Here is a 55423-nt window from a genome sequence, read left to right on the forward strand (position 1 = left end):
GAGAGCCCCCACCCCAACCCTCCCCCGCAAGCGGGAGAGGGAGCGCACCGCCTTCGCGATGGCACCTCAGCCTAATCTGAAAAACGCTCGAGCGGGCTGCGCCCTATTTCTCGCCGACCTTGAACGGCTCTTCCTTGCCCGGCGGCACCGTCTCCTCCGCCATCGCCAGCAGCATTGCGACCATCACGTAATTGCCGGCGAGCGCGGTGAGATCGACGATCTGCTGATCGTTGAACACTTTCTTGGCCCGCGCATAGGTCTCGTCGGAGACCTTCTTGGTCGTGGTCAGCTCGGTGACGAAATCGTACACCACGGCCTCATCCCCGGCCATTTTCGACGGCCGGTTGCCGGCCTTCAGCTCGGCAATGACATCGGCCGACAAGCCGGCCTTGGCCGCGAGCGGCGCATGCGCGAACCACTCGACCTGCGAGCGCCACTGCCGGCCGATGATCAGGATCGCGAACTCGTTGAGCCTCGTCGGCACCGAGGTCTGCCAGCGCAGATAATAGAACAGATCATAGAGCCGCTGGCCGAGCACCGGGCTCCGGATCATCGGATTGTACGGCCCGCCGATGCCGACGCTCGACACCTTCATGATCGCCTCGCCGAGCGGCCGCTGCTGGTCGTTGAGCTGATCCATCGTGAGCTGCGGAAAGCGCGGCTCCTTGCTTGTGGCCGGCGCCGAGAACATTGTGGCCGCGAGCCAGCCGCCGGCCGCGGCCAGCGTGAGCGACGACAGCCAGACGGATGCTGATTGCATGGTTTCCTCCGATTTGCTTTTATCGGAGGATGCTAGTCGAGCCGCGCGGTACTCACCAGCCGCGGCGCACGCAGATCAGATCGTCACAGCGCGACGATATCGGTGAGGCATTGCTGCGTGACGCTCATCCGCGCATCGATCTGCGCCTGCGTTTTGCAGTCCATGTTCATCGCGAACACGGTGACCTCGCTGCCCTTCTCGGCCCAGCCGACCAGCCAGCCGAGCGAGCCGTGCTCCTTGTCGGTGAGGCCGGTCTTGGCGTGAATGACGGCGTCACCGGCTTTGGTGACGGGGAGGATGTCGCACACCAGCTGCTGGCTGCGCTTGCCGACCGGCAGCACGCCGCGCCGCAGCCGGTCGAGGAAATCGATCTGCTGTACCGGATCGATGCGCAGATTGCCCGTCACCCAGAACTGGTCAATGCCGCCGCCGATGTCGCGGTTGCCGTAGTCGATGACGTCGACATACTTCTTCATCCGCTCTTCGCCGATCCGTCGGGCGATCTCCTGAAACACCGGGAATGCCGACACCGCGATCGCCGAGCGCAGCGTGTGATCCTTGTTCCAGGCCTCGATGCTGCGCGTTGTGCCGTCCCACTTGAAGACGTCCTTGTCGGGATCCTGCACCACGCCGGTCTCGAGTGCGATCAGCGCGTTCGGAACCTTGAAGGTCGAAGCCGGCAATTTGCCCTCGCCCGAGCGAACCTTGTCGCTCGCGATGATCAGATAGTCGTCGACCTTGTAGCCGACGAAGGTGCCCTCGGTGCCGAGATCGAAGAACCGCTTCTGCAGATCCTCGCGAAACTCGCTGCGCTGGTACGACACATTGGCGAAGCTGCGCGACGGGAGGATGGTGGCGGCAGCAAACAGACCGAGCGCATGGCGGCGATGGATCACGAGGGGACCTGATCTGGTTCGGGTTGACGACGATGCTGATGCCATCGTGGTAAAAGGATGGCAATGAGACTCACTTGCTTGACGCGTTTTCTTCACGCGAACCGGTGCCCACTTCGCTTGAAAACGCTATCGCTAGCGCGCCCGCCCCGACATCCGCAGCACGAACACCAGCACCTCGGCAACGGCCTTGTAGAGCTCAGCCGGGATCTCGTCGCCGAGTTCGACATTGGAGAGCGCGCCGGCCAAGACCTCGTTCTCCTCGATCGGGATGTCGTTGGCCTTGGCGACCTCGATGATCTTGGCGCCGATAGCGCCCTTGCCCTTCGCCACCACGCGCGGCGCGCCGGCGTGGTCGTAGTGCAATGCGACCGCGAGCTGGTTCGGCGCCTCGCTCATGAAGCGCGATCCAGGAAATGGCCGGCGCGTGCGGGCGCCGGCTGCGGCGGGCTGCCGTCGCGGATCTCGATATCGCCGGGCGTAAGCTCGGCCCTGGTCAGCGCCTGGCTCAGTTCGGAAGCGCCGGCGCGCAATTGCGCGGCGGTCGAGGGACGCTCGGCCCACATCCGCACCGAGGTGCGCTCGCCGTTCAGCGAGACCAGCGCGTGCACCGGCCCGGCCGGCTCGACGTCGAGCGTGAAGCGCGCCCGCCACACCCGCTTGGCGGCTTCGACCTCATTGCCGCCGCCGTCGCGGGAAATCTCGAACTGCGCCATCGCCGTGCCCTGCTGGGTCAGGAACGGGATCTCGAAATTCCAGCGCGGCACCATGGCGTCGAGCTGCGGACGCGTGCCGTCGCTGCGGTCCGTCAGCGAGGCGATCTGCAGCAGCGTCTGCCGCGCCAATGCCGCGTCGGTGTTTTCCAAGAGGCGATGCGCGGCGGTCGAAAGCGGCGTGCCTGATGCAATCGACGGCTCCGCAACGGCCTGCGCGGACGGCAGCGCGCCGTGAAACGGCGGTGGCGGTGTGCTGCCGCGTGCGGGCACATCGCCGGGCAGCATCTCCCGCGGCGCGGCGCCCTGCCGTGCCGGGTTGCCGAGCTCGTGCAACGCTTCCTGAATGAGATTGAGCGCGCCGCCGGATGACGGGCCGGTATCGAGCGCGTCCGCGAGCGCGCCTGCAAGGCGGGTGGCGCCGCGGGTGAGATCCTCGGCAACCGGCACGCGCGCCTGCGGCAGCAAGATCTCCTGAACCTCGAGTTCGGGCATCGCTGGGGGCACAATGCTCGGCGCCGTGCCGGTGCTGGCGAGCGCCGGTTGCTGCAGCGGTGTGGAGGCAGGCCTTGCGGCATCGCCGACGCCGAGTGAGGTCAGCGCCTGGCGCAACACGATCAGCGCGGCTTTCAGATCCGGTGCACTGCCGCTCGCCGGCGCAACGCCCGCGGCGAGCGTCGCCTCCATCAGCACGCCGGATTTCTGGAAACCGGCCTTGACGGCATCGCCCCCCAAATTCTCGTTGAGGCCGGTCTGCTGCGCCAGCACCTGCGCGATCGCGGCCTGCAGCTTCGGCGGCAGATTGGCCGCGGCGACCGCCGTGAGATTGGCAAACAGCGGCGCCTGGCTGCCCTGCACGGCCGCGGCATGCTGAGCCGTCGCGGTGATGGTGATGCGCTCAAGCGGCGTCAACAAAGCCTTCGGCGCCGTGGCGACGGATTGCGGAGCGGCGGTGACGTTGGCCGCCGCCGGCGACAATTGCACGGCATCGCCCGTGTCGGCCCCCGGCCCGACCAGTTGCAGGCGGATGCCGTCATTGGTCTGCGAGACCGCGAGCTGCAGGTTCTGGCCCTGCTGCAGCGGCACCTCGGTCTGGACGTCGATCGACAGGCTCGCGATCGCGATCCGCACCAGATCGGCCGACAGCACCTTCAGCACCTGGGCATTGACGACGCTGCCGGCCTCGAGCGTGAGGTCCGGCGCAACACTGCCCGCCTCGTTCGAGGCAAGCACCGGCAGCACGGGATTGATGGCAAGTGCCATGTCGGAGGTCTCGGCCAGGCGGCAGGATCAAGCTGCAGGCTAGCCCGGCGCCGTAAACCCCTCGTTAACCGGCAGCCGGCCTGAACGCCCTCAGGACGCCGGCGGCGGCCTTGAAGTCGACCTGCCGGGCGGCGCGGCGGGCGGCGACCTCCTCGTCGACGCCCCATTTCTCGATGTTCCAGTCCTCGTCGACATGAGCAGCCGCCCAGATCTGGTCCTCGTCGCGGACGCCCTGGGCGAGCGCCAGCGCCAGCAGCGCCGAGCCGGTCAGCGTCGTCACCACATGGAGCGCTGCGACCGACCACGGATCGGTCGGGAACGCCGCACGCGCCGCCTTGATCGCGGGCTCGGGCTGGCCGACATGCATGACCCCTTCGGCCATCACGAAATGGGCGCCGAGCGCATCGGCGGCCCAGAACAGGATCGGATCCCAGTGTTGGGCCTCGCGCGCCACCAGCGCCTCGGGATGGCCGGCGCGATAGAACAGCAGGTCGCTGCCGAGGAATTTGGCCGCATCGTCGGCCACCTCGTCGACGCGACCGATCACCCCCTCGATCACACTGTTGGCCAGGCGCGTCAGCGGCATGGTCATGGGGTCGATGGTCTCGCCCTGTGCATTCCATTCCGCTGCGACGGCATCCGCAATGGCGCCGGTCGGCACCACGATCGGCTTGCCGGACGGCGAGCGGACCTGCTTGCCGTCGAGCGTAACCGAAAATCCGCCATCGGCCTCGGCCACGCCGGCGCTGGTGTAGAAGCGCTTTCGCTGGGGCGTGCGGATGTGACGCCGGACAGCCTCCTGCGGATCGAGCGGGGATTGTTCTGGGACATCGTCGAAGAGTTCGCGCATCGCGCCGGCCGGCTTTCGTTCGGGAGGATTTCCCTGCAAGATATGCCAGCGGCAACGGCAAATAAAGCTGATGGGACGCGGCAAATTCCTCGTGGGTTTTTCGCTGGTGGCGACGGTTTTCGGAGCCGCTGCAACCGAGGCCGGGTTCCGTACGCCGGAATCGCTGATCCGCAACGTCTACGCCCATTATGGGAAAGGCACCGCCGCGTTTTCCAACGGTTTGCCGCGCGACGATGAAACGGCCCGCCAATTCTTCGATTCCAGCCTGCGCGGCGCCTGGACCGCCCTGCACGACGCGCCGTACGATTTCCTGGTGCAGAGCCCAACCTGGCGGCTCGGCCCGATCTCGATCGCAATTCCGCGCCGGCAGTTCGACAGAACCGATGTGACGGTCACGTTCGACAATGAGGGCCGCGCAGTCACGCTCAACTTCATCGTCGTCAACGGTCCCGACGGCTGGGTGATTGCGGACGTCGAGAGCCCGCACGATTCGTTGCGGATGTTCCTGGCGCAGTTCAGGCGCTAATCTCGCTTGTCGGCGCGACGGCACATGACAGGATCGGCGACACCGAAAAAATATCTGACGTTTGCCTGCGCGTCCTGCTTCCTCCACAATTCAGTCGGGGAATGGCCCATCCGATTGATCGCTCAGCAAGTTTGAACATCTCGCGCGCGTTCCGCGTCGAAGTGCCGCAAGACACCGTCATCTGCGTGTTAAAAACCTGCCAGATTTCGGCAACAACGCGCGGCTAGCGTCCCGACACCAAACAGAAGCATTTGTCGACCATCGCGGTCGCAAGACGTGGACTGACGTCACGCGTGGCGTCCGTGCGCGCTTGCGCGCCTATGTCGACGTATTGGCAGGGCGGCGTGGCGCGACGACTTTCGACCGTTTGTTGTGCTATCGCCGCGGCTTGCCTCGGGCTTGCCGTGAGCGGCATGACGGCCTGGCTCGGCGCAACGGGCTTGCAGAATGCGCCGCGCACGCGGCAGGACGTTTGCGCGCGGCCGGAGCCCGGAAGCGCAATCGAGGAACCCGCCGAATTGCGCAGCCGCGATGGCGTGCTCGAAACCGACCTCAGTATCCACGATCAGAAGCTGCCGGATGGAACGAGCCGCTATTGCTATCTGACGCCGGACGGCAAGCCGTCGCCGACCTTGCGGCTGAAGCCGGGCGATCAGCTGGTCATCCATTTCAAGAACGACCTCGTCGACCTCGATACGGCAACACCCGCGATCGACCGCCCGCTCGCCGGCGCGCCGATCTGCGCGACGCGAAAGCAAGCCGATATTTGCGGGAGCGGCGCGATGACGCCGATCTCGACCAATCTGCACTTCCATGGACTGACGGTGCCGCCGGTCTGCCATCAGGATGATGTACTGAAAACCTCGATCCAGCCCGACGACGCGCCGTTCGAATACCGCCTGCGCATTCCGGATGACGCACCGCCCGGCCTCTATTGGTATCACCCGCATCTGCACGGCTTCAGCAAGACGCAGGTGCTCGGCGGCGCCTCGGGCGCCATCATCATCGAAGGCATCGAGCGCGCCGATCCACAGCTCGCTGGCCTCCCCGAGCGCGTGCTCGTGATCCGCGACCAGGATCTCGTCAATCCCGACGCGCCGCCGTCGAAATCCGAGCCGGTCATGACCAAGAGCCAGCTCGACAATGACGGCGACGTCGCCAACTCCGGCACCGGCTTCGGCAAGCCGTCGAAGGATCTCTCCGTCAACTTCGTGCCGGTGCCGTATCCGAACTATCCGCCGGCCCGGCTCACGATGAAACCCGGCGAGCGGCAGCTCTGGCGGGTGCTGAACGCGTCCGCGATCACCTATCTCAACCTCGCGCTGCTGGTCGGCCGCACACCACAGCGGATCGGGATCGTCGGGCTCGATGGGGTGCCGCTGCAATTCCAGGGCAGCCCCTCGCCGTCAGTGCAGTGGGTCAACCATCTCGGCCTGCCACCAGGCTCGCGCGCCGAATTCATCGTCGAGGGACCGCCGGCCGGCAGCTCGGCGTTACTGGTGACGCGCGCGGTCGACACCGGGCCTGCCGGCGAGAACGATCCCAACCGCGCGCTGGTGGCGATCACGTCTTCAGTCGATGCGAACGAACCGCGGGCCGCGTTGCCGGCTCGTGCCGAGCCGCTGCCGCGACCGGAGCGGCCCTGGGTCGGGACCGTGGCACCGGTGCGCGTCAGGAAGCTGTTCTTCTCGGAGCAGCCGGAGAACCCGAACGATCCAAACAGCCCGACCAAATTCTTCATGACGCTCGATGGAGAGACGCCGAAACCGTTCGATCCGCAATCGGACATTCCCGACATCACCGTGAGGCAGGGCGACGTCGAGGACTGGATCATCGAGAACCGCTCGATGGAGCTGCATGATTTCCACATCCATCAGCTGCACTTCCAGCTGCTCGACTGGTCCGGCGTCGCCGTCAACGAGCCGTTCCTACGCGATACCGTCAACGTCCCCTACTACAACGGTCGAATGCTGAAATATCCGAGTGTGCGCCTGCGCATGGATTTTCGCGATCCCAACATCGTCGGCACCTTCGTCTACCACTGCCACGTCCTCGAGCATGAGGATGGCGGCATGATGGGACGGATCAAGGTCGTGCCGCGGGACACTGCAAGTTCTACCAAGCCACTTAGTCTGCAAAAAGGAGAGCTTTAATGCGCGACAGGCACAAGTCACGTTGGCTGCAAGGTTGCCGCCTCACCCTCAGCGCACTTGCGCTGGGTCAGTTCACCGCCGGCCCGGTGCTTGCGGAGGATTGGAATCACCACGGTGGACACGAGACGCGGTCGCCGATCAAGCACGTGATCGTCATCATCGGCGAGAACCGCAGCTTCGACCATGTGTTCGCGACCTACGTGCCTGAACGGCGCGAGGAGAGCGTGTTCAACCTGCTCTCGCAGGGCATCGTCAAGCTCGACGGCAACAAGAACGCGATCCCCGGACCCAACTTCGAGAAGGCGCATCAGCAGGCAGCGACCGATACCGGCCTGAACGACGCGTTCCTGCTGAGCCCGCCGAAGCAGAACTTCCCCAAGGATCAGTTGCCGGCTCCGCTGGTCGGCGGCCCCAAGGTCTCCTACATCCCGAACAAATGCGGCAGTTCGCCGATCACGACCTGCGAGGCGTCGCTCGTGCTGGCGCAGCAGTCGGAATCCGGCCTGCCGTCCGAGTACTACCAGTTCCTGCTGTCCGGCGGCACCGGTCAGAGCTCACAGACCCCCGACCAGCGCATCACCAATGTCAGCGCGCTGCCGGCCGGTCCGTTCCAGCTCACCAACACCGATGCGATGCCCTACGATTCCTATTCGGCAAGCCCGGTGCATCGCTTCTACCAGATGTGGCAACAGCTCAACTGCAGCCACTCGGCGGCCAGCCGCGACAATCCGTCGGGCTGCGGCGCCAATCTGTTCGCCTGGGTCGAGGTCACCGTCGGCGCCGGCGCCAACGGTGCGGCACAGCCCTCCAACTTCTCCACGGACTATTCGCCGACGGCGACGACCACGGGCGAGGGTTCGACGGCGCTCGGCTTCTACAATGTGCAGAAGGGTGACGTGCCCTACTTCACCTCGCTCGCGCAGAAATATGCGATGAGCGACAACTTCCACCAGTCCGTCAACGGCGGCACCGGCGCCAACCACATCATGTTCGGCCATGCCGACATGCTCTACTTCAGCGACACCTACGGCAATGCCGCGGTGCCGCCGAACGGCACGCAGGTGTTCGGTGGCACGCCCGACGCCGGCATCGTGCATGAAATCGAGAATCCGAACCCGGCTTCCGGCACCAACAACTGGTACACCGAGGACGGCTACGGCGCCGGCGGCAATGGCGGCTTCCCGCCGCCCTTCCAGACGAGCCCGGTGTCCGGCGGCGGCTCCTACAGCGACTGCTCGGATCCGACCCAGCCCGGCGTCAAGCCGATCCTGGATTATCTTAAGGGGATCCACATCAACGCGAACTGCGAACCGGGCCACTACTATCTCTTGAACAACTACAATCCCGGTTACTTCGGCAACGGCAAGAACGCCTACACCGACACCAATCCGTCCAACACGCCGTTCACGATCCCGCCGTCGACCCGCAAGAGCATCGGCGACAGCTTGAACGAGCGGAACATCTCCTGGAAGTACTACGGCGACCAGTGGAACAACTACGTCAACGATCCCTACCAGCTCAACTGGGGCGTAGCCGGTCCGAACGCGGACGAGTACTGCAACATCTGCAACCCGTTCCAGTACGACACCTCGATCATGTCGCACCCGGACCAGGTCGCAGCCCATATCAAGGACTCGGTTGATCTCTACTCCGACCTCTCCAAGCACTCGTTGCCGGCGGTCTCCATCGTCAAGCCGAGCGGTTTCACCGACGGTCACCCGTCGTCCTCCAAGCTCAATCTGTTCGAAGGCTTCGCCAAGAAGATCGTCGACCAGGTCCAGGCCTCGGACTATGCGAAGGACACCGCGATCTTCATCACCTTCGACGAAGGCGGCGGCTACTTCGACTCCGGCTATGTGCAGCCGCTCGACTATTTCGGCGACGGCACCCGTATTCCGCTGATCGTGGTGTCGCCGTTCGCGCGGCGCGGCCACATCTCGCATGAATATGCCGATCACGTCTCGATCATCAAATTCATCGAGCGGAATTGGCGCCTGGAGCCGATCACGAACCGCAGCCGCGACAACTTCCCGAACCCGGTTGCGGCGCCCGGCAATCCCTATGTTCCGGTCAACAGCCCGGCGCTCAGCGATCTGTTCGACTTCTTCGACTTCGACGGCGGCGGCCATCATCATGGTGATGGCAACGACCAGGGCGGCAACTGGAACAACTGATCGCCGCACCTCGCGACACAACGATCCGCCGGCCCGAAAGGCCGGCGGATTTCATTTGTACCCAGCCGGATGTCCATAGCCTGCGCGAACCTGTAACGTGTCTTGTGACAGATCTCGTCTCCATGGAAATCCTGTTCAATGACATCAATCGCTTTCCGCCAGGCCCAAGCGGCCGACCTTCCGGCGATCATCGCGCTCCTCGCCAACGACGTCCTGGGGCAGCGGCGCGAAGATGCGAACTCGCCGCCGAACCCACGATATGTCGACGCTTTCAAAGCTATTCTCGCCGATCCCAACCAATTGCTGGTCGTGGCGACCCTGGACGACGAGGTGATCGGGACCCTTCAACTCACCTTCATGCCGGGACTGGCGCGCCTGGGCGCCTGGCGCGGGCAGATCGAGGCGGTCCGAATTGCCGAGACGCACCGCAGCTCGGGCGTCGGGCAGCAGATGTTCGAGTGGGCGATCGCGCAATGCAAAGCGAGAGGCTGTGATCTCGTGCAGCTCACGACCGACAAGGCGCGCCCCGACGCGCACCGCTTCTATGAGCGATTGGGATTCGTCGGCAGCCATCTCGGCTACAAGCTGATGCTTTGAGCTTGCCGCACCTTGCGGCGAGACCACGCGCGATCACAACACCTCGATGCGGCGCGGCCGAGCGTTGAGATGCGGCGCGGACTTTGGCAGTCTCGGTGAAGACCGGAACGACGCGGGAGCCGACAGCATGCGGCGCTTCATTCTTCCGACACCCTTGCTGGCCGTCATCTGGCTGCTGCTGCCGCTTCCCGCCCAGTCGGCGCCCTGCCTGCTCGTCACTTTGACCGGAACCATGAGCGGTCCCGCCTTGCGCAATGGCGTCGCGGGCGCCGGCACACTTGTGCGCTACGGAGACGACAGTGCCGATTGCGGTACGCTGAAGCTGCAGTTCGACGCAGGCCGCGGCACCGAACTACGGCTGTCGCAACTGAATGTCGATCCTGGCCAGATCGACGCCATCTTCCTCACGCATATGCACTCGGATCACACCGAGGGCCTCATCGACCTCCTGCTCGCGCGCTGGAACTGGAATTCCGGCGGGCCCGCGCTCGATGTGGTCTGCAGCAGCGATGCACCGTCCCCGCTCGGCTTCACCCTGAGCTGCGGCAAGTTTGTCGCGCATATCGGCGACGCCTTTATTCAGTCCGGCGAAATCGCGCAGCGGGTTTCAGAGGACAAGAGACGATTGGCAGGCGGACCGGCCGAGCTCGTACATCTCATCACATTCGAGCCAACGGACGAGCCACAGGTGATCTGGTCCAAGGGCGACGTCAGGGTCAGCGCGATCCGCTCGACCCACATCGCGGGCCATGCCTCCTATCGCGTCGACACGCCGGCCGGCAGCGTCGTGATCGGCGGCGACGCCAGCAATGACAGTGCCGCTCCGCCGCGTCCGGCGTCGACGTCGGCGCAAGTCGAGAAACTGGCACAGGGCGCCGACGTGATCGTGCACTCCACCATGCATCCGGTCATGGGTCCGGAACGCGACAGCGGCATGCCGCCGCCCGTGTTCTACCGCCAGAGCCTGGCGCCCGACCTTGGCGCCATGGCAAAGCGCGCGGGCGCCAGATACCTGATGCTGACCCACCTCGCGCCCCAGGTCGGGGCAACGCACCACGGCCCCTACAAGGTGCCCGGTGGCGCACTCACCGATGCGGATTATCGCGCCGCCGCCGAGGCAGGCGGGTTTGCCGGCACGACGATTGTCGGCTCGGATCTCACCACCTTGCGCCTTCCTGCCAAATAGACCGGCGCATCGCGACAATGAATGTCAGCCCTCGCGCTTCAGTCACGGGTTTTGGCACAGGACCGCGGCTATCTGTTGCGGTCGCCACCAAGAAGGTTCTTGTAGACCTTCCCATCTTTCATGATGACCAGGAAGTTCTTTGCCGGATCCTCGATCAGCTTGATGTTGTCGAGCGGATTGCCGTCGACCAGCAAAAGGTCGGCCAGCGCGCCTTCCTCCACCACGCCTAGCCTGCCTGGATATGGATTTCGAGGCCCGGACAGGTTGAGCAACTCGGCATTCGTCGATGTCGCCATCGCAAGCGTTTCGGCGGGCGTATACCATCGCGTGAGGGTCGTCAGCATGGCACCTTGCCGGTCAGCGAGCGCCTTCGAGAACAAGACATCGGTGCCGAATGCCGTCTTCAGCTTGTACTTCTTCGCGAAGCCATAGACCCTGTCGGTGCCGGCAATGACTTGGCGCAACTTGTCCTGCTCCGCAGGTCCAAGGGCGCTGGCGCCCGACGGATCGAGGAAGGGCTGAGTGCTCAGCCAAACTCCCTTGTCCGCCATCAGGCGGGCCGACGCGTCGTCCATCAGGTGACCGTGCTCGATAACCTTGACGCCCGCTGCGATCGATCGCTGGATCGCAACCGGCGTATAGGCGTGTACGGCGACGTAAGTGCCCCAGTTCTCGGCGGCCTCGACCGCCGCGCGCAGTTCCGGTTCGGTGAACGTTGACACATCGAGCGGACTGAACGGTGACGCCACCCCGCCGCCCGCCGTGAGCTTGACCTGCGTCGCACCTTGCATCAGCTGCTCGCGCGCGCGGACGCGGACTTCATCCGGGCTGTCCGCAACCATGGCGCCACCTATTCTCTCCATGCGGCTGAGCATGCCGCCGATCGTTCTGGGCAGATCGGACAGCTGCCGAAAGTCGCCATGGCCGCCGGTGATGGTGATCATCGCACCGGATGGGTAGATGCGCGGACCGACGACGAGCCCCTCGTCGATCGCCCGCTTAAGGGAAAACGCCGGTCCGCCCATATCGCGAACGGTGGTAAAGCCTCGCATGAGCGTGGCTGTTGCCTCCGCGGCAGCAAGAAGGTTGGTGTAGCCGATATCGCTGGCCATTGCGGACGCCGGCGTCGGGCGCACCAGCATCGCATGCCAATGGGCGTCGATCAGCCCGGGCATCAGCACCCGTCCGTCGCCAGTGATCACCTGGGCATCGGCCGTGATCGCCGCCGTCGAGATCTTCTCGATCTTGTTGTTCCGGACCAGCACATTGGACGGCCCGGAGAGCGCGCCATTCTTGCCATCAAAAATGCGGACGTTCTGGAACAGCACGCCGGCATCCTGCTGCGCTCGCGCCGGCGGCGAGCCAATGAGGCCCGCCCCAATCAACGCGACCAGTGCGGAAACACAGAGGCTTTTGCTCAAACCTGACATGTCCACTCTCCGCCGTTAGGGCATCGTTCGAGGTAGAGCATCCCGAGCAGAAGCTGCCACACGAATCCGCCCCAGCCCTCGGTCCAGAACGCGGGCCTCTTCGGGGCCGATCGCCTCGCACACCAGCGCGAACACGAATGGCTTCGATACACTCATGATCGAGAATTCGTGTTCGATATCGCCGGCGCCGTAGATGCGTCCGCTGGTGCCGGCCACGCAGACGCCGAACAATTCACTCGGCACCCTGGCCAGTGCCGGGTAAACCTGCGAATTGTTTCCATCGCTGTTCGACTTGAGATGAGCTTGCGACACCAGTTCCGGCACCATCTCGGCATCGGGCAAGTGCCCCGTCGAGATGTAAGGCCGCTCCGCTTGTTCCGCGATCGAAGGCGGCCACATCGGCTCCTCCTTCCCGATTTCGACCTTACTGTTTCAAGTCGTCTAGTCGGCAACCAGAAGTAGGCGCTCAAAAAATCACGGAGTCAACGATCCGCTCTCACGGCGTTTTGTCATGCGACGAAATCAAAGTGATCCGTTGGGATAGCCAAACGGATTTGCACGTTTGACCGCTTTGAACCGGTTCTCCGCGAGTCAACACTGCGTTTGATCTGCGAGTTCCCCGGCCGGCTATCACGGCTTCTGATAGATCACGTGACCAGCACGGATCGTGGTGCTCACCTTCGCAAGATTGGCGACGTCGCTGAGCGGATCGCCGTCGAGCACCACGAGATCGGCGTCGAAGCCTTGCTCCACCTTGCCCTTCTTCGCGGCCTTGAAGAACCGCGCTGGATTGGTGGTCAGCGAGGCCAGCACCTGGCGCTCCGATAGCACGCGGTGCATCAGCTGGAATTCCTGCGTGGTGTCGTACAGCGTGGTGAAGCCGACATCGGTGCCGAACAGCACCGTGCCGCCATTCTCCGAGAACTGCTTGAGCTGGTTGACGGTCGCGGCCACCAGACGGTTGGTGACGTTGGGGTCGAGAACCACCGTCGTGAACAACGACAGCGTCGGGATCAGCGCCGTCCCCTGCGCCTTGAACCGCGCCAGCTGGTCATCGGTGTAGCTCCGCTCGCTGGGCGTGGTGTGCGCGAGCACGTCGACGTCGGCTGCGATCACCGTCTCGACGCCGATCTTGTTCTGCGGATGCGCGAACACCGGCCTGCCCTGCGCATGCGCGACATCGACGGCCGCCTTGGCGATCGCGGGATCCATGTTGATGACGGGCTTGTCGCCCATGAACGCGCCGGTGAACAGCTTGATGCCGTCCTCGCCCATCGCGAGCCAATCGCGCGCCCACTTCGCCGCCTCCTCCGGCGTCGCGGCTTCGGGAAGCTGAATTTCGGGCGGCAGGTAGACGGGATGCCCGCCCTTGGGAAACACGTTGCCGGCGAGCAGGATGGTGGGACCGGCGACCTCACCTGATGCGATGCGCTTGCGCAGCGGCAGCGTGTTGCGTGGATCGGAGCCGAGATCCCAGACCGTGGTAAAACCCCATCGCGTCAACATCTCCTGCATGTGCTGCGTCAACGGTGCGGCCGGCGCCTCGCCGGCGTTGTGCCAGACATGTTCCGTGAAATGCACGTGGCTGTTCCAGAACCCGGCAACAACAGTCTTGCCGCTGCAGTCGATCAGCCGCGCATCCGAGGGCAACTTGACGTCGCCGGACTTGCCGACGGCACTGATGACGCCGTCCGTGATCACGATCGCCGCATCCGGCAGCGCGGCCGCATCGGCCGATGCGTAGAGCGTGCCGCCGCGGAGCACCACGGTCTCGGCATGTGCCGCCGTAGAGGCGACAGCCGAGCCAATAAGAAAAAGCGCGACGCGTAACCAGGTCCCGGTCATGGACAGCCTCTTTGATGGTTGCGTGCCGGCGGTGCCCGGCGCGCGACAACATAGCCGCGGCGCACTGAGCCGCTTTGATCGTTCTTGCTGTCCGCGACGGATATCGGGAGGCGGCGTCCGCCGTCACTCCTCGGGTGCGTTCTCGATCGGGTCGAACCGATCGGCCTCGAGCCCGAGCAGATTCCAGGACTGCAGCATGTGCGGTGGCAGCGGCGCGGTCGCATCGATCACGCCGCCGCGCGGGTGCGGAATCACGATGCGGCGGGCGAGCAGATGCAGCCGGTTCTGCAGGCCGCCCGGCAGCTGCCAGTTTTCCTTGTTGAAGTATTTGGGATCGCCGACGATCGCGTGATCGATATGCGCCATGTGGGCGCGCAATTGATGGGTGCGGCCGGTCACCGGCTTGAGCGACACCCAGGCGAGCTTCGTCGCCGAGGTCTCGACCACGGCATAGTAGGTCACGGCGTGGCTGGCGCCCTCGTCGCCATGCGCCGCGATCCGCATGATGCTGTCCTCCTCGCTCTCCTCCTTGGCGAGATAGGTCGAGATGCGGCCCTGCTTCGGCTTCGGCACGCCGGCCACCAGCGCCCAATAGATCTTGCGCGCGGAGCGATGCCGGAACGAGCCGGTCAGAGCGGTCGCGGCGAAACGCGTCTTGGCGATCAGGAGGCAGCCCGAGGTCTCGCGGTCGAGCCGATGCACCAGCCGCGGCTTCTGGCCCTTGGCGTCGCGCATCACCTCCAGCATGTCGTCGACATTGCGCGTGATGCCGGAGCCGCCCTGAACCGCCAGACCTGCGGGCTTGTTCAGCACCATCACGTCGGCGTCCTCGAACAGGGTCATGTCCTTGAGGTCCTGGAGGGTCTTCCTGGCCGCTTCAGAGAGGCTCGCGGCCGCCTTCGGCGTATCGAGCCGCAGCGGCGGAATGCGCACGCTCTGCCCTTCTTCCAGCCGGTCCTTGCTGTCCGCACGCTTGCCGTTGACGCGCAACTCGCCCTTCCGAACGATGCGCTGGATGTGGGAAAACGACAGGCCGGGGAAACGCGCCTCAAGAAAACGGTCGACGCGCATGTTGTCCTCGTCCGCCGTCACCACCACGGTCTGCACCTTGGTCGGCAACGGCGGCGGCTCGGCGACGCTCTTCTCCGGCTCGGGCACGAATGGCTTGGGCACCCGCTGCTTGTCGCCAAGGCGCACCGCCGGCTTGCCGCCCGCACGATGGGCCGGCCCCCGCTCGGCTGCCGGGCCGCGATGGGGACGCGCGCCTTTGGCGCGATCACTCGCTGGGCGGAGAGGTCTCTTGACGCGGCGGCTCATGGGGTTGCAACTCCGAAGTTAAGCCCGTGGGTAGCGCAAATGCCGCGAATCGTCACGGCGAAATCGGTACAAATCCCGCGCAACATCGGCCATGTTCGGCCGTACACGGCGATCGAGGGGGGCCTGGAATGAGACTGGCAGTATCGGCTTTGGCGACGGCCCTGATGATGTCAGGCCCGGCGCTGGCCCAGCAAAGCTCGATGCCGCAAGCCGCTATGCCGGAAGATCTGGCCTGGAAGCTCCTGGAACTGGGCCGCGTCGTCGACCCGCTGAAGACGGCCGCGCTCTACGCGCCACTACAGCAGAAGGAGCCCTACCAGGGCGTCAAGGTCGAGCGCGACGTCAAGTACGGCCCTGCCGACCGCCATTTGCTCGACGTCTTCACGCCGGACCCAGCGGCGGCGGCGCCACAACCGGTGCTGATCTACATCCATGGCGGCGGCTTCATTGCCGGCAGCAAGCGCAACCCCGGCAGCCCGTTCTACGACAACGTCATGCTGTGGGCCGCCAGGAGCGGCTTTGTCGGCGTCAATGCCACCTACCGCCTGGCGCCGGCCTTTCCGTGGCCGGCAGGCGCCGAAGACATGGGCGCGATCGTGCAGTGGGTCGCGGAGAACGTCGCTACCCGCGGCGGCGACCCCGGACGCATCTTCCTGATGGGCCAGTCGGCCGGCGCGGTCCATGTCGCGAGCTATGTCTCGCACGGCGAATTCCACAGAGTGAAGGGCGGCGGCCTCGCCGGCGCGATCATGGTGTCGGGCATCTACGATCTGACGGCTTCGCCGGCCGGCGATGCCGAGCTCGCCTATTACGGCTCCGATCCCTCGCGCTACGCCGAGCGCTCCTCGTTGCAAGGTCTGCTCGCCAGCCCGATCCCGTTCCTGATCACCGCGGCCGAACTCGACCCGCCGCGCTTCGTCGAGCAGTTCGAGCTGTTGAAACAGGCCAGCTGCAAGCGGCCGAGCGGCTGCGCCCGCAGCTTCATGCTGCCGCAGCACAGCCATATGTCCGAGGTCTATGCGATCAACACCCCGGACACGCGGCTGACCAACGAGGTCCTGGAGTTCGTGAAGAGCCTCAAGTGACGCGCTAGAGTACTATGAAGTTATGGGCCGTCGCAGCGGGCGCTGCCAAAATATCGAAAACAACCCCATGCAAAGTAGCGGCAGCGGCCGGCGTTCGACCAAACAACTTGACACGTCGGGCAACTCAGAGATACATTTCTAATATTCCGAATTCGCGCAAGTGTCCCTTGCCCAAGGCCGTGCACATTTGCGGGCTTCTGCAACTGACGCTCCCACGCTAGCGGGCTGGAGCGGGAACGCGCGTTATTCGCGGCCGCAGCCTCTCGTCGAGGACGCGGACTCATTAAGGCGCAGCCACAACCGGATTGACGCGAGTTGAACAAATGCAAGGTAGTTGGCGGCGAGCCTGTCAATGGCTCGGCTGTCAGGCTCAACTGGTCGCTATGCACCCGAAAGCGGACCTATTACGCTTACCTTGAGTTTTGTCGTTCATGACCCAAAGCGGACTCAGTGCCTGTACGCAACACTTGTGTTGCGCGGCGTGTAGGTAGCTGACGCGTAACGTTGTGCGCTGCAATATTTGCTTGATGGCGCCATACGTATTCCAGAATTTCAGTTGACCACGGAGACCTTATCGATCGCCTTGTCGCCTGGGCCATGAAGGGCACCGACGAAGCATCGGCCGCTTGACAAAGGTGGGCGTTGGATCATCGTTCATAAGAGCTATTGGTTGTAGAGGACGTGTCCGCATGACTGCGTCGCAGCACGAATTAGTGCTTTACAATCGGGACGAGCACGTGGTCACAATCACGCTCAATCGGTCCGAGAAGCGCAACGCATTCAACGCGGAGCTTGTCAAAGAACTAAGGGCTGCACTGCTTCGGTTTGAGGCCGATGATGATGCATTCGTCGCCGTTCTGACCGGCTCAGGGCCCTGTTTTTCGAGCGGGGCCGACGTCGGCGAACGACAGATGCGATCCGTTGCGGAGTTCGATCGACTTGGCGGTCCACAAGAGCCGGATGCTCACACGGCCGATCTTCTCGCTCGACTGCCGAGGTCGAAGCCGATCGTTGCAGCGGTACACGGGGTCGTGATGGGGCTGGGTATAGGTGTCGCTTTCGAGTGCGACTTGGTCGTTGCCGATAGCCAAACACGTTTTCAGATCACCGAAACACCACGCGGGCTCGGCGGTGCTCGCTTCTGGGCTTTGCTCCATTTCTGCGGCGGAGGCAGCTTCGCGACGGAAGTGGCGCTCACCGGGCGCTTTTTTTCGGCTGCGGAAGCGGCCGCGGTGGGGATCGTCGGTTCTATTGCTCCGCCCGGTTCGGTCGTCGAGACAGCTACAGCTCTCGCCCGCCAGATCGCAGCCAATCCGCCTCTAAGCGTGCAAGCAACCGTACGAGCACGCCGCTGGTTCATGGATCAAGCTGAGCGAGCGGCGATGGCGATTACCGATCCGATGAAGCTTTATCTGACAGAAGACTTTCGCGAAGCGCTCGCAGCGCACCTCGATAAACGTAAGCCGCGGCCTTTTCGGGGACGATGAGTTGCTCCAATCTCGTGCATGCAAGTTCGGGGCGTACCGAGATGAATTGGTTCAAATCACTTTGGGGTGGCGCTGCCAACCCCGGTCGATCGGATAACGAGACGATCCAGCAGCGAATACGGCGCCATGTCGAGCGTCGTGGCGGTACTCCCGCAGTCTGGTTCGCCCCCGATCAATTCTGCAGCTATAGCCAGATGAACGAGAACGCTACTGTCATTTCCCAAGCGTTGAAGTCTGCGTCAGGCGCATCAAGTCCTCGGGTGTGCTTTCCAATGCCTCGCGGCTCGTCTGCGCTCTATGGGTTTCTAGGCGCAATCGAGTGCGGTACCTGCTGTCCACTGGACGGAAAGCTCAGGCAAAACGAGTTTGACGAGGCTTACTCGGTCCTGCTGCCGGATGTCGTGCTGAGCAGCGAACCTCAATCGATAGGCGTGAAAGTAGCCGCCGCCGCAGGCATAGCAATCGTCATCTACGAGGTTTCCTCCGATCACGGGAACTGCCGCATCATCGACGTGAAGCCCGCCAAAAACGTGCGGCGTGCTGATCGTCTCATGACCTTGACGTCGGGAGAAGCGCCGGCCGTTCTGATGCGCACATCCGGGACGACAGCGCAGCCCAAGCTCGTCGGGCTTACGCATGCCAATGTTCTGGCTGCGGCAGACACGATGCGGGTGGCGTTCGAACTCACCGAAGGCGATGTTTGTATTACGCCTATGCCGTTGCATCACGTGCATGGGTTGATAGCGGCAGCCCTTTCAGCGCTCTCTGCCGGCTCATCGATCCATTGCTGCGAAACGTTCTCGCCTCGCTCGTTCGATCAGGCATTACGGGACTACGCGCCGACCTGGCTTACGGCAGCGCCCGCGCTGCACATCGCTATGAGCGACTACTATGCGGGACAAAATTCTAGGCCGAGTATTCGTACGCTGCGATGCTTTCGCTCGTCGTCCGCGCCGCTTCCGCCTGCATCGATAGCGCGTTTGGAAGAGCTGTACGCCGCGCCGCTGTTGGAAACGTATGGGCTCACCGAGACCGCCTCAACCTTGTGTTCGAATCGACTGCCTCCAGGGAAGCGCAAACCCGGCTCGGTTGGACAAGCAATTAGCGCGGACTTGAAAATCGTCGATCCGGAGGGGCGTGAGTTACCTGCGGGCCAGGACGGCGAGGTGATCTTGAAAGGTCCCGGTGTGATCAGCGAGTACGTCGGAACTCAACCAGCGGACGCGTTTATCGACGGCTACTTGCGCACCGGCGACATCGGACGCGTCGACGGAGACGGTTATTTGTACATCGTTGGTCGATTGAAAGAGGTCATCAAGAGGGGCGCGCACTCAGTCTTTCCGCTGGAGATAGACAACGCATTGCTGGATCATCCGGCTGTCGCCGAGGCGGTGACGTTCTCGATCCCTCACCCTACCCTCGGCGAGGACGTTCTCACCGCCATAGTGCCGAAAGCAGGTTCCGTTGTACTTCCGTCAAGCATCCGTGAAAGTGCTGCCGAGGTCTTGAGTGGCTATAAAGTACCGACGCGAATTCTCGTAGTCGAAGCAATACCCCGCAATGCTATCGGGAAGGTGATGCGGCGCGATGTGCCGTCCCTATTGGCGAAACAGCTGGCGCCCGCTCGGATAGCGGCGACCCAACCCACCGAGCAGATACTACTGGCAATTTGGCTGGAGATCATCCAACGCGATGACATCGGCGTCACAGACAACGTTTTCGAGTTCGGCGCAGATCCGCTCCGAGCCGAGATGGCTGCGGCCAAGATTGATCAGCGCTTCGGCGTCCGCTTTTCGTTGAAACAGATTTTCGCACAACCGACGGTGAAGGAGCAAGCTGAGCTCCTCGATAACAAGGGTGCGCATCGTGCCGGCCTACCAGCTTGATCAGTTTCCTCCTGACATCGACCCGTCGTGCTGGATTGCGCCGTGTGCAACGATCATAGGAAATTTGGTCGTCGGCTCCGGATCGAGCATCTGGTTCGGATCAGTGGCGCGAGGCGACAACGAGCCGATCGTTATTGGTGAACGGATCAACATCCAGGATGGATGTATCCAGCACAGCGATCCTAGCAGCCCGTTGCGTATCGGAAACGATACAACGGTCCGCGTTCGCTCATCTCGGGCGTGATGCGGAGGCCCGTGAGGCGGTGGCGCGCCTGCTCGAGGTTGATCCTGCCTTTACAATATCTTCGTGGATCGCCCGGGGCGGGCAATCAAACGCGAAGCTGTTGATCGAGGGGCTTCGGAAAGCGGGATTGCCCGAATAAACCAGCCGGCATCGACGAAGTGATCGAATAGAACCCCTTTTTGCTGCGCCGCATGAGTCCGAAATTGGGCCCTTCTCGGAAGTCCGACAACGTCCGCTTTCGCGCCGCTCTTGGGGGACAAGCGGACATCGCTTCACGCGGTTAATTTATGAGTACGCGGCCTAGCTCCCGCCCCGCTCCTTGCGCAGCCGCTGCCAGTAATCCAGCCGCTTGCGGATCTCGCGCTCGAAGCCGCGGTCGGGCGGATCGTAGAAGGTCTGGCGACCGAGTGCTTCCGGGAAATAGTCTTGGCCGGAGAACGCGTCGGGCGCGTCGTGATCGTATTGATAGCCGGAGCCGTAGCCCTCCGACTTCATCAGCTTGGTCGGCGAATTCAGGATGTGCTTCGGCGGCAGCAGCGAGCCGCCCTGCTTTGCGGTCTGCATCGCAGCACCGAACGCCGTGTACACCGCGTTCGATTTCGGCGCGGTGGCGAGATAGACCACGGCCTGCGCGATCGCGAGCTCGCCCTCGGGTGAGCCCAGGAAGTCATAGGCATCCTTGGCGGCGTTGCAGACCGCCAGCGCCTGTGGATCGGCCAACCCGATATCCTCGACGGCCATGCGCACCACGCGCCGCGCCAGGAACAGCGGGTCCTCGCCGGCATCGAGCATGCGCGCGAGATAATACAAGGCCGCGTCCGGATCGGAGCCACGCACCGACTTGTGCAGCGCCGAGATCAGATTGTAGTGACCGTCGGCCGACTTGTCGTAGATCGGCGCGCGGCGTTGCAGGATGGCCTGCAACTGCTCGGCGTTGAACACCTCGCCCTTGCGCGCGGCGCGCCAGACCTCTTCGGCAAGCGTCAGCGAGGCACGGCCGTCACCGTCGGCCATCCGCACCAGCACGGCGCGCGCTTCCGCATCGAGCGGCAGGGCCTTGCCCTCGATCTTCTCGGCATTGGCAAACAGCCGTTCGATCGCAGCCGTATCGAGCGAGTGAAACACCAGCACGCGGGCGCGCGACAGAAGCGCCGCGTTGAGCTCGAACGACGGGTTCTCGGTGGTGGCGCCGACCAGCACCACGGTGCCGTCCTCCATCACCGGCAGGAAGGAATCTTGCTGCGCGCGGTTGAACCTGTGCACCTCGTCGACGAACAAGAGAGTGCCCTTGCCCATCTCGCGCCGGGCACGGGCGGCATCGAACGCCTTCTTGAGATCAGCGACGCCGGAGAACACCGCGGAGATCTGCTCGAAATGCAGCTCGGTTGCGTCGGCCAGAAGCCGCGCCACGGTGGTCTTGCCGGTGCCGGGCGGCCCCCAGAACACCAGCGAGCCCAGCGTGCGCGTCTCCAGCATGCGGGTCAGCGCGCCGTCGGGGCCGAGGATGTGATCCTGACCGACGACATCGGCCAGCGTGCGCGGGCGCAGCCGGTCCGGCAGCGGGTGTGGCGCATCTTGCTCCATCCCCGCCGCAGCAAAGAGATTGCTGGCTTCGTACGGTCTCTTGGGGCTCATCCGCCGAGCGTCACGTTGATCTGCTGGCCGCCGCGCACCAGCGTGATGCGCCAGACCCGCGACCCCGCCTTCGATACCTTATCGAGGTCGGTGGTTCGTACGATCTTCTCATTGTTGACGGCGAGAATGATGTCGCCCTTCTGGAAGCCGACGTTGGCAGCGGTGCCGTCATCGGCGAGCTCGGTGACGACGACGCCCTCCGCGCCGGCATCGAGATGCAGCTCATCGGCCAGCGCCGGCGAGATGTTGGCGACCCTGGCGCCCTGGAACGGCGAACGCGCGGTCAGCACGATCTCGTCGCGGTTGGTATCGGGCGCGGTCTCGAGCGGCACGGTGAGCTTCACCGGCTTGCCGGCGCGCTGCACCTCGATCTCCGCGCTGCCGCCGAGCGGACGGGTCGCGAAGCGGTAGTCGAACGCGTTGGGATCGTCGATTGGCGTGCCGTCGATTCCGACGATCAGATCGGACAGTTTGAGCCCGGCCTTCGCCGCCGGGCTGTTCGGCGCGACATTGGCGACCAACGCGCCGGTCGGCAGCTTCAGCCCGAGCGTCTCCGCGATCTCCGGCGTGACGGCCTGCAGCCGCGCACCGAGCCATGGCCGCTTCACCGCCTTGCCGCCGCTCTTGGCGGAGGCCACCACCACCCGCACCATGTTGGCGGGGATCGCGAAGCCGATGCCCTGCGAGCCGCCGGAGCGCGAGAAGATCGCGGTGTTGATACCGGCGAGCCGGCCGGTCATGTCGACCAGCGCGCCGCCCGAATTGCCGGGATTGATCGCCGCGTCGGTCTGAATGAAGAATTGATAATCCGTGATCCCGACTTGAGTACGCGCCAGGGCCGAGATGATGCCGTGCGTCACGGTCTGGCCGACGCCGAACGGATTGCCGATCGCCAGCACGACGTCGCCGACCTGCAGCTGGTCCGAATTGGCGAAGTCGAGCGTCGCGAACTTCTCCTTGTTGGTCCCCTTCAGCCGCAGCACCGCGAGGTCGGTGCGGCTGTCCTTCAGCACGATCTCGGCCTCGTATTCGCGCTTGTCGGCGAGCGAGACCTTCACCTGGTCGGCGCCCTCGATCACGTGATTGTTTGTGACCACGAGGCCGGAGCCGTCGACCATCACGCCGGAGCCGAGCGAGCGCTGCATCTGCTCAGGCTGCTGCCCCGGGACGCCGAAGAAGCGGCGGAAGATCGGGTCGTCCAGAAACGGATTGCGGTTCTGCACCGTCTTGGCCGCGTAGACGTTGACCACCGCCGGCTGCACCCGCTGCACGATCGGCGCATAGGACAGCTGCAACTCGGCCTGCGAGGACGGCACGCGACGGTCCTGGGCCGCGGCCGGGGACAGATTCCCCATGAAAGCCAATGTGCACAGAGCGGATAGGGCAGCGAAGCGGACGGGTCGGAGCATTCTCACCTCTCGTGGAAACGCCGGAATATAGGCGTGTTCGCCGGGCAATTGAAGGGCACCCGGCCGGATAACTGGGCCCCGCTTGACCGGTGCAAAACCGCCGGCAGCCGCGTTGAAGCGCGCCGCCAAGCTTCTATGATGACTGTCATCTCACTGCGCCGCTCCGCTTGTTGCCCGCGGACAACAAGCGGAACTGCGATGCCTGGAAGGGCTGTCGTGCGTCAGTCACGATCAACTCCTAGGACGATTTGGTGAGTGAGTGGGGACTTCAAACACAACAGGGGTGCACAATGGGTGCGACAAAAGTTGGTGCAATCGCCATCGGGCTTGCAGGGGCGCTCGCTGCCTCGCCGGCCTATTCGCAATCGGCCGGAGGTGGCAGCGACGCGGAGATCGCGCTGCTGAAGCAGCAGCTGAAGATGCTCGAGCAGAAACTCGACAAGCTGCAGAAGCAGACCAATGCCAATACCGCGACCGCAGCCAGCGCAAACGCCAACGCGAAGGCGGCGGATGCGAAGGCCGCGCGCGTCGCAAGCGCCAACGCCGCGATCCCGGTCAAGGGCCCGGTCGCGCCGTCGGGCGTCGTGGTGACCATGCCGAACAACCGGCCGACGATCTGCACTGCGGATGAACAGAACTGCGTCGCGATCACGAGCCGCGTGCACTGGGATGTCGGCGGCTACGACTATCGTCCGAACACCGCAGCCACCTCGCCGCAGAAGCTCGACAGCGGCGAGAACCTCCGCCGCGCGCGCATCGGCATCGTCGGCAAGTTCTTCGGCGACTGGAATTACGCGCTGATCTACGACTTCGGCGGCTCGGCCGACGGCTTCGGCGGCACGGCCGCAGGATCGCTACCCGGCGGCGGCACCTCCGGTGTCGAGAACGCCTATCTGAGCTACACCGGCTTCAGGCCGTTCGGCGGCAAGATGGCCATCGAAGGCGGCATCATGGACATCCCGTGGACGATGGACGAAGCCACCAGCTCCAACGACATCCTGTTCATGGAGCGCGCCTCGGTCGGCATCATCGCACAGAACATCGCGGCCGGTGACTTCCGTTCGGGCGCCGGCACCCGCTGGTGGAACGACCAGCTCTGGATCGGCGGCTATGTCACCGGACCGACGACGGGCGCAATTCACTCCGCATCCTCAGTCACACCGGCCGGCACCTCCGAGCAGTATGGCGGCGTCATCCGCGTCGCCGGCAATCCGATCAGCGGCAAGGACTACTCGGTGCATATCGGCGCCGATGCGGAATGGCTGGTCCAACCGCCGCGCAGCCAGCTGACACAGGCGCAGACGCTCACGCTGAACGACCGGCCCGAGCTGCGCATCGACCCGACGACGCTGATCTCGACCGGTGCGATCGCCAACGTCTCGGGCGCGCAGGTCTACGGCGTCGAAGCGGCCGCGACCTATGGCTCGTTCATCGCACAAGGCGAGTACTATTGGTTCAATGTCGACCGCTCCGCGAATACCGGGCTGCCGCCGTTCGGCGCGCCGAGCCTGAAATTCGACGGCGGCTACGCGCAGGTCGGCTACGTGCTGACCGGCGAGAACCACGCCTACAATCCGGCAACGGCCTCCTACGGCGGCATCAAGCCGCACGATCCATTCTCGCTGGCCGGCGGCGGCATCGGCGCCTGGGAAATCGCCGGCCGCGTCAGCACGATGAACCTCAACGACCAGGTCGGCCAGGCCGTCGGCGTTGCCGGCGGACGGCAGACCGTCTACACCGCCGCGCTGAACTGGTACGTCAACAACAACGTCCGCTTCATGCTGAACTACCTGCACGGCGACGTCACCAAGCAGGCCTCGGCGACCTCGCCTGCGGATGCCGGCTCGAAGTTCGACGCGGTCGCGCTGCGCACGCAGGTTGCGTTCTGAGGCGATCTGATTGTCGTCGATAACAATGGCCGGGAGCGACACACCGCTCCCGGCTTTTCTAGTAGCGAATTGTCAGGCCGCGCGTTTCGACTTCTTCACGACGACTTCCGGCGCCGGCGCGCAGGACAGTCGCTCCTGATGGCCCTCGCCCCAGGCTTTCAAAATATCGATCACCGGACGCAGGCTCTCGCCGAGTTCGGAGAGCGTGTATTCGACCCGCGGCGGCACCTCGGCGTAGACCTTGCGGGTCACGAGGCCGTCGTCCTCCAGCGCCCGCAGCTGCTTGGTCAGCATGCGCTGGGTGATGCCGGGCATCCGCCGCCGCAACTCGCCGAAGCGCTGGGTGCCGGCCTGCAGGTGATACAAGATCACGCCCTTCCATTTGCCGTCGATCAGGTCGAGCGCGGCCTCGACCGCGCAGCCCGGCCGGCGCGCAAAATTCTTCCGTTTCATCTAATATTTCCCAATAGTATACAAACAGGGACTAGTTCCCTGAATTTACAGTACTTGCCAAAAGGACGCCAGCACGACAGGTAACACGACAGGCAACCGCCCACCATGGAGACCAGGCATGAAGGCCGTCGGATACCAAAAATCGCTGCCGATCGAGGCGGCGGATTCGCTCGTCGATTTCGAGATCGCCAAGCCCGAACCGAAGGGGCGCGACATCCGCGTCGCGGTGAAGGCGATCTCGGCCAACCCGGTCGACTACAAGGTGCGCAAGCGCGCGGCGCCGGCCGACGGCAGCTACAAGATCCTCGGCTTCGATGCGGCCGGCGTGGTCGACGCAGTCGGGCCCGACGTCTCGCTCTTCAAGCCCGGCGATGAGGTGTTCTACGCGGGTTCGATCCAGCGCCAGGGCACCAATTCGGAATTTCATCTGGTCGACGAGCGCATCGTCGGCAACAAGCCCACCTCGCTGTCCTTCGCGCAGGCCGCTGCCCTGCCCCTGACCTCGATCACCGCGTGGGAGCTGCTGTTCGACCGCCTCGGCGCGGTGCCGGGCAAGAGCCTCGATCCGCGTACGCTGCTGATCACCGGCGGCGCCGGCGGCGTCGGCTCGATCCTGATCCAGCTCGCGCGCCGCCTCACCGGGCTGACCGTGGTTGCGACCGCGACGCGGCCGGAGTCTCAGAAGTGGTGCCGCGATCTCGGTGCGCATGCGGTGATCGACCACTCGCAGCCGATGAAGGAGCAGGTCGAGAGCTTGAGGCTGCCACCGGTCGGCCTCGTCGCCAGCCTCACCTTCACCGACCAGCACTACAAGTCGATCGCCGACTTCATCGCGCCGCAGGGTAAGTTCGGCCTGATCGACGATCCCGCCGAATTCAACGTCGCCGCATTCAAGGGCAAGGCGGTGTCGGTGCACTGGGAATCGATGTTCACGCGCTCCTCGTTCCAGACACCCGACATGATCGCGCAGCATCACCTGCTCAACGACGTTGCCGACCTGATCGACAAGGGCGTGCTGCGCACCACGCTCGACCAGACTTTCGGCACCATCAACGCCGCCAACCTCAAGCGCGCTCATGCGCTGCTGGAAAGCGGCAAGTCGCGCGGCAAGATCGTGCTGGAGGGCTGGTAGCCCCGCTGCGTAGGGTGGGTTAGCGCAGCGTAACCCACCATCATTTCGCTCTGCGAACGGCGGGTTACGCTGACGCTAACCCGCCTACCACCTCGCGAGATATCCCCACGGACCGGCGTATGGCTTTTGCCAAAGCCATGACATGGCCTGTATGATTTCCGCAACGATCACCCCGTCCTTAATCCGGCCGCCGCGAAAGGCGGCCGGAACGGTGGTGACGCCCCAAGGGAATACAAGGGGATGGGAGGAAACCGATGAGTTTGCTCACGGCCGATCCGTCGCGGATCGATCCGGAGTGGATGACGCGGGCGCTGCGCGAAGCCGGTGTGATCGACCAGGCCAGGGTCGTCGAGCTCGTCTGCAAGGCGGTCGGCAACGGCCTCGTCGGCGACAGCTATCGATTTCATCTGACCTATGACGGCGATGAGCCGAACGCGCCCTCGAGCGTCGTCGGCAAATTCCCGGCCGCGGATCCCGACAGCCGCCGCTCCGGTTCCGCGCACACGCTTTATGTCCGCGAGGTCGCGTTCTATCGCGAGCTGGCGGCCACGGTCGACATTTACACCCCGCGGCCGATCCTCGCCGAAATCGATCCGGCGACCGACGACTTCACACTGATCCTGGAAGACCTGGCGCCCGCACGCCCGGGCGACCAGCTCGCCGGATGCTCGATCGCCGACAGCCTGACGGCGATGCGTGAGGCCGCCGCGCTGCATGCGCCGCGATGGAACGATCCGACACTCGATGCGGTGCAATGCTTCGTGGTTGCCGCGAGCCGGCGCCGAGACCTTCGCGCGGTGCTGCCAGCCATCATCGGTCACTACAAGGAGCGGTATCACGGCGTGATCGAGCCGGAATTCCTTGATCTGATCGACCGGCTTCCGGACGCGATCCCGCGCTACCAGTCCGATCGATCGACGCCGCGAACGCTGCAGCATGCAGACTTCCGGCTCGACAACATGCTGTTCGACGTCCGCGATAACACCCGTCCGATGGCCACGCTGGACTGGCAGACGCTGACGGTGGGACCGGGCATCGTCGACGTCGCCTATTTCCTGTCGGCCGGCATCGACCCGTCCGAACGGCGGCTGCATGAAGCCGATCTGGTGCGGTTCTATCATTCGGAGCTGATCCGGCGCGGCGTGCGGGACTATGGCTGGGATGATTGCTGGCGGGATTACCGGCGCTACACGTTGCATGGCATCATGATGGGCGTCGTCTCGGCGCTCAGCGTCCAGCGCTCCGAGCGCGGTGACGCGCTGTTCCTGAAAATGACCCGTGGCGCCTGCGCGCAAGCGCTGGACCACGACAGTTTTTCATACTGGCAGGACTGAAGCGCTTTCGAGAGATATCGTTCGCGTGAAAACAACGCGTCAAGACAGCGAAAGGGATCGGCGTGCTCAACAAACTGGACGACTTCCCCATCCACCAGACGCCGGAGCCGATCGCGGTTCCCTCGACCAGCGACCGCAATGTCTATGACCGGACCTGGTTCAATGGCTACACCGCTGACGGCGCGTATTATTTCGGCATCGGCATCGCGATCTACCCGCACCGCAAGATCCTCGATTGCGCCTTCAGCGTCGTGGAGCGCGGCGGACGACAGCACTGCTTCTACGGTTCGCGGCGGGCGCCCCTCGAGCGTACCGAGATGCAGGTCGGCCCCTTCAGGCTCGAGGTCATCGAGCCGATGCTGCGGACCCGCGTCGTGCTCGACGACAATGCGACGGGCCTTTCCTGCGACCTGACCTTCTCCGCGCGCACCGCCGCGATCCAGGAAGCTCGGCAGACGCTTTGGTCGGGCGACCGCCGCGCGATGGATTCGACCCGGTTCGACCAGTTCGGTCGCTGGAGCGGCGTCGTGCGCCACCCCGATGGCGAGATCAAGGTCGACGATCGCACGTGCTACGGCACCAAGGATCGCTCCTGGGGCGTTCGCAATGTCGGCGAACGCGACGTCGGCGGCGCGCCGATGCCGCCGCCCAGCGTGTTCTTCCTTTGGGCCCCGCTGGTCTGGGACGACCACATCTCGCACGCCATCTTCTTCGACGGCACGCACGGCGAGGCGCTGGTCCGCGAAGGCATCACCGCGCCGCTCTACCGAAGCGAGGCCGAGATCCCCGGCGTCGTCGACGGGCTCGACCGCCGCATGGCGACGGCGCGGCACCGTGTCAAATACGTGCCGAACACGCGGCTGGCGCAGTCCGCCGAAATCGACCTGATCGACATCGACGGTCATACCTCGACCATCGCGCTCGACCCGATCCTCAAATTCCAGATGAAGGGCCTCGGCTACGGGCATCCGCAATGGGGCCAGGGCATGTGGAAGGGCGAGCTCGAGATCGGCGGCGAGTCGTTCGATCCTGCCACGATCGATCCGCTGGCCCGCGAGAACATGCACGTGCAACAGGTGGTGCGCGCCCGCCAGGGCGACCGGACGGGAATTGGCGTGCTGGAGCAGATATGCTTCGGCCCCTACCGCCCGGCCGGCTTCAGCGAGTTTCTCGACGGCGCCAAAGCCTAGCTCGGCGGCACGCCTTCGACGAAGATCAGCCGGCGCTCCAGCGCGGTCCGCCGATGCTTGAGCGCCGCGGCATATTCCGGTGACGCGTACCACTCGCGCAGCCGCGTCATCGACGGGAATTCGACGACGATGATGTTCTTCGGCGGCGGCCCGCCTTCGACCGCCTCCGCAGCACCGCCGCGCACGAGATAGCGCCCGCCATATTGCGCGATCGCGTTGGCGGCGATCGTGCGATAGGCCTCGAAGCCCGCGGCATCCTTCACGTCGACCTCGGAAATCACGTAGGCAGACATGGCCGCACCTCAGGCAATGGTATTGACGATGCCGCCCTCGGCGCGCAACGCGGCACCGTTGGTCGCGGAGGCCTGCTTCGAGCAGACATAGACGACGAGGTTGGCGATCTCCTCGGTGCTGGCAAAGCGTTGCAACAGCGAGGTCGGCCGGTGCTGCTTGACGAAGTTAGAGGCCGCCTCCTCGACCGACTGGCCGTTCTGCTTGGCAAGATCCTTGACGAAGGTCTCGACACCCTCGGACATCGTCGGCCCGGGCAGCACGGAGTTGACGGTCACGGCGGTGCCCTTGGTCAGCTCCGCAAGCCCGCGCGCGATCGCAAGCTGCGCGGTCTTGGTCGTGCCGTAGTGGATCATCTCGGTCGGGATGTTGAGACCGGATTCCGAGGAGATGAAGACGATGCGGCCCCAGTTGCGCTTCAGCATGCCCTGCATGTAGCCGCGCGACAGCCGCACGCCCGACATCACATTGACCTCGAAGAAACGGCTCCAGTCCTCGTCCGGAATGTCGAAGAAGGGCTTCGGCTCGAAGATGCCAGCATTGTTGACGAGGATGTCGACCTCCGGCAGCGCCGCCAGCAACGCCTTGCAGCCGGCCGATGTCGAGACGTCGGCGGCAATGCCGCGGACCTTGGCGCCCGGCACCACCTTCTCGAGTGCGGCAACGGCTGCGTCGACCTTGGCCTGGCTGCGGCCGTTGACCACGACCTCGGCGCCGGTTTCAGCCAGACCCTTTGCAATGGCGTTGCCGATGCCCGCGGTCGAGCCGGTCACCAGCGCAGTCTTTCCCGAAAGGTCGATTTTCATGAGAGCTCTCCTGTCAGTCGTACCCGACATATTTGGATGCTCGTCGGCCGATACAACCGGGGTTCAGCCAAGCGCATGCGCAAATTCGCGGCAACGCACACCGGCATCTCAGCACCGCCGGCAGCCGAAGATAACCATGTCGCACGAATGACGCCTGAAGCACGGTGCGCACCCTTCGTCGCGAGTCAAATTGCCACGAGTAATCATGGTTGATGCACCGTCTCGCCGGGCTTCATCCAATCTTCATATGAAACATCGTGCGCACGCTGATTGCTTTCACACATTGTCAATTCACCGCCGCTAAGCGTCGCCGCAAATGGCCGGAGCGAGCTCGGGCTGTTGTTTGGGCAACCGGACGCGTCTCATCGATAATGACGTTCGGAGCCATGCGACTGACAGGAATGCATCAGATGTTCGCTATGTCCAGGATGAAGCCGTTCGCCGCGTTTATCCTGAAACGATTTCGGCCCAGCCTCAAAAACCAGATCGCGATGCTCGGGATTGGCGGCGTCGCGATCATCAGCGTCACCTGCCTCGGCGGCCTCAACTACGCAGCAGATGTTCAGCGCGAGGCGAACGACAGCATGCGCTTCAGGGCGCAGCTGTCCGAGCTTTCCGATGGCTTCCTGGAAACGCAGCAAATTGCGACCCGCTTCCTGAAGTCGCGCGATGAAGGACTGGCGAAGAAGCTGTCCGGCCGCGTTGCGGACGAGATCGCCCTGCTCGACAAGCTCGAAGCTTTCGCTGTGACCACGCCGGAAGGCGATCCCATCCGCCAGGTCGCCTCGCTGCGGAGTGGAATCAACCTTTATTCGACGCGCTTCCAGAATATCGTGGGCGCCCAGCGTATCCTCGGCTTGAATCCGAATGACGGCTTGCAGGGCAAGTTACGCAGCGCGGTCCAGCAGTTCGAAACCAGGGTCCAACAGGTCGATCAGCCGCACCTGACCGTCCTCCTGCTGACGATGCGCCGTCTCGAAAAGGACTTTGCGCTGAGCGGCGAAGAACGGTTTGGCGACCAGCTCAATGACAAGGAATCCGAGTTCGAAACCGCGCTGGCGGCGACCGCGCTCCCCGCAGATGTGAAGACCGAACTGCTCGGTCTCGCCCGTGCCTACAAGCTGGCCTTCGCCGGCTTCCTGGTTTCGCGCCAAACGCTCGACGATCAGCTCGACGATCTGTCGCAGATTTTCGACCGTACCCGGCCGGCGCTGGTCAAGGTCGCGGACGCCGCCAATGTCCGCGCCGAACTCGCACAGCGCAAGGCCGATGCGTTCAGGCGGACGTTCGGCTGGCTGATCGGAATCGTCGCATTCACCCTGACGCTGTTTGCCATCTTGTTCGCCCGGCGCGTCGCGGGTCTGATCAGCCGGATGAGCGCGGCGATGCGGCAGCTGGCCGAAGGACAATTTGACGTCGTCCTGCCCGGCCTCGAGCGCACCGACGAGATCGGCGGCATGGCGCGGGCGGTGGAAGGCTTCAAGACCAGGGCGCAGGACAAGGCGCGCTCCGAGCTCGATGCCCGGCTCGAGGAAGACCGTCGCGCGGCCGATCGGCATAAAGCCGAACTCGCGCGGCTCGCCGCGGCATTCGAGGCCAGCGCCGGCAACGTCATCGCGACAGTGTCGGCGGCGTCCGAAGAGCTCGCGGCTTCCGCCCGCGATCTGAGCAACACCGCCCATCACACGCAGGAACTGTCCGCCAATGTCGCGGCCGCCTCCGAGGAGGCCTCGGACAATGTCCGGCGGGTTGCGGCAGCGACCGAACAGATGATCGCATCGGCTTCCGAGATCGGACGCCGGGTTGGAGAATCGGCTGAGATCGCCAGCGACGCCGTCGCACAGGCGCAGCAGACCGACGAGCGGATGGCGCAGCTCGCCTCCGCCGCCGACCGCATCGGCAACGTGGTGCAGCTGATCGCAACCATCGCGCGGCAGACCAACCTGCTCGCGCTCAACGCGACGATCGAGGCCGCACGGGCCGGCAAGGCGGGCTCGGGCTTCGCCGTGGTCGCACAGGAGGTCAAGACGCTCGCCAGGCAGACGGCGGAGGCCACCGAGGACATTCGCGCCCAGATCGCGGATATTCAGGCCGCCACGCGGGAGTCCGCCGGCGCAATCAGCGATATCGCCGGTATCATCCAGCGCATCTCGCAGATCGCCTCCGACGTCGCTGTTGCCGTCGATGCGCAAGGCAGCACGACGCGGAGCATCGCGGAAAACGTTCAGATCGCCTCGGAGCGAACCTCGCAGGTGGCCGTCAGCATCGGACAGGTGGCCAGCGGCGCCTCCAGGACCGGCGGCGCCTCGTCCCAGGTGCTCAGCTCGTCGCGACTGCTGTCGGACGGCAACAGCCGCCTGAAGCAGGAGCTCGACAATTTCATCGCCACCATTCGCGCGGGCTAGCGCGTTTTCGAGCGAAGTGGATACCGGTTCGCGTGAAGAAAACGCGTCAAACCAGAATCTAGAGCCCCGTTCCGATTCAATCGGAACCGGGCTCTAGCGCGACAAACAAAACGGCGCCCGAAGGCGCCGTTGCAGAAACCTGGCTCAAGGACGGCTTACGCCGCCTCGGCTTCCTTGTCCTGGGCCGGACCGGAGTCCTGGCCCTTGGCGTCGACGTCGCGGTCGACGAACTCGATCACGGCCATCGCCGCGTTGTCGCCGTAGCGGAAGCCGGCCTTGATGATGCGGGTGTAGCCGCCCTGGCGGTCCTTGTAGCGGGTCGCCAGCGTGTCGAACAGCTTCTTGACCTGGTCGAGGTCGCGCAGCTCCGAGATCGCCTGGCGGCGCAGGGCGAGCCCGCCCTTCTTGCCGAGGGTGACGAGCTTCTCGACGATCGGCCGCAGCTCCTTGGCCTTCGGCAGCGTGGTGACGATCTGCTCGTGCTTGATCAGCGCGGCCGCCATGTTGGCGAACATCGCACGCCGGTGCTCGGCGGTGCGGTTGAGCTTCCGATGAACCTTGCCGTGACGCATTGACTTCTTCCTTCTTCAATTCTGCCGCGGTGGTTCAGCGACAAGTTTTGCAGGTGGGCATCCTGCGTTCGCCCATTAAAAAATCGTGGCCGGAGATTCTCTGGCCACGACGGTGAATTCGGATCAGTAGTGATCCTCGAAGCGCTTGGCGAGCTCGTCGATGTTCTCCGGCGGCCAGCCCGGCACTTCCATGCCGAGGTGCAGACCCATCTGGGCCAGCACTTCCTTGATCTCGTTCAACGACTTGCGGCCGAAGTTCGGGGTGCGGAGCATTTCCGCTTCCGACTTCTGCACGAGGTCGCCGATGTAGACGATGTTGTCGTTCTTCAGGCAGTTTGCCGAACGCACCGACAGCTCGAGCTCGTCGACCTTCTTGAGGAACGCCGGGTTGAACGCGAGATCGGGGATGATCTCCTGCGTGACTTCCTTGCGCGGCTCTTCGAAGTTGACGAACACGTTGAGCTGATCCTGCAGGATGCGCGCGGCATAGGCCACCGCATCCTCCGGCGTGATCGCGCCGTTGGTCTCGATCGTCATGGTCAGCTTGTCGTAGTCGAGGATCTGGCCCTCACGGGTGTTCTCGACCTTGTAGGAGACCTTGCGGACCGGCGAGAACAGGCTGTCGACCGGGATCAGGCCGATCGGCGCATCCTCAGGCCGGTTGCGCTCGGCGGCGACATAGCCCTTGCCGGTCGTGACCGTGAATTCCATGCGGATCTCGGCGCCATCGTCCAGCGTGCAGAGCTGCAGGTCGGGGTTGAGCACGGTGACGTCGCCGACAGTCTGGATGTCGCCGGCGGTGACGGCGCCCGGGCCCTGCTTCTTCACGACCATGCGCTTCGGGCCTTCGCCCTGCATCTTGATCGAGATGTCCTTGATGTTGAGGACCATGTCGGTGACGTCTTCACGGACACCGGCGATCGAGGAGAACTCGTGCAGCACGCCGTCGATATGCACCGACTGCACCGCCGCGCCCTGCAGCGAGGACAGCAGGATGCGGCGCAGCGCGTTGCCGAGCGTCTGGCCGAAGCCGCGCTCGAGCGGCTCGGCGACCACGGTGGCGAACCGGCTCGCGTCCGAGCCCGGCGTCACCTGCAGCTTGTTCGGTCGAATAAGTTCTTGCCAATTTTTCTGGATCGTCACTTGTTCACCCATGTGCCAGTCGTTGGGCCCGTCGAATGGCCGAACCTGGCGTTGGAGATCGCGGAACAGTCCGCGCGGTCAATTCCAAAAACGATCGCAGGGCGGCTAGCAGCCACCCGCGATTTACAGATCAAACGCGCCGACGCTTGCGCGGACGGCAACCATTGTGCGGGATCGTGGTCACGTCGCGGATCGAGGTGACGGTGAAGCCCGCAGCCTGCAGCGCACGGAGCGCCGACTCACGGCCCGAACCGGGGCCGGCCACTTCAACCTCCAGCGTGCGCATGCCGTGTTCCTGCGCCTTCTTGGAGACGTCTTCGGCCGCGACCTGCGCGGCATAGGGGGTCGACTTGCGCGAGCCCTTGAAGCCCATCGTGCCAGCCGACGACCAGGCAATCGTGTTGCCCTGCGCGTCGGTGATGGTGATGGTCGTGTTGTTGAACGACGAATTCACGTGCGCGATGCCGGAGGCGATGTTCTTGCGTTCGCGGCGACGTACGCGGGTGGCTTCCTTGCCCATTTCAAACCTTTCCTGTGATCTCAACGCCGCCGTAGTGCCAGCGGCTACACCTCAAAACGCAAATGGCGAGTAGCGAATTTCGATTCGCTACTCCCCACCTGCAATTCGCAAAACTTACTTCTTCTTGCCGGCGATCGCCTTGGCCGGACCCTTGCGCGTGCGCGCATTGGTGTGGGTGCGCTGGCCGCGCACCGGCAGACCACGGCGATGACGCAGGCCGCGATAGCAGCCGAGGTCCATCAGCCGCTTGATGTTGATGCCGACCTCACGACGGAGATCGCCCTCGACCAGATAGTCGCGGTCGATGACTTCGCGGATCTGCAGGACCTCCTGGTCGGTCAACTGGTTGACGCGACGGTCCACCGGGATCTTGACCTTCTCGATGATGTCGGCCGCGTTCTTCTGGCCAATACCATGGATGTACTGAAGCGCGATCAGCACGCGCTTGTTGGTAGGAATGTTGACGCCGGCAATACGGGCCACGGACTTCTCTCCTGTCGCCGCTCCATCACGGATACGGGCTTCTCAAGTTCTTGCTCTCTGCGGGCTTGTGTCCACAAACGCGAACACGACGCCCTTCCCCTCATGTCCTTCGGGGCCCGGCATCGTCATAAAACTATCCAACTTGGATGCGGGGCTTATTAAAGGATTCATGTCGGTTTCGTCAACCGCTCCTAGCGTTTAGCTCGCTTTTTCGTGAGCTTTTTTGCTGCCTTTTGCCCCCTTCCGGGCATTCGCGGCGCGGGCGGCCCGCCTTGCGGCCTTCTTCACGGTCTTCCTGGCCGGCTGCTTTGCGGTTTTCTTGGCAGCCTTCTTGGCAGCTTTGACCTTGGAGGCCGGCTTTGAGGCTCCCTTGGCGGCCTTCCGGGCCGGTTTGGCGGCCAAACTGGCCGATTCGGCGGCCTTCCTGGTCGTCCTCTTCGCGGTCTTCTTGGCGGTCCTGGAGGCCTTCGAGGCGCTCTCGGGCTCCTCGTGCTCCTTCGGCTCCAGCGCGCCGAGCGCGGTCAGGATCCGGTTGATCTCGCGGGTGACGTGCTCGATGGTCATCATGCCATCGACCGTCAGAAGCTTCCGCCGCTCCGAATAATAGTGAATCAGCGGTTCCGTCAGCGAGCGGTATTGCGCCAGGCGCTTGGTCAGCACTTCCGGCGTATCGTCGAGGCGGACTTCCTCGCCGCGCGCGCGGGTTTCTTCGGCACGCTTCTCGACGCGAGCGAGCAGCGCGCTTTCGTTGACGCGGAGCTCAACAACGGCGTCGAGCTTGAGGTGCTTTTTCCGGAGCAGCTCGTCCAGGGCCTCCGCCTGCGGCACGGTGCGCGGGAAGCCGTCGAGAATGAAGCCCTTCTTGGCATCGGGCTCCTCGATTCGGTCGGCGATGATTCCAACCACGACCTCGTCGGGAACCAGGCCGCCATTGGCCATGATCTCCTTGGCCTGCAAGCCGACCGGCGTGCCCGCGGCAGCGGCTGCGCGCAGCATCTCGCCGGTCGAGAGCTGAACGATGCCATGCCGGTGCACCAGCCGCTGCGCCTGGGTTCCCTTGCCCGAGCCCGGCGGCCCCAAAAGGATCAATCTCATATCTGTTTCGCCCCCCGGCTAGGTGGGCGACGTCCGCACACCTGTGTTTTGAGTTTGAAGCCGCGCCGCGATCAGCGGCGGCGGCCTCCCCTGAGCTTCGACTTCCTGATCAGCCCCTCATACTGATGAGCGAGCAGATAGCCCTGCACCTGCGACACCGTATCCATCGTCACGCTGACGACGATCAGGAGCGAAGTGCCGCCAAAGTAGAACGGGACCGAGGCGTAGGAAATCAGAATTTCAGGAATCAGGCAGACGATCGCGAGATAGATCGCACCAAGCACCGTGATGCGCGACAGCACGTAGTCGATGTATTCGGCTGTGCGCTCACCGGGCCGGATGCCCGGAATGAAGCCGCCATGCTTCTTCAGATTGTCCGCGGTCTCGGTCGGGTTGAACACGATCGCGGTGTAGAAGAAGGCGAAGAACACGATCAGCGCGAGATACATCAGCAGGAACAGCGGACGGCCGTGGCTGAGCTGGGTGGTGAGCCACTGGAACCACTCCGGCCCCTTGCCGGCGTTGAAGTTCGCAACCGTGGTCGGCAGCAGCAGCAGCGACGAGGCGAAGATCGGCGGAATCACGCCCGAGGTGTTGAGCTTGAGCGGCAGATGCGAGGACTGGCCCTCGAACATCTTGTTGCCGACCTGACGCTTCGGATACTGGATCAGCAGCCGGCGCTGCGCGCGTTCCATGAACACGATGAAGGCGATCACGGCGACCGCCATCACGATGACGATCAGGATCAGGCCGGTCGACATCGCGCCCTGGCGGCCGAGTTCCAGCATGTTGGCGAGCGCCGACGGCAGCTCGGCGACGATGCCGGACAGGATGATTAGCGAGATACCGTTGCCGATGCCGCGCGAGGTGATCTGCTCGCCGAGCCACATCAGGAACATGGTGCCGCCGGTCAGCGTAATCGCGGTCGAGATCCGGAAGAACATGCCGGGGTCGCTGACGACATTGCCGGCGCCTTCGAGGCCGATCGCGATACCGTAGGACTGGAACAAAGCCAGGATCACCGTCAGATAGCGGGTGTACTGGTTCAGCGTCTTGCGACCCGCCTCGCCTTCCTTCTTGAGCGCCTCGAGCTGCGGCGACACGGTGGTCAGCAGCTGGACGATGATCGATGCCGAGATGTACGGCATGATGTTCAGCGCAAAGATCGCCATGCGATGGATGCCGCCGCCGGCGAACATGTTGAACATGCCGAGGATGCCGCCGGACTGGCTGCGGAACACCTGCTCCCAGATGTTGGGATCGATGCCCGGCAGCGGGATGTAGGTGCCGAGCCGATAAACAAGCAGCGCACCCAGGGTGAACCAGATGCGCTTCTTCAGCTCGTCGGCTTTCGCCAGCTGTCCGAAATTGAGGTTTGCGGCAAGTTGTTCGGCTGCTGAGACCATGTTCGGCTTTCTCCCGGAGCCCGCTTCGCCGACGCCCCCAAGAAACTAGTCCTGTCGGGGCCGTCGGCAGACACCGGACATTATCTGGTGCTCGGCCTCGATAAGTCCATCATTCGATCTGCGGATTGCCCGCGCAGGCCGCGGGCAATGACGCAGATGTTACGCCGCCTCGCCTTCGTCCTTGGCGGGGGCCAGGATCTTGACCGAGCCGCCGGCCTTCTCGACCGCAGCAATGGCCGACTTGGAAGCGCCGTGCGCCTCGATGGTCAGCTTGGTCTTGATCTCGCCGCGGCCGAGCAGCCGCAGGCCGTCCTTGGCGCGGCGCAGCACGCCGGCCTTCACCAGCGACTCGACGTTCACCGTCGCGCTCGCATCGACCAGCTTGTTGTCGATCGCTTCCTGCAGACGGTCGAGATTGATCTCGGCGAAGTCGAGCCGGAAGATGTTGTTGAAGCCGCGCTTCGGCAGACGGCGATGCATCGGCATCTGGCCGCCTTCGAAACCCTTGATGCGGACACCCGAACGCGCGGTCTGGCCCTTGCCGCCGCGGCCCGAGGTTTTGCCCTTGCCGGAACCGATGCCACGGCCGACACGCATGCGCTTCTTGCGCGAGCCGGCGTTGTCGGCGATATCGCTGAGCTTCATCGCCCTTCTCCTTATCTCTGCTTACTCGCCGACGACGCGGACGAGATGCTGAACTTTGCTGATCATGCCGCGAACTTCAGGGGTATCCTGCAGCTCGGCAACCCGGCCGATCTTGTTGAGCTTGAGGCCGATCAGCGTCGAACGCTGCGAGTGATGGCGGCGGATTGCGCTGCCGATCTGCTCGACCTTGATGGTCTTGCTGGCCTGGGCCATGACAGTAACTCCGAATAGCGCTTCGAGAAGCGCGCGTTGTTATTCCGCCACCACTTCGGCGTCACCGCCGACGCGGCGCGACTGCAGGGTGGAGACCTTGATGTTGCGGCGCGCAGCCACCGAGCGCGGCGAATCCTGATGCTTCAGCGCGTCGAAAGTCGCGCGAACCATGTTGTAGGGATTCGACGAGCCGATCGACTTCGCCACCACGTCCTGGATGCCGAGCGTCTCGAACACCGCGCGCATCGGGCCGCCGGCGATAATGCCGGTACCGGCCGGAGCGGCACGCAGATAGACGCGGCCGGCGCCGTGGCGGCCGGCGATGTCGTGATGCAGCGTGCGGCCTTCACGAAGCGCGACCCGCGTCAGGTTGCGCTTCGCCGATTCGGTCGCCTTGCGGATCGCTTCCGGAACTTCGCGCGCCTTGCCGTGGCCGAAACCGACCCGGCCCTTCTGATCGCCGATCACGACCAGCGCCGCAAAGCCGAAGCGCTTGCCGCCCTTGACGACCTTCGCCACGCGATTGATGTGGACGAGCTTGTCGACGAACTCGCTGTCGCGCTCCTCGCGATCCCTGCTCCGTTCGCGTCCGCCGCGTTCGCGTTCACCTGCCATGGTGTTTTCCAATCTCTAGGAGGCCTTACGCCTCTATCCTGTAATCGTTCGTAAAGTTTAGAAGCTCAACCCGCCTTCGCGCGCCGCATCCGCGAGCGCCTTGACGCGCCCGTGATAGATGTAGGCGCCGCGATCGAACACGACTTCCTTGACACCCTTCTGCGCCGCGCGTTCCGCCAGCAGTTTGCCGACGGCCTTCGCCGCATCGATGTCGGCGCCGGTCTTGCCGGCGTCGCGCAGGTTCTTCTCCAGCGACGAGGCGGACGCGAGCGTCTCGCCCTTCTGGTCGTCGATGACCTGGGCGTAGATGTGCTTGGACGAGCGGAACACCGACAGCCGCGGACGGCCGCCTGCCGAGCGGCGAAGCGCAAGGCGGACGCGCTGCTTGCGCCGGGCATTCGTAACCTTGAGTGACATGACCGGCTCCGTTACTTCTTCTTGCCTTCCTTGCGGAAGATGAATTCGTTGGCGTACTTCACGCCCTTGCCCTTGTAGGGCTCCGGCGGACGGTAGGCGCGGATCTCGGCGGCGACCTGGCCGACGCGCTGCGGATCGTTGCCGGTGATCGTGATCTCGGTCGGCTTCGGCACCGCGATGGTGATGCCTTCCGGGATCGCGTAGACCACGTCGTGGCTGTAGCCGAGCGCGAGCTGCAGGTTCTTGCCCTGCATCGCGGCGCGGTAGCCGACGCCGGTGATCTCGAGCTTCTTCTCGAAGCCCTTGGTGACGCCCTCGACGAGGTTGGCGACCTGCGCGCGCGCGGTGCCGTACATCGCCTGCGCGCGGTTGGTCTTGACGCGCGGAGCGACCTTGACCTGGCCGTTCTCGAACTTCACCTCGACGTCGTCATGCACGACGAACTGAAGCTGGCCCTTCGGCCCCTTCACCTTCACCGTCTGGCCCTCGACGCTTGCCGTCACACCCGACGGGATCGCCACCGGCCTTTTGCCGATACGTGACATCGTAAAATCCTTCCTCAGAACACCGTGAAGAGAACTTCGCCGCCCACGTTGGCGTCGCGCGCCTCGTGGTCAGCCATGATTCCCTTCGGCGTCGACAACACCGAAATGCCGAGACCGTTGTTCACGCGCGGCAGGTTCTTCACCGAGGCGTAAACGCGGCGGCCCGGCTTCGACACCCGCTCGATCTCGCGGATGACGGGCTCGCCGTCGAAATACTTCAGCTCGATCTCGAGCTCGCTGCGGCCCGACGCATGCTCGACGCTGGCGTAGCCGCGGATGTAACCCTCGGACTTCAGCACTTCGAGCACGTTGGCGCGCATCTTCGAGCCGGGGCTCGAGACCTTGGACTTCGAACGCATCTGCGCGTTGCGGATGCGGGTGATGAGATCGCTGATCGGATCGTGCGTAGACATTGTTCCGACCCTCCCCTTACCAGCTCGACTTCACGAGGCCGGGAACCAGGCCCTTGGAGCCGAGTTCACGCAGCGCGATGCGCGAGAGCTTGTTCTTGCGATAGTTCGAGCGCGGACGCCCGGTCAGCTCGCAACGGTTGCGGATGCGCGTCGGCGACGAGTTGCGCGGCATCTCGGCGAGCTTCAGCGTCGCCGCGAAGCGCTCTTCCATCGGCTTGGTCTTGTCGGCGATGATCGCCTTCAGCTTCTCACGCTGCGGGGCAGCGTTCTTCGCCATCCGCTTGCGCCGGTTGTTCTTCTCGATCGAACTCTTCTTTGCCATGCTTGGCTCCTGGGTATCCGCGTTTGAGTGGCTTTGGCTCAGCTACTCACTGCCGGAACGGGAAATTGAAAGCGGTCAACAAGGCGCGTGCCTCGTCGTCGGTCTTGGCGGTGGTGCAGACCGTGATGTCCATGCCACGCGCTTCCGAGACCTTGTCGAAGTCGATCTCGGGGAAAATGATGTGCTCCTTGATGCCGAGCGAATAGTTGCCACGGCCGTCGAAGCTCTTCGGGTTCAGGCCGCGGAAGTCGCGGACGCGGGGCAGCGCCACGTTCACCAGGCGGTCGATGAACTCGTACATATGGGCCTTGCGCAGCGTGACCTTGCAGCCGATCGGCTGGTTCTCACGCAGCTTGAAGGTCGCAATCGCGATCCGCGAATAGGTCACGATCGCCTTCTGGCCGGCGATCTGGCTCAGCTCGGCGGCAGCGGTCTCGGCCTTCTTGCGGTCGTTGACGGAATCGCCCACGCCCATGTTGAGCACGACCTTGTCGAGGCGCGGAACCTGCATCACGTTGGCATAACCGAACTTCTCGGTCATCATGCCGCGGATCTTCTTGTCATACTCCGCGCGCAGGCGCGGCGTGTAAGCTGTCTCAGCCATCGATCTCTGCTCCCGAGCTCTTGGCAACACGAACCTTCTTGCCATCGGCCTGAATCTTGAACCCAATGCGGGTCGGCTTTCCGTCCTTGCCGACATACGCAATGTTGGACAGGTCGATCGGCATCTCCTTGGAGATGATGCCGCCTTCCTGGGTCTGGCTCTGCTTCTGGTGACGCTTCACCATGTTGATGCCGCGAACGAGAGCCTTGTTCTCGTCCGGACGCACCTCGAACACCTCGCCGGTGCGACCCTTGTCGCGGCCGGTGAGCACCATCACCTTGTCGCCCTTGCGGATCTTGGCAGCCATCACAGCACCTCCGGCGCAAGCGAAATGATCTTCATGTGGTTCTTGGCGCGCAGCTCGCGCGGCACCGGCCCGAAGATACGGGTGCCGACCGGCTCGGACTGATTGTTGATCAGCACGGCGGCGTTGCGGTCGAAACGGATGACCGAACCGTCGGCGCGGCGGATGTCCTTGCGGACCCGGACCACGACGGCCTTCATCACGTCGCCCTTCTTCACCTTGCCACGCGGAATGGCTTCCTTGATCGACACAACGATAACGTCGCCCACGGTGGCATAGCGGCGCTTGGAACCTCCAAGAACCTTGATGCACATGACACGGCGTGCGCCTGAATTATCGGCCACGTCGAGGTTGGTCTGCATCTGAATCATTGATGCACCTCGTCCTCTTTCTGCGCTTTAGCGCGCCCAAAATTTCCCTGAATATCTTCGGCCAGGCCGAAGTAATCAGGCCGTTTTCTTGTGTTCGCCCCGGACCACGGTCCAGCGCTTCAGCTTCGAGATCGGCTTCGATTCCTCGATCCAGACCATGTCGCCCGGCTTGAACTGATTGTCCTCGTCGTGCGCGTGGTAGTTCTTGGAACGGCGGATCGTCTTCTTGTAGATCGGGTGGGTGAAGCGGCGATCGACGCGCACCACCACGGTCTTGGCTTGCTTGTCGCTGACGACCACGCCCTGCAGAGTACGTTTCGGCATAGCTGGCCCCTTACTTCTTCTTCGCGCGCAGCTGCGCGGCGATGGTCTTGATACGAGCGATATCGCGGCGGGCTTCCCGCATCCGCGAGGTATTCTCCAGCTGCCCGGTGGCGCGCTGGAAACGTAGGTTGAAGCGTTCCTTCTTCAGGTTAAGGACCGCGTCTTCCCGCTGGTCGTCGCTCATCGCGCGAATGTCTTCAACTTTCATCTCGGCCATGGCGATTACTCCGCAATGCGCGCAACGAAGCGCGTCTTGATCGGCAGCTTGGCGGCGGCGAGCGACAGCGCCTCCTTGGCGGTCTGCACCGGCACGCCGTCGATCTCGAACATCACGCGGCCCGGCTTGATCCGGACCACCCACAATTCAGGCGCACCCTTGCCGGAGCCCATGCGGACTTCGGCGGGCTTCTTCGACACCGGCACGTCCGGGAACACCCGGATCCAGACGCGGCCGGCGCGCTTCATGTGACGGGTCAGCGCGCGGCGGGCGGCTTCGATCTGACGGGCGGTGACGCGCTCAGGCTCCATCGCCTTCAGGCCGAACTGGCCGAACGCCAACGTCGCGCCAGAGGTCGCAACGCCGTGGATACGGCCCTTATGCGCCTTCCGGAACTTCGTCTTCTTAGGTTGCATCATGGCTTTAAGCCCTCAAATTCCTGCTTTGCCTCAAGCGGCGTCGCGGCGCGAACGCGGCGTGCTGTCGCCCTCGGCCATCTTCTTGTCCTGGGCCATCGGATCGTGCTCGAGGATCTCGCCCTTGAAGATCCAGACCTTGACGCCGCAGGTGCCGAAGGTCGTGAACGCGGTGGCAACGCCGTAGTCGACGTCGGCGCGCAGCGTGTGAAGCGGCACGCGACCTTCGCGGTACCACTCCATGCGCGCGATTTCGGCGCCGCCGAGACGGCCCGAGCAGTTGATGCGGATGCCCTCGGCACCGAGACGCATCGCCGACTGCACGGCGCGCTTCATGGCGCGGCGGAACGCAACGCGGCGCTCGAGCTGCTGGGCGATCGATTCAGCGACCAGGGTTGCGTCGAGCTCCGGCTTGCGGATTTCGACGATGTTGATCACGACGTCCGACGAGGTGATGTCGGCAACCTTCTTGCGCAGCTTGTCGATGTCGGCGCCCTTCTTGCCGATCACGACGCCCGGACGGGCCGAGTGGATCGTCACGCGGCACTTCTTGTGCGGGCGCTCGATCACGATGCGGGCGACGGCCGCCTGCTTGAGCTCCTTGTGCAGGATCTCGCGGATCTTGACGTCCTCGTGCAGCAGCTTGCCGTATTCCTGCTTGCCGGCGAACCAACGGGAGTCCCAGGTCCGGTTGATGCCGAGACGCAGCCCGATTGGATTGATCTTTTGACCCATCGTCTTCTCCTGCGCCCTTCTTAGGCGCTTGCCTCGGCCTCGACCTGACGAACCACGATGGTCAGGTGCGAGAACGGTTTGAACACACGGCCCGAACGGCCACGGCCGCGCGGAGCAAAACGCTTCATCACGATGCCGTTGCCGACATGCGCCTCGGCAACGACGAGATCGTCGACATCGAGGTCATGGTTGTTCTCGGCGTTCGCGATCGCCGATTCCAGGCACTTCTTGACGTCGACCGCGATCCGCTTGCGCGAGAACTGCAGGTCGGCGAGCGCAGCCGAAGCCTTGCGGCCGCGGATCAGCTGCGCCACCAGGTTGAGCTTCTGCGGGCTGACGCGCAGCATGCGGGCGACGGCCTTGGCCTCATTGTCCGCGAGGCTACGTTCGCGCTTTGGTTTGCTCATCGTCTATTCCTCAAGCCTTCTTGGCTTTCTTGTCGCCCGAGTGGCCGTGGAAGGTCCGGGTCGGCGAGAACTCGCCGAACTTGTGACCCACCATTTCCTCGTTGATCGCCACCGGCACATGCTTCTGGCCGTTGTAGACACCGAAGGTCAGGCCGACGAACTGCGGCAGGATGGTGGAGCGACGGCTCCAGATCTTGATGACGTCGTGACGGCCGGACGCGCGCGCGGCATCTGCCTTCTTGAGCAGAGAACCCTCGACGAACGGGCCTTTCCAGACTGAACGAACCATGTCCGGCGTTCCTTACTTCTTCCGCTTGTGGCGGCTGAGGAGAATGAATTTGTTGGTCGACTTGTTGGTGCGGGTCTTCTTGCCCTTGGTCGGCTTGCCCCACGGAGTAACCGGGTGACGACCGCCCGAGGTACGACCTTCACCACCGCCGTGCGGGTGATCGATCGGGTTCATGACGACGCCGCGGTTGTGCGGACGCCAGCCGAGCCAGCGGGTACGACCGGCCTTGCCGATCGAGATGTTCATGTGATCGGGGTTCGAGACCGCGCCGATCGTGCCGCGGCAACGGCCGTGCACGAGACGCTGCTCGCCCGAGTTCAGGCGGACGATCACGTAGTCCTGGTCGCGGCCGACGATCTGGGCATAGGTGCCGGCGGAGCGCGCCAGCTGGCCGCCCTTGCCGATCTTCAGCTCGATGTTGTGCACGATCGTGCCGACCGGCATGTTGCCGAGCGGCATGACGTTGCCCGGCTTGACGTCGACATAGTTGCCGGCGACGACGGTGTCGCCCGCCGCCAGACGCTGCGGCGCCAGGATGTAGGCCAGCTCGCCGTCCTGATACTTGATCAGCGCGATGAACGCGGTGCGGTTCGGATCGTACTCCAGCCGCTCCACGACCGCCGGCATGTCCACCTTGTCGCGGCGGAAGTCGACGGTGCGGTAGGCCTTCTTGTGGCCGCCGCCGCGGAAACGCACGGTGATGCGACCGGTGTTGTTGCGACCGCCATTGCCGAGCTTGCCCTCGGTCAGGGTCTTCACCGGCTTGCCCTTGTAGAGCGCCGAACGATCGACCATGACCAGCTGGCGCTGGCCCGGCGTCGTGGGATTGTAGGTTTTCAATGCCATCGTCGTTGCGCCTTATAGTCCGGTAGTCACGTCGATGCGGTGGCCCTCTTCAAGGGTCACGATCGCGCGCTTGGAGTCCGACTGCGAGCCGAGATTGCCGCGGAACACCTTGGTCTTGCCCTTGCGAACGAGAGTGTTGACGCTCTTCACCTTGACGTCGAACAGCTTCTCGACCGCTTCCTTGATCTGCGGCTTGGTCGCCTTGGCCGCGACCTTGAACAGCACCTTGTTGTGCTCGGAGGCGAGCGTCGCCTTTTCGGTCACGACCGGCGAGATGATGACGTCGTAGTGGCGCGGATCGATGTTCTTCATTTGAAGCGCGCCTCCAGCGCATCAACCGCAGCCTTGGTCAGCACCAGCTTCTGGCGGCGGAGAATGTCGTAGACGTTGATGCCCTGGATCGGCAGCACGTCGATGTTCGGGATGTTGCGAGCCGCGGTCGCGAAACCGTTGTTCAGCTCGGCGCCGTCGATGATCAGCGCGTTGGTCAGGCCGAGGCCCGAGAAGTGACCGAGCAGAGCCTTGGTCTTGGCGGCCTCGAGCTGCGCATTGTCGATCACGATCAGCCCGCCGTCCTTGGCCTTGGCCGACAGCGCATGCTTCAGCGCGAGCGCGCGCACCTTCTTCGGCAGATCGGTCGCATGGGAGCGAACCACCGGACCGAAGGCACGGCCACCGCCGCGGAACTGCGGCACGCGGGCCGAGCCGTGACGGGCGCCGCCGGTGCCCTTCTGCTTGTACATCTTCTTGCCGGTGCGCCAGACGTCGGCGCGGCCCTGGGCCTTGTGCGTACCGGCCTGACGCTTGTTCAGCTGCCACTGCACGCAGCGCTGAATGATGTCGGCGCGGGGCTCGAGGCCGAAGATCGCGTCCGAGAGCTGGACAGATCCGGCGTCCTTGCCTTCAAGGGTGGTGACTTTCAGTTCCATCTCACACCCCCTCCTTCTCGGCCGAAGCCTCAGCAGCCTCGCCGCCGGCAACCTTGAACTTGCCGGGCTTCGGAGCTTCCTTCGGCAGCGGCTTCTTGACGGCGTCGCGCACCGAGATCCAGCCGCCCTTGGAGCCGGGAACGGCGCCTTCGACGAGGATCAGGCCGCGCTCGACGTCGGTCGAAACCACGCGCAGATTGAGCGTGGTGATGCGGTCGACGCCCATGTGACCGGGCATCTTCTTGTTCTTGAAGGTCTTGCCGGGGTCCTGACGGCCACCGGTCGAACCGATCGAACGGTGCGAGATCGACACACCGTGGGTGGCGCGCAGACCGCCGAAATTCCAGCGCTTCATGCCGCCGGCGAAACCCTTACCGATCGAGGTGCCGGTTACGTCGACGAACTGGCCGACCACGAAATGGTCCGCCTGGATTTCCGCGCCGACCGGGATCAGCGCGTCCTCGGACACGCGGAACTCGGCAACCTTGCGCTTCGGCTCGACCTTGGCGACCGCGAACTGGCCGCGTTCGGCCTTCGGCATGTACACCGTCTTGCGGGCGCCCGAGCCGAGCTGAAGAGCGACATAGCCGTTCTTCTCGGTCGTGCGGTGGCCCAGCACCTGGCAGTTGCCCAACTTCAGCACGGTCACAGGGATATGCTCGCCGGTCTCCGTAAAGACCCGCGTCATCCCGACCTTCTGTGCGATCACTCCGGAGCGCATCGGCGTGCTTCCTGTCTTTCTGTCCGCAAGCGGCGGACGTAAAAATCCAAAACCTTAGAGCTTGATCTCGACGTCGACACCGGCGGCCAGGTCGAGCTTCATCAGCGCATCGACGGTCTGCGGGGTCGGGTCGACAATGTCGAGGAGGCGCTTGTGAGTGCGCATCTCGAATTGCTCGCGGCTCTTCTTGTCAACGTGCGGCGAACGGTTGACGGTGAACTTCTCGATGCGGGTCGGCAGCGGAATCGGTCCGCGAACCTGCGCACCGGTGCGCTTCGCCGTGTTCACGATCTCACGGGTCGACGTATCGAGGATTCGATGGTCGAACGCCTTGAGACGGATGCGAATGTTTTGGCCGTTCATTGCCGTATCTCTTTCTTCGTCGCTCAATTAGCGAATAGCGAGTGGTGAGCGGCGGGTGGGCAAACCCACCCGCTGCAAACTGACTGATCCACCCTTACTCGATGATGGCGGCGACGACGCCGGCGCCGACGGTGCGGCCGCCTTCGCGGATCGCGAAGCGCAGCTTCTCTTCCATCGCGATCGGCACGATCAGGTGCACTTCCATCGCGATGTTGTCGCCCGGCATCACCATCTCGGTGCCTTCGGGCAGGTGCACAACGCCGGTCACGTCGGTGGTGCGGAAGTAGAACTGCGGACGGTAGTTGGTGAAGAACGGGGTGTGACGACCGCCCTCTTCCTTGGTGAGGATGTAGGCCTCAGCCTTGAACTTGGTGTGCGGCTTGACCGAACCGGGCTTGCACAGCACCTGGCCACGCTCGACTTCCTCGCGCTTGGTGCCGCGGAGCAGCGCACCGATGTTGTCGCCGGCCTGGCCCTGATCGAGCAGCTTGCGGAACATTTCGACGCCGGTGACGATGGTCTTCTGGGTGTCGCGGATACCGACGATCTCGATTTCCTCGCCGACCTTGATGATGCCGCGCTCGACACGGCCGGTGACGACGGTGCCGCGACCCGAGATCGAGAACACGTCTTCAACCGGCATCAGGAACGGCTGGTCGATCGGGCGCTCCGGCTGCGGGATGTACTCGTCGACATTGCGCATCAGCTCGAGGATGGCATCGTGGCCGAGCGTCTTGTCCTTGTCTTCGAGGGCGGCGAGCGCCGAGCCCTTGATGATCGGGATCTTGTCGCCCGGGAATTCGTACTTCGAGAGCAGCTCACGGACCTCGAGCTCGACGAGTTCGAGCAGCTCCGGATCGTCGACCATGTCGCACTTGTTCAGGAACACGACGAGCGCGGGCACGCCGACCTGGCGGGCGAGCAGGATGTGCTCGCGAGTCTGCGGCATCGGGCCGTCAGCAGCCGACACGACCAGGATCGCGCCGTCCATCTGGGCGGCACCGGTGATCATGTTCTTGACGTAGTCGGCGTGGCCGGGGCAGTCGACGTGGGCGTAGTGGCGGTTCTTCGTCTCGTACTCGACGTGAGCGGTCGAGATCGTGATGCCGCGCGCCTTCTCTTCCGGCGCCTTGTCGATCTGGTCGTAGGCGGTGAACGTCGCGCCGCCGGTCTCTGCAAGCACCTTGGTGATCGCTGCGGTCAGCGAGGTCTTGCCATGGTCGACGTGACCGATGGTGCCGATGTTGCAGTGGGGCTTGTTACGCTCGAATTTTGCTTTGGCCATTTGACTCTCCGTTCAGTCGTTAGTTGCTAACCAACGACAATCAAGCAAACTTTTTCTGGACTTCAGCCGACACGTTCGCCGGTGCTTCGGCGTAGTGATCGAACTGCATTGTGAAGGTCGCGCGACCCTGGCTCATCGAGCGCAGGTTGTTCACGTAACCGAACATGTTCATGAGCGGCACCATCGCGTTGATGACGTTGGCGTTGCCGCGCATGTCTTGGCCCTGGATCTGGCCGCGCCGGGAATTCAGGTCGCCGATGACCGAACCGGTGTAGTCTTCCGGGGTCACCACCTCGACCTTCATGATCGGCTCGAGCAGAACGGACTTGCCCTTCGTCAGCGCCTCGCGGAACGCGGCGCGCGACGCGATTTCGAAGGCCAGTGCCGACGAGTCGACGTCGTGATACTTGCCGTCGACCAGCTGCACCTTGACATCCACCACCGGGAAGCCCGCAACGACACCGGAGCCCATCACGCTGTTGAGGCCCTTTTCGACGCCGGGGATGTATTCCTTCGGCACCGCGCCGCCGACGATCTTCGATTCGAACTCATAGCCCTTGCCGGGCTCGTTCGGCTCGACGACGATCGACACTTCGGCGAACTGACCGGTACCGCCGGTCTGCTTCTTGTGCGTGTACTTGACTTCGGCCTTCTTGGTCACGCGCTCGCGGAACGCCACCTGCGGCGCGCCGATGTTGGCATCGACCTTGTAGGTGCGCTTGAGGATGTCGACCTTGATGTCGAGATGCAGTTCGCCCATGCCCTTGAGGATGGTCTGGCCGGACTCCTGGTCGGTCGACACGCGGAACGACGGATCCTCTGCGGCGAGCTTCGCCAGCGCCACGCCCAGCTTTTCCTGGTCGGCCTTCGACTTCGGCTCGATCGCGATTTCGATCACCGGCTCCGGGAATTCCATCTTCTCGAGAATGACCGGCTTGTCGGGATCGCACAGCGTGTCACCGGTGCGCGCTTCCTTGAGGCCAGCCAGCGCGACGATGTCGCCGGCATAGGCTTCCTTGATGTCTTCGCGGTTGTTCGCATGCATCAACAGCATCCGCCCGATCCGCTCCTTCTTGTCGCGGGTCGAGTTCACCACGCCGGTGCCCGACTGCAGGACGCCGGAATAGATGCGGCAGAAGGTGATGGTGCCGACGAACGGGTCGTCCATGATCTTGAATGCGAGCAGCGCCAGCGGCTCCTTGTCGTCCGCCTTGCGCACGACTTCGTTGCCGTCATCGTCGATGCCCTTGATCGCGGGCACGTCGATCGGCGACGGCAGATAGTCGACGACGGCGTCGAGCAGCGGCTGCACGCCCTTGTTCTTGAACGCGGAGCCGCACAGCACCGGATAGAACGCGCCGGTCAGCACGGCCTTGCGGATCAGGCGCTTCAGGGTCGCCTCGTCCGGCTCCTTGCCGTCGAGGAAGGCAGCCAGAGCATCGTCGTCGAGCTCGACAGCGGCTTCCACCATCTTCTCGCGATATTCCTTGGCCTGCTCGATCATGTCTTCCGGAATGTCGACATAGTCAAACTTGGCGCCGAGCGATTCATCGTTCCAGATGATGCCCTTCATGAGGACGAGGTCGACGAGACCCTTGAAGTTGTTCTCGGCACCGATCGGCAGCTGGATCGCGATCGGCTTGGCGCCGAGGCGGTCGACGATGTCGGACAGGCACTTGAAGAAGTCGGCGCCGGTCTTGTCCATCTTGTTGGCGAAGACGATGCGCGGAACCTTGTACTTGTCGCCCTGGCGCCAGACGGTCTCGGTCTGCGGCTCGACGCCCTGGTTGGAGTCAAGCACGCAAACGGCGCCGTCGAGCACGCGCAGCGAACGCTCGACCTCAATGGTGAAGTCGACGTGGCCGGGCGTGTCGATGATGTTCAGACGCTTGCCGTTCCAGAACGCGGTGGTCGCAGCCGAGGTGATCGTGATGCCACGCTCCTGCTCCTGCTCCATCCAGTCCATCGTCGCAGCACCTTCGTGCACTTCGCCGATCTTGTGGCTCTTGCCGGTGTAATACAGGATGCGCTCGGTGGTCGTGGTCTTACCGGCGTCGATATGCGCCATGATACCGAAGTTGCGGTAGTTCTCTATGGCATGAACGCGAGGCATAGGCTGTTCCTTAAATTCCGTGTTTCGCCGTTACCAGCGATAGTGCGAGAAGGCGCGGTTGGCTTCCGCCATCCGGTGCACGTCTTCACGCTTCTTGACGGCGTTGCCGCGATTGTTCGAGGCGTCGAGCAGCTCGGCCGAGAGGCGCTCCGTCATGGTCTTCTCGTTGCGCTCACGGGCGGCCGAGATCAGCCAGCGGATGCCGAGCGCCTGACGGCGCACAGAACGAACTTCCACCGGCACCTGGTAGGTCGCGCCGCCGACGCGGCGGGAACGAACCTCGATGGTCGGCATCACGTTCTCGAGCGCCTGCTCGAACACGCCGAGCGGCGGCTGCTTGGTCTTGGCCTCGATCATGCCGAGCGCACCGTAGACGATGTTTTCGGCGACCGACTTCTTCCCGGCGTACATCACCGAGTTCATGAACTTCGTAATGATGATGTTCCCGAACTTCGGATCCGGAAGAACTTCACGCTTCTCAGCAGAATGGCGACGCGACATCTGATCGTTTCCCGCTTACTTCGGACGCTTCGCGCCGTACTTCGAACGACGCTGCTTACGGTTCTTGACGCCCTGGGTATCCAGCACGCCACGGAGGATGTGGTAGCGCACGCCGGGCAAGTCCTTGACGCGACCGCCGCGGATCATGACCACCGAGTGCTCCTGCAGGTTATGGCCTTCACCCGGGATGTAGCCGATCACCTCGAAGCCGTTGGTCAGGCGCACCTTGGCGACCTTACGAAGCGCCGAGTTCGGCTTCTTCGGGGTCGTGGTGTAGACGCGCGTGCACACGCCGCGCTTCTGCGGCGACTGCTGCAGCGCCGGCACCTTCTTGCGCGACTTCTGCACTTCACGTGGTTTTGCGATCAGCTGGTTGATCGTCGGCATGCAGCCTTCACCCTTTAGTTCGCGCGGAAACCTTGAATGGCTCCGCAAATTTCTTCTCAGGACTAGCCGTCCCGTACGGCCCGCTCGACGCGGAACAAACGACCGCGCAAAGCGAAATCGCGCCAACCTCTCATCACTGAGCGGAAAGCGCATCGACGCCACAGAGGACCGCGATTCCGAACCGTTCAGCGTTCGCTGTCCGGCCCGCCACCGAGGTCATGCATCCGAATTCACTCTCAAGAGGACGTGCTCAAGAGAACCAAAATCGTCCTGGCATTGCCTAGCTATTATCGACAGCGTTTGAGCGGCATTCGTCGAGGTTGGTGCCCGTCCGGCGCCTGAAAAAGGGCCTTGGGGTGTTCCGTTCCGACGCTGGCGTAGCTCACCGCCTGTCGTTAAGTGAGCGCCTTGTATAAGCGAGAGATAGTGAAGTCAAGCAAAACGGCAAGCAAAGAAACGCCTCTGGCGCTTGCAGATTTCGCATTTCGCGGCGCTCATCGGGGCGTCGAAATATGACGACGTCTGCGACTCCCCTCGCCCAGTCCGAATCTGTGGCACGTCAGCGGAATCATATTATATCCGGGTAAAATATGATCAGAAACAATTCTCCCCAACTTGGACCTGAAGGCGAAATTCGAAACTAAGCCTTTATTTGCCATTCGCAGCGCAAAAATTGCGGTCTACGGCCACGGAAAGCGTCATGAAGTACACCGACATCGCGATCATCGGCGGAGGTCTTGCGGGCTCGACCGCGGCCGCCATGCTCGGCCGTGCCGGGATACCGACCGTCCTGGTCGACCCCTATCGGGTCTATCCGTTCGACTTCCGCGTCGAAAAGATCGGCGGCGACCTCCAGCTCGCGCGATTCGCCCGGACCGGCCTTGCCGAATCCGTGCTGCGCACGGCGACGCTGGATGGCGAGAACTGGATCGCGCGATTCGGCCATCTGCTCGACCGGCAGCCGAGCCGGCAATACGGCATCATGTATGACGCACTGATCACCGCGATTCGAGCCGAGATCGCCGGGCCGGCGGAATTCGTCCGCGACAAGGTCGTCAATGTCGCCGCCAGCTCCGAGCGGCAGCGGCTGGTGCTGTCGGGCGGCGAGGAGATTTCGGCGCGCCTCGTGGTGCTCGCCAACGGCCTGAATGTCGGGCTGCGCCGGATGCTCGGCATCGAGCGGCTGGTGACCAGCTTCTGCCACTCGATCTCGATCGGCTTCGATTTCGTCCCGGTCGGCCGCCCCGCCTTCCCGTTCGCGGCCATGACCTACTTCTCGGAGCGGCCGAGCGACCGCATCCCCTACATCACGCTGTTTCCGGTCGGAAACCGGATGCGCGCCAACCTCTTCACCTATCGCCAGGCCGACGATCCGTGGCTGCGCGCGATGCGGCGCAATCCGGTCGAGACGCTGAATGCCGCGCTGCCGCGGCTGCGCCGACTCACCGGCGAATTCGACGTCGCCGGCGACATCAAGATCAGGCCCGCCGACGTCTATGTCAGCACTGGCTATCGGCAGGCCGGCGTCGTGCTGGTCGGCGACGCCTTCGCCAGCACCTGCCCCGTCACCGGCACCGGAACCGACAAGGTGTTCACCGACGTGTCCCAGCTCTGCAACGTCCACATCCCGGCCTGGCTTGCGAGCGACGGCATGGGCGAGGAGAAGATCACGGCGTTCTACGACGATCCGGTCAAGACGGAATGCGACGCCTGGTCGAACGCCAAGGCGTTCAACTTCCGCGAGGTGTCGATCGGCAGCGGGCTCTACTGGCAGGCCCAGCGCTGGGCGCGCTTCCTCGGCTATCTCGGCCGGGGCTCGCTGCGCCGGCTGCAGCGCCCGCAGGCGGCGTCAGCGACCCGGCAGGCCAATCACTTCCGGCAACGTCCGCATGCAGCGGACAGGGCGTAGCCCTCGGACGTCATGAGCAACGGGGCGGATATCACGCCTCCTCGTCCTCATCCTCATCGTCTTCATCATCGTCCGCGTCGTCGTCATCCTCATCGTCCGCGTCGTGATGCTTATGCCCCTGGTCGTCCCACAGCTTGCGGTAGACGCCGTTCTTGGCCAGCAGCTCCTCATGCGAACCGCGTTCGATCGCCCTGCCGCCGGCGATCACGATGATCTCGTCCATCTCGACCACCGAGGTCAAACGGTGCGTCGACCAGATCATGGTGCGGCCCTCGGCGACCTTGAGCAGCGTGCGGTTGATCGCCGCCTCCGTGGTCTGGTCGAGCGCCGAGGTCGCCTCGTCGAGCAGCAGCACGGACGGGTTGCGGATGATCGCGCGCGCGATCGCGATGCGCTGGCGCTGGCCGCCGGACAAGGTATCGCCGCGCTCGCCGACCGGCGTGTCGTAGCGCTGCGGCAGGCTCATGATGTAGCGATGGATCTCGGCTTTCTTCGCGGCGTCCTCGACCTCCGCGTCGGTGGCCCCTTCCTTGCCGAGCCGGATGTTCTCGCGGATCGACATGTTGAACAGCATGTTCTCCTGGAACACGACCGCCATGCTGGCCCGCAGCGACTCGCGTGTCACCCGGCGGATGTCGACGCCGTCGATGGCGACGCGGCCCTCGTCGGGCACGTACAGCCGCAGGATCAGGTTGATCAGCGTGCTCTTGCCGGAACCGCTGGGACCGACGATCGCAATGCTCTTGCCGGCATTGAGCTTGAGGCTGAGATTGTCGAGCACCGGCGTCCGCGCCCCCTCATACTGGAAGGTGACGCGGTCGAAGGAGATATCGTTGGTGATGCGCGGCAGATCCGGCGCACCGGGACGGTCGGCGCCGCGGGTCGGTTCGTCGAGCAGCTCCTGGATGTGCCGCACCGCCGCCGCCGACTGGATCGACACCGGGATGAAATGCATGAGATGGCCGATGTTGTACGACACCTCCCAGAATGCGCTCTCGAAGGTCACGAAGGTGCCGACCGTGATCTGCCCCTTGGTGGCGAGATAGGCGCCGATCGCCAGCACCACGAGGTGGAGCAGCAGCACCGAAATGGTGACGGTGCGCTCCACCATGGTCGACAGGAACATCGCTGAGGCGGCCTTGGCGCGGACGTCGCGGTTGCGCAGCGTGAACCAGCCGAGCGCCCGGCGCTGCAGATTGAACGCCTTCACTACCGCCTGCGCGGCGACGTTCTCCTGCACCATGCCGAGCAGCGCCGCCTCGTTCTGCTTCTGCTCGTAATTGGCCTGCACCGCCTTCGGCGTCAGGATGCGCGGCCCGATCAGGGTGATGGGAAACACCAGCAAGGCGACCACGGCAAG

General features: G+C 63.9%; 59 protein-coding genes and 1 pseudogene (1 of these 60 cut by a window edge). 14 read left to right on the forward strand and 46 right to left on the reverse strand.

Features of this window, described 5'->3' with window-relative positions; genetic code table 11:
* Positions 1-103: 103 nt before the first annotated feature.
* The 5 genes from Q0030_RS35830 to Q0030_RS35850 all read right to left on the reverse strand — a co-directional run bounded on the left by Q0030_RS35830 (position 104) and on the right by Q0030_RS35850 (position 4479).
* Entirely contained in the window at positions 104-760 is a 657-nt protein-coding gene (locus Q0030_RS35830) for a carboxymuconolactone decarboxylase family protein (RefSeq protein ID WP_298378357.1), read from the reverse strand.
* A gap of 83 nt (positions 761-843) precedes the next feature.
* Positions 844-1656 carry a class D beta-lactamase gene (gene blaOXA, locus Q0030_RS35835; protein ID WP_298378360.1) on the reverse strand — a complete coding sequence of 271 codons (813 nt, stop codon included), beginning with the start codon at positions 1654-1656 and terminating at the stop codon, positions 844-846.
* A gap of 132 nt (positions 1657-1788) precedes the next feature.
* A complete protein-coding gene (locus Q0030_RS35840) occupies positions 1789-2052 on the reverse strand; it encodes an EscU/YscU/HrcU family type III secretion system export apparatus switch protein (RefSeq protein ID WP_298378362.1) in 264 nt (87 codons plus the stop codon).
* Positions 2049-3629, reverse strand: coding sequence for a flagellar hook-length control protein FliK (locus Q0030_RS35845; protein WP_298378365.1), 1581 nt, complete (start codon positions 3627-3629; stop codon positions 2049-2051). Before Q0030_RS35845 ends, Q0030_RS35840 begins: the two co-directional genes overlap by 4 nt.
* A 64-nt stretch (positions 3630-3693) precedes the next feature.
* The gene (locus Q0030_RS35850; protein WP_298378368.1) at positions 3694-4479 is read right to left on the reverse strand and encodes an ATP12 family protein; all 786 of its coding nucleotides are present in this window, start codon (positions 4477-4479) and stop codon (positions 3694-3696) included.
* Positions 4480-4549: 70 nt separating this feature from the next.
* On the opposite strand from Q0030_RS35850, the gene Q0030_RS35855 reads away from it, so the two are divergent.
* The 5 genes from Q0030_RS35855 to Q0030_RS35875 all read left to right on the forward strand — a co-directional run bounded on the left by Q0030_RS35855 (position 4550) and on the right by Q0030_RS35875 (position 11115).
* Positions 4550-5005 carry a hypothetical protein gene (locus Q0030_RS35855; protein WP_298378370.1) on the forward strand — a complete coding sequence of 152 codons (456 nt, stop codon included), beginning with the start codon at positions 4550-4552 and terminating at the stop codon, positions 5003-5005.
* Between the two features lie 413 nt (positions 5006-5418).
* Complete coding sequence (locus Q0030_RS35860) at positions 5419-7158, forward strand: multicopper oxidase domain-containing protein (protein WP_298378478.1); 1740 nt, start codon at positions 5419-5421, stop codon at positions 7156-7158.
* Positions 7158-9332: an alkaline phosphatase family protein gene (locus Q0030_RS35865; protein ID WP_298378373.1), complete on the forward strand. Its 2175-nt coding sequence runs from the start codon at positions 7158-7160 to the stop codon at positions 9330-9332. Before Q0030_RS35860 ends, Q0030_RS35865 begins: the two co-directional genes overlap by 1 nt.
* Positions 9333-9470: 138 nt before the next feature.
* Complete coding sequence (locus tag Q0030_RS35870; RefSeq protein WP_298378376.1) at positions 9471-9929, forward strand: GNAT family N-acetyltransferase; 459 nt, start codon at positions 9471-9473, stop codon at positions 9927-9929.
* 127 nt (positions 9930-10056) lie between these two features.
* The gene (locus Q0030_RS35875; RefSeq protein WP_298378379.1) at positions 10057-11115 is read left to right on the forward strand and encodes an MBL fold metallo-hydrolase; all 1059 of its coding nucleotides are present in this window, start codon (positions 10057-10059) and stop codon (positions 11113-11115) included.
* 68 nt (positions 11116-11183) lie between these two features.
* Here Q0030_RS35875 and Q0030_RS35880 read toward each other — a convergent pair whose 3' ends face one another.
* The 4 genes from Q0030_RS35880 to Q0030_RS35895 all read right to left on the reverse strand — a co-directional run bounded on the left by Q0030_RS35880 (position 11184) and on the right by Q0030_RS35895 (position 15707).
* Positions 11184-12545: an amidohydrolase family protein gene (locus Q0030_RS35880; protein ID WP_298378481.1), complete on the reverse strand. Its 1362-nt coding sequence runs from the start codon at positions 12543-12545 to the stop codon at positions 11184-11186.
* Positions 12546-12560: 15 nt separating this feature from the next.
* The gene (locus tag Q0030_RS35885; RefSeq protein WP_298378382.1) at positions 12561-12944 is read right to left on the reverse strand and encodes a glutaminase; all 384 of its coding nucleotides are present in this window, start codon (positions 12942-12944) and stop codon (positions 12561-12563) included.
* A 231-nt stretch (positions 12945-13175) separates the two neighbouring features.
* Entirely contained in the window at positions 13176-14390 is a 1215-nt protein-coding gene (locus tag Q0030_RS35890) for an amidohydrolase family protein (RefSeq protein WP_298378384.1), read from the reverse strand.
* Between the two features lie 123 nt (positions 14391-14513).
* Positions 14514-15707 (reverse strand): RluA family pseudouridine synthase, encoded by a 1194-nt coding sequence (locus Q0030_RS35895; RefSeq protein WP_298378387.1) that lies wholly within the window; start codon positions 15705-15707, stop codon positions 14514-14516.
* A gap of 128 nt (positions 15708-15835) precedes the next feature.
* Between Q0030_RS35895 and Q0030_RS35900 the strand changes: the two genes are divergently transcribed.
* The 3 genes from Q0030_RS35900 to Q0030_RS35910 all read left to right on the forward strand — a co-directional run bounded on the left by Q0030_RS35900 (position 15836) and on the right by Q0030_RS35910 (position 20165).
* Positions 15836-16792, forward strand: a complete 957-nt coding sequence (locus Q0030_RS35900) for an alpha/beta hydrolase (protein ID WP_298378390.1) — start codon at positions 15836-15838, stop codon at positions 16790-16792.
* Positions 16793-17481: 689 nt separating this feature from the next.
* A complete protein-coding gene (locus tag Q0030_RS35905) occupies positions 17482-18279 on the forward strand; it encodes an enoyl-CoA hydratase/isomerase family protein (protein ID WP_298378393.1) in 798 nt (265 codons plus the stop codon).
* Positions 18280-18320: 41 nt separating this feature from the next.
* Complete coding sequence (locus tag Q0030_RS35910; protein WP_298378395.1) at positions 18321-20165, forward strand: non-ribosomal peptide synthetase; 1845 nt, start codon at positions 18321-18323, stop codon at positions 20163-20165.
* A gap of 544 nt (positions 20166-20709) precedes the next feature.
* Here the strand turns inward: Q0030_RS35910 and Q0030_RS35920 are convergent.
* Together Q0030_RS35920 and Q0030_RS35925 are read right to left on the reverse strand one after the other, a co-directional pair.
* The gene (locus Q0030_RS35920) at positions 20710-22044 is read right to left on the reverse strand and encodes a replication-associated recombination protein A (protein WP_298378397.1); all 1335 of its coding nucleotides are present in this window, start codon (positions 22042-22044) and stop codon (positions 20710-20712) included.
* Entirely contained in the window at positions 22041-23399 is a 1359-nt protein-coding gene (locus tag Q0030_RS35925; protein ID WP_298378400.1) for a DegQ family serine endoprotease, read from the reverse strand. Before Q0030_RS35925 ends, Q0030_RS35920 begins: the two co-directional genes overlap by 4 nt.
* A gap of 344 nt (positions 23400-23743) precedes the next feature.
* On the opposite strand from Q0030_RS35925, the gene Q0030_RS35930 reads away from it, so the two are divergent.
* Complete coding sequence (locus tag Q0030_RS35930) at positions 23744-25342, forward strand: OprO/OprP family phosphate-selective porin (protein WP_298378403.1); 1599 nt, start codon at positions 23744-23746, stop codon at positions 25340-25342.
* Positions 25343-25414: 72 nt separating this feature from the next.
* Here Q0030_RS35930 and Q0030_RS35935 read toward each other — a convergent pair whose 3' ends face one another.
* The gene (locus Q0030_RS35935; RefSeq protein WP_176530658.1) at positions 25415-25795 is read right to left on the reverse strand and encodes a helix-turn-helix domain-containing protein; all 381 of its coding nucleotides are present in this window, start codon (positions 25793-25795) and stop codon (positions 25415-25417) included.
* Positions 25796-25913: 118 nt separating this feature from the next.
* Between Q0030_RS35935 and Q0030_RS35940 the strand changes: the two genes are divergently transcribed.
* The 3 genes from Q0030_RS35940 (at position 25914) to Q0030_RS35950 (ending at position 29451) form a co-directional block, all read left to right on the forward strand.
* Positions 25914-26927 carry a zinc-binding alcohol dehydrogenase family protein gene (locus tag Q0030_RS35940; RefSeq protein WP_298378406.1) on the forward strand — a complete coding sequence of 338 codons (1014 nt, stop codon included), beginning with the start codon at positions 25914-25916 and terminating at the stop codon, positions 26925-26927.
* Positions 26928-27181: 254 nt separating this feature from the next.
* Complete coding sequence (locus tag Q0030_RS35945; RefSeq protein WP_298378409.1) at positions 27182-28261, forward strand: phosphotransferase; 1080 nt, start codon at positions 27182-27184, stop codon at positions 28259-28261.
* A gap of 62 nt (positions 28262-28323) precedes the next feature.
* Positions 28324-29451 (forward strand): hypothetical protein, encoded by a 1128-nt coding sequence (locus Q0030_RS35950; protein WP_298378412.1) that lies wholly within the window; start codon positions 28324-28326, stop codon positions 29449-29451.
* On the opposite strand, the gene Q0030_RS35955 is transcribed toward Q0030_RS35950, so the two are convergent.
* Positions 29448-29744 (reverse strand): DUF1330 domain-containing protein, encoded by a 297-nt coding sequence (locus tag Q0030_RS35955; protein ID WP_298378415.1) that lies wholly within the window; start codon positions 29742-29744, stop codon positions 29448-29450. The genes Q0030_RS35950 and Q0030_RS35955 overlap by 4 nt on opposite strands.
* Before the next feature lie 9 nt (positions 29745-29753).
* The gene (locus Q0030_RS35960) at positions 29754-30548 is read right to left on the reverse strand and encodes an SDR family oxidoreductase (protein WP_298378417.1); all 795 of its coding nucleotides are present in this window, start codon (positions 30546-30548) and stop codon (positions 29754-29756) included.
* Between the two features lie 410 nt (positions 30549-30958).
* Between Q0030_RS35960 and Q0030_RS35965 the strand changes: the two genes are divergently transcribed.
* Positions 30959-32953 carry a methyl-accepting chemotaxis protein gene (locus Q0030_RS35965; protein ID WP_298378419.1) on the forward strand — a complete coding sequence of 665 codons (1995 nt, stop codon included), beginning with the start codon at positions 30959-30961 and terminating at the stop codon, positions 32951-32953.
* Between the two features lie 155 nt (positions 32954-33108).
* On the opposite strand, the gene rplQ is transcribed toward Q0030_RS35965, so the two are convergent.
* The 31 genes and pseudogenes from rplQ to rpsL all read right to left on the reverse strand — a co-directional run bounded on the left by rplQ (position 33109) and on the right by rpsL (position 52154).
* Positions 33109-33525 carry a 50S ribosomal protein L17 gene (gene rplQ, locus Q0030_RS35970; protein ID WP_298378421.1) on the reverse strand — a complete coding sequence of 139 codons (417 nt, stop codon included), beginning with the start codon at positions 33523-33525 and terminating at the stop codon, positions 33109-33111.
* Positions 33526-33648: 123 nt separating this feature from the next.
* Positions 33649-34680, reverse strand: a complete 1032-nt coding sequence (locus tag Q0030_RS35975; RefSeq protein ID WP_097675082.1) for a DNA-directed RNA polymerase subunit alpha — start codon at positions 34678-34680, stop codon at positions 33649-33651.
* A 118-nt stretch (positions 34681-34798) separates the two neighbouring features.
* Positions 34799-35188: a 30S ribosomal protein S11 gene (rpsK, locus tag Q0030_RS35980; protein WP_006021048.1), complete on the reverse strand. Its 390-nt coding sequence runs from the start codon at positions 35186-35188 to the stop codon at positions 34799-34801.
* Positions 35189-35302: 114 nt separating this feature from the next.
* Entirely contained in the window at positions 35303-35671 is a 369-nt protein-coding gene (gene rpsM / locus Q0030_RS35985) for a 30S ribosomal protein S13 (RefSeq protein WP_050420404.1), read from the reverse strand.
* Positions 35672-35862: 191 nt separating this feature from the next.
* Positions 35863-36766: pseudogene (locus tag Q0030_RS35990) on the reverse strand (adenylate kinase).
* Between the two features lie 71 nt (positions 36767-36837).
* Positions 36838-38172: a preprotein translocase subunit SecY gene (gene secY / locus Q0030_RS35995; protein WP_021081647.1), complete on the reverse strand. Its 1335-nt coding sequence runs from the start codon at positions 38170-38172 to the stop codon at positions 36838-36840.
* 159 nt (positions 38173-38331) lie between these two features.
* A complete protein-coding gene (gene rplO / locus Q0030_RS36000; protein ID WP_176530648.1) occupies positions 38332-38817 on the reverse strand; it encodes a 50S ribosomal protein L15 in 486 nt (161 codons plus the stop codon).
* A 21-nt stretch (positions 38818-38838) separates the two neighbouring features.
* On the reverse strand, positions 38839-39030 hold the full coding sequence (rpmD, locus tag Q0030_RS36005; protein WP_092114985.1) for a 50S ribosomal protein L30: 192 nt from the start codon (positions 39028-39030) through the stop codon (positions 38839-38841).
* Positions 39031-39069: 39 nt separating this feature from the next.
* The gene (rpsE, locus tag Q0030_RS36010; protein ID WP_028349043.1) at positions 39070-39645 is read right to left on the reverse strand and encodes a 30S ribosomal protein S5; all 576 of its coding nucleotides are present in this window, start codon (positions 39643-39645) and stop codon (positions 39070-39072) included.
* Between the two features lie 57 nt (positions 39646-39702).
* Positions 39703-40062: a 50S ribosomal protein L18 gene (rplR, locus tag Q0030_RS36015; RefSeq protein ID WP_029081760.1), complete on the reverse strand. Its 360-nt coding sequence runs from the start codon at positions 40060-40062 to the stop codon at positions 39703-39705.
* An 11-nt stretch (positions 40063-40073) separates the two neighbouring features.
* Positions 40074-40607 carry a 50S ribosomal protein L6 gene (gene rplF / locus Q0030_RS36020; RefSeq protein ID WP_092114986.1) on the reverse strand — a complete coding sequence of 178 codons (534 nt, stop codon included), beginning with the start codon at positions 40605-40607 and terminating at the stop codon, positions 40074-40076.
* Positions 40608-40621: 14 nt separating this feature from the next.
* On the reverse strand, positions 40622-41020 hold the full coding sequence (gene rpsH / locus Q0030_RS36025; RefSeq protein WP_021081651.1) for a 30S ribosomal protein S8: 399 nt from the start codon (positions 41018-41020) through the stop codon (positions 40622-40624).
* A gap of 16 nt (positions 41021-41036) precedes the next feature.
* Complete coding sequence (rpsN, locus tag Q0030_RS36030) at positions 41037-41342, reverse strand: 30S ribosomal protein S14 (RefSeq protein WP_029081762.1); 306 nt, start codon at positions 41340-41342, stop codon at positions 41037-41039.
* Between the two features lie 46 nt (positions 41343-41388).
* Positions 41389-41946 (reverse strand): 50S ribosomal protein L5, encoded by a 558-nt coding sequence (rplE, locus tag Q0030_RS36035; RefSeq protein ID WP_097675079.1) that lies wholly within the window; start codon positions 41944-41946, stop codon positions 41389-41391.
* Positions 41939-42253, reverse strand: coding sequence for a 50S ribosomal protein L24 (gene rplX, locus Q0030_RS36040; RefSeq protein ID WP_050402253.1), 315 nt, complete (start codon positions 42251-42253; stop codon positions 41939-41941). Before rplX ends, rplE begins: the two co-directional genes overlap by 8 nt.
* A complete protein-coding gene (gene rplN / locus Q0030_RS36045; protein WP_011473865.1) occupies positions 42253-42621 on the reverse strand; it encodes a 50S ribosomal protein L14 in 369 nt (122 codons plus the stop codon). Before rplN ends, rplX begins: the two co-directional genes overlap by 1 nt.
* Before the next feature lie 75 nt (positions 42622-42696).
* Complete coding sequence (gene rpsQ, locus Q0030_RS36050; protein WP_092114991.1) at positions 42697-42945, reverse strand: 30S ribosomal protein S17; 249 nt, start codon at positions 42943-42945, stop codon at positions 42697-42699.
* Between the two features lie 10 nt (positions 42946-42955).
* Complete coding sequence (rpmC, locus tag Q0030_RS36055) at positions 42956-43162, reverse strand: 50S ribosomal protein L29 (RefSeq protein ID WP_021081654.1); 207 nt, start codon at positions 43160-43162, stop codon at positions 42956-42958.
* A gap of 5 nt (positions 43163-43167) precedes the next feature.
* Positions 43168-43581 carry a 50S ribosomal protein L16 gene (gene rplP, locus Q0030_RS36060; RefSeq protein WP_016843752.1) on the reverse strand — a complete coding sequence of 138 codons (414 nt, stop codon included), beginning with the start codon at positions 43579-43581 and terminating at the stop codon, positions 43168-43170.
* Positions 43582-43611: 30 nt separating this feature from the next.
* Positions 43612-44313 (reverse strand): 30S ribosomal protein S3, encoded by a 702-nt coding sequence (gene rpsC / locus Q0030_RS36065; RefSeq protein ID WP_097675076.1) that lies wholly within the window; start codon positions 44311-44313, stop codon positions 43612-43614.
* Between the two features lie 20 nt (positions 44314-44333).
* Positions 44334-44720, reverse strand: a complete 387-nt coding sequence (gene rplV / locus Q0030_RS36070; RefSeq protein WP_018272136.1) for a 50S ribosomal protein L22 — start codon at positions 44718-44720, stop codon at positions 44334-44336.
* 10 nt (positions 44721-44730) lie between these two features.
* Positions 44731-45009, reverse strand: a complete 279-nt coding sequence (gene rpsS / locus Q0030_RS36075) for a 30S ribosomal protein S19 (RefSeq protein ID WP_018272137.1) — start codon at positions 45007-45009, stop codon at positions 44731-44733.
* A gap of 12 nt (positions 45010-45021) precedes the next feature.
* Positions 45022-45855 (reverse strand): 50S ribosomal protein L2, encoded by an 834-nt coding sequence (rplB, locus tag Q0030_RS36080; RefSeq protein WP_021081655.1) that lies wholly within the window; start codon positions 45853-45855, stop codon positions 45022-45024.
* Between the two features lie 12 nt (positions 45856-45867).
* Positions 45868-46167: a 50S ribosomal protein L23 gene (locus Q0030_RS36085; protein WP_097675075.1), complete on the reverse strand. Its 300-nt coding sequence runs from the start codon at positions 46165-46167 to the stop codon at positions 45868-45870.
* Entirely contained in the window at positions 46164-46784 is a 621-nt protein-coding gene (rplD, locus tag Q0030_RS36090) for a 50S ribosomal protein L4 (protein ID WP_298378452.1), read from the reverse strand. The genes Q0030_RS36085 and rplD overlap by 4 nt, the downstream gene beginning before the upstream one ends.
* A gap of 1 nt (position 46785) precedes the next feature.
* The gene (gene rplC / locus Q0030_RS36095) at positions 46786-47505 is read right to left on the reverse strand and encodes a 50S ribosomal protein L3 (RefSeq protein WP_298378455.1); all 720 of its coding nucleotides are present in this window, start codon (positions 47503-47505) and stop codon (positions 46786-46788) included.
* Between the two features lie 54 nt (positions 47506-47559).
* Complete coding sequence (rpsJ, locus tag Q0030_RS36100) at positions 47560-47868, reverse strand: 30S ribosomal protein S10 (protein WP_002712302.1); 309 nt, start codon at positions 47866-47868, stop codon at positions 47560-47562.
* 94 nt (positions 47869-47962) lie between these two features.
* Entirely contained in the window at positions 47963-49153 is a 1191-nt protein-coding gene (gene tuf / locus Q0030_RS36105) for an elongation factor Tu (RefSeq protein WP_212309666.1), read from the reverse strand.
* 40 nt (positions 49154-49193) lie between these two features.
* On the reverse strand, positions 49194-51266 hold the full coding sequence (fusA, locus tag Q0030_RS36110; RefSeq protein ID WP_298378458.1) for an elongation factor G: 2073 nt from the start codon (positions 51264-51266) through the stop codon (positions 49194-49196).
* Positions 51267-51296: 30 nt separating this feature from the next.
* The gene (rpsG, locus tag Q0030_RS36115; RefSeq protein WP_021081660.1) at positions 51297-51767 is read right to left on the reverse strand and encodes a 30S ribosomal protein S7; all 471 of its coding nucleotides are present in this window, start codon (positions 51765-51767) and stop codon (positions 51297-51299) included.
* 15 nt (positions 51768-51782) lie between these two features.
* Complete coding sequence (rpsL, locus tag Q0030_RS36120; RefSeq protein ID WP_028168167.1) at positions 51783-52154, reverse strand: 30S ribosomal protein S12; 372 nt, start codon at positions 52152-52154, stop codon at positions 51783-51785.
* A 700-nt stretch (positions 52155-52854) separates the two neighbouring features.
* On the opposite strand from rpsL, the gene Q0030_RS36125 reads away from it, so the two are divergent.
* A complete protein-coding gene (locus Q0030_RS36125; protein ID WP_298378465.1) occupies positions 52855-54063 on the forward strand; it encodes an NAD(P)/FAD-dependent oxidoreductase in 1209 nt (402 codons plus the stop codon).
* A gap of 31 nt (positions 54064-54094) precedes the next feature.
* Here the strand turns inward: Q0030_RS36125 and Q0030_RS36130 are convergent, their stop codons facing one another.
* Positions 54095-55423, reverse strand: the 3' portion of a protein-coding gene (locus Q0030_RS36130; RefSeq protein ID WP_298378466.1) for an ABC transporter ATP-binding protein. It continues 705 nt past the right edge of the window; only the last 1329 of its 2034 coding nucleotides appear in the window; its start codon lies beyond the right edge, outside the window; the stop codon is at positions 54095-54097.

The sequence above is a fragment of the uncultured Bradyrhizobium sp. genome, assembly GCF_947648125.1.
Taxonomy (GTDB): domain Bacteria; phylum Pseudomonadota; class Alphaproteobacteria; order Rhizobiales; family Xanthobacteraceae; genus Bradyrhizobium.

Bases quoted from the DNA above. Each gene is read 5' to 3' on its own strand.
- rpmD (WP_092114985.1), bottom strand. From the start codon at position 39,030: ATGGCCCAGGCCAGCAAGACCATCAAGGTCGAGCAGATCGGCAGCGCA.
- Q0030_RS35910 (WP_298378395.1), top strand. From the start codon at position 18,321: ATGAATTGGTTCAAATCACTTTGGGGTGGCGCTGCCAACCCCGGTCGA.
- rpsC (WP_097675076.1), bottom strand. From the start codon at position 44,313: ATGGGTCAAAAGATCAATCCAATCGGGCTGCGTCTCGGCATCAACCGG.
- secY (WP_021081647.1), bottom strand. From the start codon at position 38,172: ATGGTCTCAGCAGCCGAACAACTTGCCGCAAACCTCAATTTCGGACAG.
- Q0030_RS35935 (WP_176530658.1), bottom strand. From the start codon at position 25,795: ATGAAACGGAAGAATTTTGCGCGCCGGCCGGGCTGCGCGGTCGAGGCC.
- Q0030_RS35930 (WP_298378403.1), top strand. From the start codon at position 23,744: ATGGGTGCGACAAAAGTTGGTGCAATCGCCATCGGGCTTGCAGGGGCG.
- fusA (WP_298378458.1), bottom strand. From the start codon at position 51,266: ATGCCTCGCGTTCATGCCATAGAGAACTACCGCAACTTCGGTATCATG.
- rpsE (WP_028349043.1), bottom strand. From the start codon at position 39,645: ATGGCAGGTGAACGCGAACGCGGCGGACGCGAACGGAGCAGGGATCGC.
- rpsG (WP_021081660.1), bottom strand. From the start codon at position 51,767: ATGTCGCGTCGCCATTCTGCTGAGAAGCGTGAAGTTCTTCCGGATCCG.
- Q0030_RS35975 (WP_097675082.1), bottom strand. From the start codon at position 34,680: ATGGGTGAACAAGTGACGATCCAGAAAAATTGGCAAGAACTTATTCGA.
- Q0030_RS35955 (WP_298378415.1), bottom strand. From the start codon at position 29,744: ATGTCTGCCTACGTGATTTCCGAGGTCGACGTGAAGGATGCCGCGGGC.
- rpsH (WP_021081651.1), bottom strand. From the start codon at position 41,020: ATGTCTACGCACGATCCGATCAGCGATCTCATCACCCGCATCCGCAAC.
- rplB (WP_021081655.1), bottom strand. From the start codon at position 45,855: ATGGCATTGAAAACCTACAATCCCACGACGCCGGGCCAGCGCCAGCTG.
- Q0030_RS36085 (WP_097675075.1), bottom strand. From the start codon at position 46,167: ATGAAGAACATCGATCCGCGCCACTACGACGTCATCATCTCGCCGGTC.
- Q0030_RS35855 (WP_298378370.1), top strand. From the start codon at position 4,550: ATGGGACGCGGCAAATTCCTCGTGGGTTTTTCGCTGGTGGCGACGGTT.
- Q0030_RS35925 (WP_298378400.1), bottom strand. From the start codon at position 23,399: ATGGGGAATCTGTCCCCGGCCGCGGCCCAGGACCGTCGCGTGCCGTCC.
- Q0030_RS35850 (WP_298378368.1), bottom strand. From the start codon at position 4,479: ATGCGCGAACTCTTCGACGATGTCCCAGAACAATCCCCGCTCGATCCG.
- Q0030_RS35920 (WP_298378397.1), bottom strand. From the start codon at position 22,044: ATGAGCCCCAAGAGACCGTACGAAGCCAGCAATCTCTTTGCTGCGGCG.
- rplD (WP_298378452.1), bottom strand. From the start codon at position 46,784: ATGGAACTGAAAGTCACCACCCTTGAAGGCAAGGACGCCGGATCTGTC.
- rpmC (WP_021081654.1), bottom strand. From the start codon at position 43,162: ATGGCCGAGATGAAAGTTGAAGACATTCGCGCGATGAGCGACGACCAG.
- Q0030_RS35845 (WP_298378365.1), bottom strand. From the start codon at position 3,629: ATGGCACTTGCCATCAATCCCGTGCTGCCGGTGCTTGCCTCGAACGAG.
- Q0030_RS35875 (WP_298378379.1), top strand. From the start codon at position 10,057: ATGCGGCGCTTCATTCTTCCGACACCCTTGCTGGCCGTCATCTGGCTG.
- rpsN (WP_029081762.1), bottom strand. From the start codon at position 41,342: ATGGCAAAGAAGAGTTCGATCGAGAAGAACAACCGGCGCAAGCGGATG.
- rplO (WP_176530648.1), bottom strand. From the start codon at position 38,817: ATGAAGCTCAGCGATATCGCCGACAACGCCGGCTCGCGCAAGAAGCGC.
- Q0030_RS35865 (WP_298378373.1), top strand. From the start codon at position 7,158: ATGCGCGACAGGCACAAGTCACGTTGGCTGCAAGGTTGCCGCCTCACC.
- Q0030_RS35965 (WP_298378419.1), top strand. From the start codon at position 30,959: ATGTTCGCTATGTCCAGGATGAAGCCGTTCGCCGCGTTTATCCTGAAA.
- rpsS (WP_018272137.1), bottom strand. From the start codon at position 45,009: ATGGTTCGTTCAGTCTGGAAAGGCCCGTTCGTCGAGGGTTCTCTGCTC.
- Q0030_RS35830 (WP_298378357.1), bottom strand. From the start codon at position 760: ATGCAATCAGCATCCGTCTGGCTGTCGTCGCTCACGCTGGCCGCGGCC.
- rplN (WP_011473865.1), bottom strand. From the start codon at position 42,621: ATGATTCAGATGCAGACCAACCTCGACGTGGCCGATAATTCAGGCGCA.
- rpsQ (WP_092114991.1), bottom strand. From the start codon at position 42,945: ATGCCGAAACGTACTCTGCAGGGCGTGGTCGTCAGCGACAAGCAAGCC.
- Q0030_RS35895 (WP_298378387.1), bottom strand. From the start codon at position 15,707: ATGAGCCGCCGCGTCAAGAGACCTCTCCGCCCAGCGAGTGATCGCGCC.
- rpsL (WP_028168167.1), bottom strand. From the start codon at position 52,154: ATGCCGACGATCAACCAGCTGATCGCAAAACCACGTGAAGTGCAGAAG.
- rplP (WP_016843752.1), bottom strand. From the start codon at position 43,581: ATGATGCAACCTAAGAAGACGAAGTTCCGGAAGGCGCATAAGGGCCGT.
- Q0030_RS35960 (WP_298378417.1), bottom strand. From the start codon at position 30,548: ATGAAAATCGACCTTTCGGGAAAGACTGCGCTGGTGACCGGCTCGACC.
- Q0030_RS35940 (WP_298378406.1), top strand. From the start codon at position 25,914: ATGAAGGCCGTCGGATACCAAAAATCGCTGCCGATCGAGGCGGCGGAT.
- rpsJ (WP_002712302.1), bottom strand. From the start codon at position 47,868: ATGAACGGCCAAAACATTCGCATCCGTCTCAAGGCGTTCGACCATCGA.
- rplE (WP_097675079.1), bottom strand. From the start codon at position 41,946: ATGGCTGAGACAGCTTACACGCCGCGCCTGCGCGCGGAGTATGACAAG.
- rplR (WP_029081760.1), bottom strand. From the start codon at position 40,062: ATGTCACTCAAGGTTACGAATGCCCGGCGCAAGCAGCGCGTCCGCCTT.
- Q0030_RS35860 (WP_298378478.1), top strand. From the start codon at position 5,419: ATGACGGCCTGGCTCGGCGCAACGGGCTTGCAGAATGCGCCGCGCACG.
- rplC (WP_298378455.1), bottom strand. From the start codon at position 47,505: ATGCGCTCCGGAGTGATCGCACAGAAGGTCGGGATGACGCGGGTCTTT.
- Q0030_RS35840 (WP_298378362.1), bottom strand. From the start codon at position 2,052: ATGAGCGAGGCGCCGAACCAGCTCGCGGTCGCATTGCACTACGACCAC.
- rplQ (WP_298378421.1), bottom strand. From the start codon at position 33,525: ATGCGTCACGGCAAGGTTCATCGGAAGCTCAACCGCACCGCCGAGCAC.
- Q0030_RS35880 (WP_298378481.1), bottom strand. From the start codon at position 12,545: ATGTCAGGTTTGAGCAAAAGCCTCTGTGTTTCCGCACTGGTCGCGTTG.
- Q0030_RS35905 (WP_298378393.1), top strand. From the start codon at position 17,482: ATGACTGCGTCGCAGCACGAATTAGTGCTTTACAATCGGGACGAGCAC.
- Q0030_RS35885 (WP_298378382.1), bottom strand. From the start codon at position 12,944: ATGTGGCCGCCTTCGATCGCGGAACAAGCGGAGCGGCCTTACATCTCG.
- Q0030_RS35945 (WP_298378409.1), top strand. From the start codon at position 27,182: ATGAGTTTGCTCACGGCCGATCCGTCGCGGATCGATCCGGAGTGGATG.
- Q0030_RS36125 (WP_298378465.1), top strand. From the start codon at position 52,855: ATGAAGTACACCGACATCGCGATCATCGGCGGAGGTCTTGCGGGCTCG.
- Q0030_RS35890 (WP_298378384.1), bottom strand. From the start codon at position 14,390: ATGACCGGGACCTGGTTACGCGTCGCGCTTTTTCTTATTGGCTCGGCT.
- rplX (WP_050402253.1), bottom strand. From the start codon at position 42,253: ATGGCTGCCAAGATCCGCAAGGGCGACAAGGTGATGGTGCTCACCGGC.
- rplF (WP_092114986.1), bottom strand. From the start codon at position 40,607: ATGTCACGTATCGGCAAAAGGCCGGTGGCGATCCCGTCGGGTGTGACG.
- Q0030_RS35870 (WP_298378376.1), top strand. From the start codon at position 9,471: ATGACATCAATCGCTTTCCGCCAGGCCCAAGCGGCCGACCTTCCGGCG.
- Q0030_RS35900 (WP_298378390.1), top strand. From the start codon at position 15,836: ATGAGACTGGCAGTATCGGCTTTGGCGACGGCCCTGATGATGTCAGGC.
- rplV (WP_018272136.1), bottom strand. From the start codon at position 44,720: ATGAGCAAACCAAAGCGCGAACGTAGCCTCGCGGACAATGAGGCCAAG.
- rpsK (WP_006021048.1), bottom strand. From the start codon at position 35,188: ATGGGCAAGGAAGCCACCCGCGTACGTCGCCGCGAACGCAAGAACATC.
- tuf (WP_212309666.1), bottom strand. From the start codon at position 49,153: ATGGCCAAAGCAAAATTCGAGCGTAACAAGCCCCACTGCAACATCGGC.